The organism is Sphingomonas nostoxanthinifaciens (assembly GCF_019930585.1).
In the GTDB taxonomy this organism is placed as follows: Bacteria; Pseudomonadota; Alphaproteobacteria; order Sphingomonadales; family Sphingomonadaceae; genus Sphingomonas_I; species Sphingomonas_I nostoxanthinifaciens.
Genome location: NZ_CP082839.1, coordinates 967369 through 1022859, shown reverse-complemented (window position 1 = coordinate 1022859; position 55491 = coordinate 967369). Strand labels below are relative to the sequence as shown.

The 55491-nt window shown below is 66.6% G+C and carries 58 protein-coding genes, 1 tRNA gene and 1 pseudogene (2 of these 60 cut by a window edge); 40 read left to right on the top strand and 20 right to left on the bottom strand.

Annotation, left to right across the window (positions count from 1 at the left end; genetic code table 11):
* From K8P63_RS04660 to K8P63_RS04650, 3 genes are all read right to left on the bottom strand, one after another.
* Positions 1-2656, bottom strand: partial view of a TonB-dependent receptor gene (locus K8P63_RS04660; protein ID WP_223798691.1) — the 5' portion only. It extends 440 nt beyond the left edge of the window; 2656 of the gene's 3096 nt are visible here — the first part of the coding sequence; it begins with the start codon at positions 2654-2656; its stop codon lies off the left edge, out of view.
* A gap of 115 nt (positions 2657-2771) precedes the next feature.
* Complete coding sequence (locus tag K8P63_RS04655; protein ID WP_223798690.1) at positions 2772-3764, bottom strand: FecR family protein; 993 nt, start codon at positions 3762-3764, stop codon at positions 2772-2774.
* Positions 3765-3774: 10 nt separating this feature from the next.
* Positions 3775-4335: an RNA polymerase sigma factor gene (locus tag K8P63_RS04650; RefSeq protein ID WP_223799731.1), complete on the bottom strand. Its 561-nt coding sequence runs from the start codon at positions 4333-4335 to the stop codon at positions 3775-3777.
* Between the two features lie 100 nt (positions 4336-4435).
* Here K8P63_RS04650 and K8P63_RS04645 point away from each other — a divergent pair, with 100 nt between their 5' ends.
* From K8P63_RS04645 to K8P63_RS04630, 4 genes are all read left to right on the top strand, one after another.
* The gene (locus K8P63_RS04645; RefSeq protein ID WP_317629349.1) at positions 4436-4645 is read left to right on the top strand and encodes a helix-turn-helix domain-containing protein; all 210 of its coding nucleotides are present in this window, start codon (positions 4436-4438) and stop codon (positions 4643-4645) included.
* Positions 4646-4995: 350 nt separating this feature from the next.
* Positions 4996-5958, top strand: a complete 963-nt coding sequence (locus K8P63_RS04640) for an ArdC family protein (RefSeq protein ID WP_223798689.1) — start codon at positions 4996-4998, stop codon at positions 5956-5958.
* On the top strand, positions 5955-6344 hold the full coding sequence (locus K8P63_RS04635) for a DUF2958 domain-containing protein (protein ID WP_223798688.1): 390 nt from the start codon (positions 5955-5957) through the stop codon (positions 6342-6344). Before K8P63_RS04640 ends, K8P63_RS04635 begins: the two co-directional genes overlap by 4 nt.
* Before the next feature lie 263 nt (positions 6345-6607).
* A complete protein-coding gene (locus K8P63_RS04630; RefSeq protein WP_223798687.1) occupies positions 6608-6973 on the top strand; it encodes an NIPSNAP family protein in 366 nt (121 codons plus the stop codon).
* Between the two features lie 18 nt (positions 6974-6991).
* Here the strand turns inward: K8P63_RS04630 and K8P63_RS04625 are convergent, their stop codons facing one another.
* From K8P63_RS04625 to K8P63_RS04615, 3 genes and pseudogenes are all read right to left on the bottom strand, one after another.
* Positions 6992-7402, bottom strand: coding sequence for an NUDIX hydrolase (locus K8P63_RS04625; RefSeq protein ID WP_223798686.1), 411 nt, complete (start codon positions 7400-7402; stop codon positions 6992-6994).
* 3 nt (positions 7403-7405) lie between these two features.
* A pseudogene (locus K8P63_RS04620) lies at positions 7406-7618 on the bottom strand (YbaK/EbsC family protein); the annotation flags it as partial.
* Positions 7619-7620: 2 nt separating this feature from the next.
* Positions 7621-8387 (bottom strand): IS5 family transposase gene (locus K8P63_RS04615; protein WP_223796151.1). Its coding sequence is split into 2 segments (ribosomal slippage): positions 7621-8075 and positions 8075-8387, totalling 768 coding nucleotides; the frame shifts between segments, so codons are not numbered across the junction.
* 98 nt (positions 8388-8485) lie between these two features.
* On the opposite strand from K8P63_RS04615, the gene K8P63_RS04610 reads away from it, so the two are divergent.
* On the top strand, positions 8486-8713 hold the full coding sequence (locus tag K8P63_RS04610) for a hypothetical protein (protein ID WP_223796150.1): 228 nt from the start codon (positions 8486-8488) through the stop codon (positions 8711-8713).
* A 1-nt stretch (position 8714) separates the two neighbouring features.
* Here K8P63_RS04610 and K8P63_RS04605 read toward each other — a convergent pair whose 3' ends face one another.
* A complete protein-coding gene (locus K8P63_RS04605; protein WP_223798685.1) occupies positions 8715-9002 on the bottom strand; it encodes a YbaK/EbsC family protein in 288 nt (95 codons plus the stop codon).
* A 365-nt stretch (positions 9003-9367) separates the two neighbouring features.
* Here K8P63_RS04605 and K8P63_RS04600 point away from each other — a divergent pair, with 365 nt between their 5' ends.
* The 20 genes from K8P63_RS04600 to K8P63_RS04505 all read left to right on the top strand — a co-directional run bounded on the left by K8P63_RS04600 (position 9368) and on the right by K8P63_RS04505 (position 27181).
* Positions 9368-9667 (top strand): DUF736 domain-containing protein, encoded by a 300-nt coding sequence (locus K8P63_RS04600; RefSeq protein WP_223798684.1) that lies wholly within the window; start codon positions 9368-9370, stop codon positions 9665-9667.
* A gap of 153 nt (positions 9668-9820) precedes the next feature.
* Complete coding sequence (locus K8P63_RS04595; protein WP_223798683.1) at positions 9821-10051, top strand: helix-turn-helix domain-containing protein; 231 nt, start codon at positions 9821-9823, stop codon at positions 10049-10051.
* Positions 10052-10179: 128 nt separating this feature from the next.
* The gene (locus K8P63_RS04590; RefSeq protein WP_317629348.1) at positions 10180-10629 is read left to right on the top strand and encodes a S26 family signal peptidase; all 450 of its coding nucleotides are present in this window, start codon (positions 10180-10182) and stop codon (positions 10627-10629) included.
* Positions 10617-11186 (top strand): lytic transglycosylase domain-containing protein, encoded by a 570-nt coding sequence (locus K8P63_RS04585; RefSeq protein ID WP_223798681.1) that lies wholly within the window; start codon positions 10617-10619, stop codon positions 11184-11186. The genes K8P63_RS04590 and K8P63_RS04585 overlap by 13 nt, the downstream gene beginning before the upstream one ends.
* A 230-nt stretch (positions 11187-11416) precedes the next feature.
* A complete protein-coding gene (locus K8P63_RS04580; RefSeq protein ID WP_223798680.1) occupies positions 11417-11788 on the top strand; it encodes a hypothetical protein in 372 nt (123 codons plus the stop codon).
* Positions 11789-12046: 258 nt separating this feature from the next.
* The gene (gene rlxS / locus K8P63_RS04575) at positions 12047-14017 is read left to right on the top strand and encodes a relaxase/mobilization nuclease RlxS (RefSeq protein ID WP_223799729.1); all 1971 of its coding nucleotides are present in this window, start codon (positions 12047-12049) and stop codon (positions 14015-14017) included.
* 63 nt (positions 14018-14080) lie between these two features.
* A complete protein-coding gene (locus tag K8P63_RS04570; RefSeq protein ID WP_317629370.1) occupies positions 14081-15121 on the top strand; it encodes a cysteine desulfurase family protein in 1041 nt (346 codons plus the stop codon).
* 73 nt (positions 15122-15194) lie between these two features.
* On the top strand, positions 15195-17222 hold the full coding sequence (locus K8P63_RS04565) for a conjugal transfer protein TraG (RefSeq protein WP_223798679.1): 2028 nt from the start codon (positions 15195-15197) through the stop codon (positions 17220-17222).
* A 1-nt stretch (position 17223) separates the two neighbouring features.
* Positions 17224-17625: a CopG family transcriptional regulator gene (locus tag K8P63_RS04560; RefSeq protein WP_223798678.1), complete on the top strand. Its 402-nt coding sequence runs from the start codon at positions 17224-17226 to the stop codon at positions 17623-17625.
* The gene (gene trbB / locus K8P63_RS04555; protein WP_223798677.1) at positions 17622-18608 is read left to right on the top strand and encodes a P-type conjugative transfer ATPase TrbB; all 987 of its coding nucleotides are present in this window, start codon (positions 17622-17624) and stop codon (positions 18606-18608) included. Before K8P63_RS04560 ends, trbB begins: the two co-directional genes overlap by 4 nt.
* A 2-nt stretch (positions 18609-18610) precedes the next feature.
* The gene (locus K8P63_RS04550) at positions 18611-18946 is read left to right on the top strand and encodes a TrbC/VirB2 family protein (protein ID WP_398288428.1); all 336 of its coding nucleotides are present in this window, start codon (positions 18611-18613) and stop codon (positions 18944-18946) included.
* Positions 18943-19212, top strand: coding sequence for a VirB3 family type IV secretion system protein (locus tag K8P63_RS04545; RefSeq protein ID WP_223798676.1), 270 nt, complete (start codon positions 18943-18945; stop codon positions 19210-19212). The genes K8P63_RS04550 and K8P63_RS04545 overlap by 4 nt, the downstream gene beginning before the upstream one ends.
* On the top strand, positions 19206-21644 hold the full coding sequence (gene trbE / locus K8P63_RS04540) for a conjugal transfer protein TrbE (protein WP_223798675.1): 2439 nt from the start codon (positions 19206-19208) through the stop codon (positions 21642-21644). Before K8P63_RS04545 ends, trbE begins: the two co-directional genes overlap by 7 nt.
* 5 nt (positions 21645-21649) lie before the next feature.
* On the top strand, positions 21650-22396 hold the full coding sequence (gene trbJ, locus K8P63_RS04535) for a P-type conjugative transfer protein TrbJ (protein ID WP_223798674.1): 747 nt from the start codon (positions 21650-21652) through the stop codon (positions 22394-22396).
* A 115-nt stretch (positions 22397-22511) separates the two neighbouring features.
* Positions 22512-23813: a P-type conjugative transfer protein TrbL gene (gene trbL / locus K8P63_RS04530; protein WP_223798673.1), complete on the top strand. Its 1302-nt coding sequence runs from the start codon at positions 22512-22514 to the stop codon at positions 23811-23813.
* 1 nt (position 23814) lies between these two features.
* Complete coding sequence (gene trbF / locus K8P63_RS04525; protein ID WP_223798672.1) at positions 23815-24612, top strand: conjugal transfer protein TrbF; 798 nt, start codon at positions 23815-23817, stop codon at positions 24610-24612.
* A gap of 14 nt (positions 24613-24626) precedes the next feature.
* The gene (gene trbG / locus K8P63_RS04520; RefSeq protein ID WP_398288840.1) at positions 24627-25559 is read left to right on the top strand and encodes a P-type conjugative transfer protein TrbG; all 933 of its coding nucleotides are present in this window, start codon (positions 24627-24629) and stop codon (positions 25557-25559) included.
* On the top strand, positions 25556-26749 hold the full coding sequence (locus tag K8P63_RS04515) for a TrbI/VirB10 family protein (protein WP_223798671.1): 1194 nt from the start codon (positions 25556-25558) through the stop codon (positions 26747-26749). Before trbG ends, K8P63_RS04515 begins: the two co-directional genes overlap by 4 nt.
* Before the next feature lies 1 nt (position 26750).
* Complete coding sequence (locus K8P63_RS04510; protein ID WP_223798670.1) at positions 26751-26981, top strand: DUF2274 domain-containing protein; 231 nt, start codon at positions 26751-26753, stop codon at positions 26979-26981.
* Complete coding sequence (locus K8P63_RS04505; protein ID WP_223798669.1) at positions 26978-27181, top strand: helix-turn-helix domain-containing protein; 204 nt, start codon at positions 26978-26980, stop codon at positions 27179-27181. The genes K8P63_RS04510 and K8P63_RS04505 overlap by 4 nt, the downstream gene beginning before the upstream one ends.
* A 40-nt stretch (positions 27182-27221) precedes the next feature.
* Here the strand turns inward: K8P63_RS04505 and K8P63_RS04500 are convergent, their stop codons facing one another.
* Together K8P63_RS04500 and K8P63_RS04495 are read right to left on the bottom strand one after the other, a co-directional pair.
* Complete coding sequence (locus K8P63_RS04500; RefSeq protein WP_223798668.1) at positions 27222-28493, bottom strand: tyrosine-type recombinase/integrase; 1272 nt, start codon at positions 28491-28493, stop codon at positions 27222-27224.
* Positions 28494-28669: 176 nt separating this feature from the next.
* A tRNA-Leu gene (locus tag K8P63_RS04495) sits at positions 28670-28756 on the bottom strand.
* Between the two features lie 125 nt (positions 28757-28881).
* On the opposite strand from K8P63_RS04495, the gene K8P63_RS04490 reads away from it, so the two are divergent.
* The 4 genes from K8P63_RS04490 (at position 28882) to gltB (ending at position 36785) form a co-directional block, all read left to right on the top strand.
* Positions 28882-29814: a complex I NDUFA9 subunit family protein gene (locus K8P63_RS04490; protein ID WP_223798667.1), complete on the top strand. Its 933-nt coding sequence runs from the start codon at positions 28882-28884 to the stop codon at positions 29812-29814.
* 35 nt (positions 29815-29849) lie between these two features.
* Positions 29850-30656 carry an undecaprenyl-diphosphate phosphatase gene (locus K8P63_RS04485; protein WP_223798666.1) on the top strand — a complete coding sequence of 269 codons (807 nt, stop codon included), beginning with the start codon at positions 29850-29852 and terminating at the stop codon, positions 30654-30656.
* 163 nt (positions 30657-30819) lie between these two features.
* Positions 30820-32253 (top strand): NAD(P)-dependent oxidoreductase, encoded by a 1434-nt coding sequence (locus tag K8P63_RS04480; RefSeq protein WP_223799725.1) that lies wholly within the window; start codon positions 30820-30822, stop codon positions 32251-32253.
* Positions 32253-36785 (top strand): glutamate synthase large subunit, encoded by a 4533-nt coding sequence (gene gltB / locus K8P63_RS04475; RefSeq protein ID WP_223798665.1) that lies wholly within the window; start codon positions 32253-32255, stop codon positions 36783-36785. The genes K8P63_RS04480 and gltB overlap by 1 nt, the downstream gene beginning before the upstream one ends.
* A gap of 95 nt (positions 36786-36880) precedes the next feature.
* Here the strand turns inward: gltB and K8P63_RS04470 are convergent, their stop codons facing one another.
* Positions 36881-37426 carry a fasciclin domain-containing protein gene (locus K8P63_RS04470; protein WP_398288838.1) on the bottom strand — a complete coding sequence of 182 codons (546 nt, stop codon included), beginning with the start codon at positions 37424-37426 and terminating at the stop codon, positions 36881-36883.
* 131 nt (positions 37427-37557) lie between these two features.
* On the opposite strand from K8P63_RS04470, the gene K8P63_RS04465 reads away from it, so the two are divergent.
* From K8P63_RS04465 to clpS, 3 genes are all read left to right on the top strand, one after another.
* Positions 37558-38232, top strand: coding sequence for a glutathione S-transferase family protein (locus K8P63_RS04465; protein WP_223798664.1), 675 nt, complete (start codon positions 37558-37560; stop codon positions 38230-38232).
* An 86-nt stretch (positions 38233-38318) separates the two neighbouring features.
* Positions 38319-39056: a phasin family protein gene (locus K8P63_RS04460; RefSeq protein WP_223798663.1), complete on the top strand. Its 738-nt coding sequence runs from the start codon at positions 38319-38321 to the stop codon at positions 39054-39056.
* A 184-nt stretch (positions 39057-39240) separates the two neighbouring features.
* Complete coding sequence (gene clpS / locus K8P63_RS04455; RefSeq protein WP_223798662.1) at positions 39241-39567, top strand: ATP-dependent Clp protease adapter ClpS; 327 nt, start codon at positions 39241-39243, stop codon at positions 39565-39567.
* Between the two features lie 49 nt (positions 39568-39616).
* On the opposite strand, the gene K8P63_RS04450 is transcribed toward clpS, so the two are convergent.
* Positions 39617-40351 (bottom strand): Crp/Fnr family transcriptional regulator, encoded by a 735-nt coding sequence (locus K8P63_RS04450; RefSeq protein WP_223798661.1) that lies wholly within the window; start codon positions 40349-40351, stop codon positions 39617-39619.
* A gap of 139 nt (positions 40352-40490) precedes the next feature.
* On the opposite strand from K8P63_RS04450, the gene murA reads away from it, so the two are divergent.
* Entirely contained in the window at positions 40491-41777 is a 1287-nt protein-coding gene (gene murA / locus K8P63_RS04445; RefSeq protein ID WP_223798660.1) for a UDP-N-acetylglucosamine 1-carboxyvinyltransferase, read from the top strand.
* A gap of 14 nt (positions 41778-41791) precedes the next feature.
* Here murA and ypfJ read toward each other — a convergent pair whose 3' ends face one another.
* On the bottom strand, positions 41792-42688 hold the full coding sequence (gene ypfJ, locus K8P63_RS04440; protein ID WP_223798659.1) for a KPN_02809 family neutral zinc metallopeptidase: 897 nt from the start codon (positions 42686-42688) through the stop codon (positions 41792-41794).
* A 116-nt stretch (positions 42689-42804) separates the two neighbouring features.
* Between ypfJ and K8P63_RS04435 the strand changes: the two genes are divergently transcribed.
* Both K8P63_RS04435 and K8P63_RS04430 read left to right on the top strand, forming a co-directional pair.
* Positions 42805-43416 (top strand): methyltransferase family protein, encoded by a 612-nt coding sequence (locus K8P63_RS04435; RefSeq protein ID WP_223798658.1) that lies wholly within the window; start codon positions 42805-42807, stop codon positions 43414-43416.
* 46 nt (positions 43417-43462) lie between these two features.
* Entirely contained in the window at positions 43463-44110 is a 648-nt protein-coding gene (locus K8P63_RS04430) for a DUF4893 domain-containing protein (RefSeq protein WP_223798657.1), read from the top strand.
* Here the strand turns inward: K8P63_RS04430 and K8P63_RS04425 are convergent.
* A complete protein-coding gene (locus K8P63_RS04425) occupies positions 44062-44451 on the bottom strand; it encodes a response regulator (protein ID WP_223798656.1) in 390 nt (129 codons plus the stop codon). The two genes, K8P63_RS04430 and K8P63_RS04425, sit on opposite strands and share 49 nt — an antisense overlap.
* A gap of 95 nt (positions 44452-44546) precedes the next feature.
* A complete protein-coding gene (locus K8P63_RS04420) occupies positions 44547-45647 on the bottom strand; it encodes a mannose-1-phosphate guanylyltransferase/mannose-6-phosphate isomerase (protein WP_223798655.1) in 1101 nt (366 codons plus the stop codon).
* Between the two features lie 210 nt (positions 45648-45857).
* Here K8P63_RS04420 and K8P63_RS04415 point away from each other — a divergent pair, with 210 nt between their 5' ends.
* Positions 45858-46403: a PEPxxWA-CTERM sorting domain-containing protein gene (locus tag K8P63_RS04415; RefSeq protein WP_223798654.1), complete on the top strand. Its 546-nt coding sequence runs from the start codon at positions 45858-45860 to the stop codon at positions 46401-46403.
* A gap of 43 nt (positions 46404-46446) precedes the next feature.
* Here K8P63_RS04415 and K8P63_RS04410 read toward each other — a convergent pair whose 3' ends face one another.
* The 5 genes from K8P63_RS04410 to K8P63_RS04390 form a co-directional block, all read right to left on the bottom strand.
* Positions 46447-46929, bottom strand: a complete 483-nt coding sequence (locus K8P63_RS04410; RefSeq protein WP_223798653.1) for a retropepsin-like aspartic protease family protein — start codon at positions 46927-46929, stop codon at positions 46447-46449.
* Positions 46930-46988: 59 nt separating this feature from the next.
* Entirely contained in the window at positions 46989-47876 is an 888-nt protein-coding gene (locus K8P63_RS04405) for a hypothetical protein (protein WP_223798652.1), read from the bottom strand.
* Between the two features lie 76 nt (positions 47877-47952).
* Positions 47953-48444 (bottom strand): peptide-methionine (R)-S-oxide reductase MsrB, encoded by a 492-nt coding sequence (gene msrB / locus K8P63_RS04400; RefSeq protein WP_223798651.1) that lies wholly within the window; start codon positions 48442-48444, stop codon positions 47953-47955.
* Between the two features lie 47 nt (positions 48445-48491).
* Positions 48492-49619 carry an ABC transporter permease gene (locus K8P63_RS04395; protein WP_223798650.1) on the bottom strand — a complete coding sequence of 376 codons (1128 nt, stop codon included), beginning with the start codon at positions 49617-49619 and terminating at the stop codon, positions 48492-48494.
* Complete coding sequence (locus K8P63_RS04390) at positions 49616-50530, bottom strand: ABC transporter ATP-binding protein (protein ID WP_223798649.1); 915 nt, start codon at positions 50528-50530, stop codon at positions 49616-49618. Before K8P63_RS04390 ends, K8P63_RS04395 begins: the two co-directional genes overlap by 4 nt.
* Positions 50531-50572: 42 nt before the next feature.
* On the opposite strand from K8P63_RS04390, the gene queG reads away from it, so the two are divergent.
* The 4 genes from queG (at position 50573) to K8P63_RS04370 (ending at position 55305) form a co-directional block, all read left to right on the top strand.
* A complete protein-coding gene (queG, locus tag K8P63_RS04385) occupies positions 50573-51727 on the top strand; it encodes a tRNA epoxyqueuosine(34) reductase QueG (protein WP_223798648.1) in 1155 nt (384 codons plus the stop codon).
* The gene (locus tag K8P63_RS04380; protein ID WP_223798647.1) at positions 51724-52650 is read left to right on the top strand and encodes an ABC transporter ATP-binding protein; all 927 of its coding nucleotides are present in this window, start codon (positions 51724-51726) and stop codon (positions 52648-52650) included. The genes queG and K8P63_RS04380 overlap by 4 nt, the downstream gene beginning before the upstream one ends.
* A gap of 140 nt (positions 52651-52790) precedes the next feature.
* Positions 52791-54398, top strand: a complete 1608-nt coding sequence (nadB, locus tag K8P63_RS04375; protein ID WP_223798646.1) for an L-aspartate oxidase — start codon at positions 52791-52793, stop codon at positions 54396-54398.
* A 172-nt stretch (positions 54399-54570) separates the two neighbouring features.
* The gene (locus tag K8P63_RS04370; RefSeq protein ID WP_223798645.1) at positions 54571-55305 is read left to right on the top strand and encodes a PEPxxWA-CTERM sorting domain-containing protein; all 735 of its coding nucleotides are present in this window, start codon (positions 54571-54573) and stop codon (positions 55303-55305) included.
* On the opposite strand, the gene K8P63_RS04365 is transcribed toward K8P63_RS04370, so the two are convergent.
* A protein-coding gene (locus K8P63_RS04365; RefSeq protein ID WP_223798644.1) for a class I SAM-dependent methyltransferase crosses the window boundary here: on the bottom strand, positions 55292-55491 show its 3' portion. Its footprint extends 598 nt past the window's final position; 200 of the gene's 798 nt are visible here — the last part of the coding sequence; its start codon lies beyond the right edge, outside the window — the gene reads right to left on this strand; it ends in the stop codon at positions 55292-55294. The two genes, K8P63_RS04370 and K8P63_RS04365, sit on opposite strands and share 14 nt — an antisense overlap.

The following is a 55491-nucleotide window of genomic DNA, read 5'->3' as shown; positions in this document are numbered from 1 at the left end:
CATAATGCGCACTGAGATCGAGCCCACTGACATCGAGCCGACCGGTATTGATATAACGCGTGTCGATGATCGCACCGATGCTCGTCGCCGGGATGCCGCTTGCGCCCGAGAATGCCGGGCTCGCGTAAAGCGCGTTGATCCGCGCGAGATCGGCTGGATCGCTGATCGGCATGACTCGCTCGACAAATGGCGCCAGCGTCGGGTCGACCAGCGCATTGCTGAAGTTCGCCTGGGCCGGGGTTCCGATCTGGTTGCGAAACACGGTCCGGAACCATGTCATGCTGAGCCGCAGGCGCGGCATCGCCACCGGTACGAGGTCGAACCCCGCCGTCCAGCTCCGCGCCTTCTCGGGACGCAGGCCTGGATTGCCGCCGGATAGCTGGATGACCGGCAGCGTCACGCCGTCCGGCCGCTGCAGGGTCGTCACCGAAACATGCTGGGCATCGCCCAGCTCGCGCAGATTGGGCGCGCGAAACGAGGTTCCATAGCTCGTCCGCACGGTCAGGCTGCGGATCGGGACCCAGGACAGGCCGAACTTCGGATTGGCAGTGGTGCCGAACGAGGCATAATGCTCGACCCGGCCGGCCAGCGACAGGTCGAGCTGCGCGACGCCGGGGCGCGCGTTGTTGGTCCCGACGACCGGCACGCGCACTTCGGCGAACCCCGCCTCGATCGTGCGGCTGCCATCGACCGCGAACAGCGACTGTGGCGCGGTCGAGACCAGGCCGACGCCGCTGGTCTTGAAGGTCTCGCGCCGCACGTCCACGCCGGCCGCAAGCTTGACCGGGCCGCCCGGCAGCATCAGCAGCGTGCCATCGCCATCCGCATGGCCGGTCAGGACCCGGCTGCGTGATGCGGTCTCCTGGAAGCCGTCGCCGATGAAGCTCAGGATCGCCGCCGAATTCGACGCGCCCGTCCCATAGGGATTGAAATAGCCGTCGACCGTCGTGTTGAACGCCGTCGCCGGATTGTCCGGCGTCGACCCAACGGCTTCTGCCAGCGCGGCGGAATTGATTTCATGATCGGTCCGATTGCCTTCGCGTTCTTGCGCGAACGCGATCGAACCGCGGACCTTCCAGCCATGGCCGAGATCCGCGTCGAGGCCGGCCGACGTTGCCAGGGCCTCCGCGAACCCGCGCGTCTGGATCGGCCCGAGCTCAGGCTCGAACCCATAGGCGATCAGCTGCGACGTCGCGCCGTTGGGCGACACGAAGAACGGGTTGCTTCGGCCGACCTGGACGATCGACGCCGAGCCCGGCTCGTTCGCCGCAAAGGTGCGATGGGCATAGAGCATGTCGGCGCTGAGCTGGACCGCGCTGCCGAGATCCTGGTCGAGCGATGCATAAGCGCTGTGCCGCACCTGCCGAGGGATCAGGTCCGACCCTTCGCGCCTGTTCTCGAGATTGCTCGCCCCGGCGATGAAGCTCGACGGCGTGAGGCCCGTTCCATCCTGGCCCCTCGGGATCGCATAGGCGGCGCCGAAGATCCCGGTCCTGGGATCGATGCCGAGGATATTGCCCGGGAGACTGAAGATGAAGCGATGATCGGTGCCGCCCAATGGCCGGAGGTCCGCCGATGCCGCGAAATCGCGGTCGGCGCTCGCGAGGCGGCCCGCGCGATCATATTCGTACGAAAGCACGATGCCGCCGGTCGACCAGTGCTTGCCCACCGTCTGGTCGAGCTGCAGGTCATGCTTCGAACCTTGGGTGACCGTCCCGATCCGCGCGCGCGTCTCCGCCCCGTCGAAGTCGCGCTTGAGGATGATGTTCACGACCCCGCCGACCGCATCCGAGCCGTAGATCGCCGATGCGCCATCCATCAGCACCTCGACATGGTCGACCGCGCCCGTCGGGATGCTGGAGACGTCGGCGAACGAGCCCTGCGAGCCCGAGCCGCCGAGCCGCTTGCCGTTCACCAGCACGAGCGTCGCGCTTGCGCCGAGACCGCGCAGGTTGACGCCGGTCGCGAGGCCGCCGTTGGTGCCGGTCGTGTCCGCGAACGAAAGCGCGCTCTGCTCGGTCGCGACCCCGCCGAAGTTGCCGGGCAGCGCCTGCAACGCCTGCGCAACCGTCGCATAGCCGTTTCGCGTCAGGTCGTCGCGGCTGATCGTCGTCACTGGCGGCGTCCCCGGCTGGCGCCCCCGAATGTGCGATCCGGTCACGACCACGTCGGGTCCGGTATCCGGCGCCGCGCTGCCCGCCCCGACGCTCAGCTGGGTGCCCATCATGCCGACCTGTTCCGCGCGCGCCGTCGGCGCCGCAGCATCATTCGCCTTGGCGGGAGACGCGGTGGTCGCTGCCTGCATCAGCGTCGAAGCCTTCGGTGCCCCCTGCAGCACGAACATGTTGGCACCGACCGGACGGGCGGTGAGGCCACTCCCCTCCAGCAAGCGTGCAAGCGCGTCGGCCGGCGTGAAGTCGCCCACCAGCCGGGGCGCCGTGCGACCGGCGACAAGCGCGCTCGAATAAAGCAACTGCGTGCCTGCCGCCGCGGCATAGGCCACCAGCGCTCGCTGCAACGGGCCGCCCTCGATGTGGAACCTCTGGAGATGGTCGGCCGCCGAAGCGGGGCTGGCAAGCATCCCGGACATGGTGGTGAATAGGAGCGCCTGGCCCCAGCCAAATGCGATGTTCGACCCCGTCCGACCGATACCCATTCCCGTCCCCTTGCCCGATGCGCGATCCCCTCGCGCCGCTCGGAACTGCCGCCAGACAGCTCCTGGGAAGTGGGACGCGCCAGCAATGGCGAAGCCCTAAGTAGGTCGTGACAATTTAATCGATCGTTGCCTGTTTGCTCGAAACCAGATGGGTGATCCCATCCTTGTCGCGGTGCGCGGCGAGCGGCAGCAGCGCCACGGCCGCCGCGACGAAGCTGGGCACGTCGCCCGCCTCGAACGATCCGCTGATGCGCCGGTCCGCATACTGCTTGGCTTCGAGGATCACCGGTCTGGCGGCATAGCGATTGGCCTCGGCAATCGCCTCGCCGAGCGTAATGCCATCGAGCACCATCCGCCCGCTGCGCCATGCCGTCGCGGTCGCCGGATCGACCTTGCGCACGTGCGGCGCCTGGCCCGCCCGGACGATCAGCTGCTGGCCCGACGCCAAAGCCGTGCTCCGCGCATCCGGCGGCGTGACGGCGACACGCCCTTCGACCAGCGTGACGTCGACCCCATCCTCGCGCCGACGCACCGCGAACTGGGTTCCGGTCGCGACGACATCGGTCCCGTCCGCCTCGACCATGAACGGTCGCCTTCCATTGTGTGCCACCGTGAAATAGGCTTGTCCGCGCCGCAGTTCGATATGGCGTGTGCTTCGATCATACCGCACCTCCAACTGGGTGTCCGTATCGAGCATCACCTTCGACCCATCTGCGAGGGCGACCGCACTCTGCTCGCCGATCCGTGTCTCGTACTCGACACCATGCGGATGCCAGTTCATGTAGACGAGGCCGGAACCCAGCAGCGCTGTCGCTCCCAGCATAGCCGGGATCATGCGTCCCATTGCGGGGGCCAGGCTCAGTCGTTGCCGTCCGCCTCTCTTGTATGCCGCATCGGCGAGCGCCTGCAGAGCGGGATCGGCAGCGAGCCGATCGGTTGCGTCCCAGGCCGCGCTCGCCTCGTCATAGGCCGCACGGCATCGCTCGTCGCGCCGCCAGGCATAGAATTGCTCGAGCGTCTCGCGCGACACCGGCAGCGCGTTGAGCCGCGCGACCCATTGCGCCGCCTCGGCGCAAACATCCTCTTTCTGCCCCCCGCCTTCGTCCATGAACGGCTGCCTAGTCCCGTAGCCTGCTCACACAATATTCGAGCGCCTTGCCGATCCGCCACTCGACCGTCTTGACCGAGATGCCGAGATGGTCGGCGATGTCGCGGTTGGTCATATGCCGGAATCGGCTCAATGCGAAGACGTCGCGGTAGAGTTCGGGCATGTCGAGGATGATTTGTCGCAGCAGGAACGACGCTTCCTGCTCGGACATGTCCGTGACCTGCCGATCGCGAACGGAGGCGAGTTGCACGACGTTGCGGTGCTGCGTGCGGACCGCCTCACGTCTTTTGCTGTCTCGGAAGAGGTTGAGCGCGATCCGGGACAGCAAGGCGCGTGGATGCGAGATTGGTTCGGCGGTGCACGCCAGGCGCAGATAGGTCTCCTGCACGAGATCGTCGGCCTCCGTCGGCTGCACGCGAAGCCGGCGTGTCAGGAGACCACGCAGCCATTGGACGTGATCTTGAAAGACCTGTTCAGGCGAGATTGTGACCGGAGTTTTTCTCACGTTTTTTTCTGCTGTTATCTTACTAGCGTCAGGCAAACCGACCTCCGGCACGACAACGGGCAACATCTTCAACCCATTCTAATGGTATCAGTCCTATACCAGATCGGAGACGAATAGGAACTATCGTTCCTGGTACGATCATTCCGATTGCTGCGAACTCGGCAGCATGGACCTCAAGGACGTAATGGCGGTAAACCTACGTAGAGAGCGGCATCGACAGAAACTGACGCAAGAGGAACTGGCTCATCGTTCCGGAGTAAGTTCGCGCTACATAGGTTCGATCGAGCGCGCCGATGTCTCAGCCAGTGTATCGGTGCTGGGACGTATCGCTGAAGCGCTTAAAATCCATCCATCCGATCTCATTACCGCAAGCTAGGGCGCCTCGCGCTGGCGCGCGACCGCGCTCTACTTCGCCCGGCGCTTGATCGCCGGTCTCCGCCGAGCCCCTACGGGTCTCGGCCATTCGGTCACGATCGCTGCCGTGTCTGCGGGCGCCGCGCCCTGCAAGGCGGCGTTGCTTGTGCCTCTCCCGATACGGCGGGAGTGGGCGGCGCTCCCGTCTAGGCCCGGCGCGGCCGACCCCAACCCCTGTCGGGGTGCTCCACTCCGTTTCGCCCTGCGGTGGCGTCGCCCGCTCGGGGCGGGCCTCTTGGTCGCGTCTCGCCGCCCACCCCCGCCTTCGCGGGGAGGCTTTGTGCCTTTTGGGGGTGGCGTAGGAGACAAACCATGCCGAGCCAATCGAGCCGTCGCGCACGTCGAAAGGGTGCCGAAGGAGCGGGTGAAAGTCGTGCCAATCTCTATGATGACGTGACCCAGCGGATCCTTGGCGAGCTCGACGCCGGACGCCTGCCGTGGGTCCAGCCGTGGGGCGGGGCGTCGTCCAGCGGCGGGATCGGGCCGGGCTTGCCGCGCAACGCGCTGACCGCCCGGCCTTATTCGGGCATCAACATCCTGATCCTGTGGGGCGCCGTCATCGAGCATGGCTTCCCCTCGCAATCGTGGCTGACCTTCCGGCAGGCGCAGGAAGCCGGCGGACGCGTTCGCAAGGGCGAGCGTGGCGTCACCGTCGTCTACGCCGACCGCTTCACCCCCGAGGCCGAGAGGGAACGCGCCCAGCGCGATGGCGACGATGCCCGCGCCGTGCCCTTCCTCCAGCGGTTCACCGTCTTCAATGTGGCCCAATGCGAGGGGCTTCGGTCCGGCCTCGCCACCGATCCCGCCCCACTCCCCGAGCGCGAGATCGTGCCCGTCGCCGAGGAGGTGATCGCGGCATCGGGCGTCGATTTCCACATCGGCGGCGACCGCGCTTTCTATGTGCCCGCGCTCGATTTCGTACAGGTGCCGCCACAGCCCGCCTTCTTCGAGCCGGTCAATTACTACCGGACCTGCCTCCACGAGCTAACCCATGCGACCGGCCATGCCAAGCGGCTTGGGCGCGACCTGACCAACGCTTTTGGCAGCAAGGGCTATGCCCGCGAGGAACTGGTCGCCGAAATGGGATCGGCCTTCCTCTGCGCCGCGCTCGGCATAGTGCCGACCGTCCGCCACGCCGACTATATCGGCTCATGGCTGGAGGTGCTGCGCGAGGACAATCGCGCGATCTTCCGCGCCGCGAGTGCCGCCACCAAGGCCGCCGACTGGCTTCTTGCCCGCCACCGCGAGGCGATCGAGGGGAGGATCGCGGCATGATCCTCTTGCCCATCGAACTCCGCGCGGCGCTCCGTTCGAACGATGCCGACCGCCGCGTCAGCGACATCAAAGGCGAGCGTTTCGACCCGCCGCCTGTCGTGAAATTCTTCAATCCGCTGGGAGCGGCCACATGGCTTGCGACCGAACTGGACGAGGATGGCGACACCTTGTTCGGCCTTACCGACCTTAGTTTTGGCTGCCCCGAGCTCGGATCATTCAGCCTGTCCGAACTGCGGTCGATCCGCCTGCCCTATGGCCTCTGGATCGAACGCGACGAAGCCTTCGCCACACCGTTCCAGCTGTCCCGCTGGACAGATACCGTGCGCCAGGCCGGCTCGATCATATGGGCGGAAACGCTGCTGCGCCGCGCCGCCCGACTAAGCTAGGACGCCGGACTTTCGCCATCCGGGTGGGGGGGGCGGATGACGTTACGCGGTATGGCACATCGCCACACCGAAAGGCGAGCGCTCCTCATGCTGAACGGGCCAAACGAGGTGCCCCAACGCGGGCGGAAGCAATCCCGCCCGCCATTCAGGGCCTAAAATTCGGCCGCGCGCCCTCGCCCTCACGGGCTCGGGCGCGTGGCTTTGCGTTGGATTGCCGATCGCGGCTATCGTCTGGACGAGCATCTTCAGGGGGAGCGAAATCGATGCAATCCGAGGCGATCGTCTGTGAGGTCCGGTATCGCCTGGACCCCGACAAGCTCGCCGAGTTCGATGACTATGGCCACGCTTGGGTTCGCCTGATCGAGCGATATGGCGGCACCCATTACGGCTTCTTCCTGCCCCGCGCCGCGCCCAGCGACACGACGATCAGCTTTCCCCGGAGAGGCCAGCAGGGAGAAACGGACGTTGCCGTCGCCCTGTATGGTTTTCCGGACGATGCGGCCTATCGCCGCTATCGGACCGAATTGCCGCTCGATCCAGAGGCTAAGATCGTCATCGAACGCTTCGCCGAGCCACCCTTCAAAAGCTACGAGCGCGTCTTCCTGCAACCGCTGTCGGGGCAGTTGTGAAGTCCGCGCGAGGCGCGGTCACAGCTGCTTTGACAACGGCAGGACGACATCGCGGGTGAGCGGGGCGAGCGGCAATGCGGCGGCCTCGGCCCCGCTGACCCAGATCGCTTCCTCGATCTCGGCCAGCGTCCGGGCGGCATGCTCGGCACGAACATGAAAGAGCTCTGCCTCGACGATCGTGTCCGGTTCATTGGCCGCCGATGCCGAGAAACGTCCGAGGTAGCGGGCATCTTCGTCCGATCTTTCGAACCCGATCTCCTCGGCCAGCTCACGGCGGAGCGCCGACAAGGCGCTCTCGCCCGGCTCGATCTTGCCACCCGCCTGCATGAACCATCGCGTGCCCGCCTTCCTCACGAGAAGCAGTCGGCCGGCGTCATCGTCGATCAAGGCGGCCGCGATCCGGATCGTTCGGGAGGGTATGCTCGCCATCGCTCAATCGATCTTGGGCTCTGGGAGCCGACAGATATCGACCCATTGGCCATCGACAACATCGGCCAGTCGATCGGGCGACACGGCCACCGAAGAGTTGAGTGAGCCGGCCGCCGGATAGACGATATCGAAAGCCTTGAGGCTCTCGTCACAGAAGATCGGCAACGTCGTCGCCAGCCCGAACGGGCAGACCCCACCGACCGGATGGCCGGTGACTTCTAGGCCGTAGACTCATAAGCGCGTAGCCACAGTCGCATTGAAGCGAGCTGAACCATAGCGAGGAAGTTTGCGGCGAGCTTGTCGTAACGAGTGGCGATGCGCCGGAAGTGCTTCAGTTTGCTGAAGAAGCGCTCGACCAGATTGCGCTCGCGATAGAGCTGCTTGCTGAAGCATGGTTTCCATTTGCGATTGGATTTGGCCGGGATGTTGGGCACTGCGCCTTGGGCCTCGATAAGGCCGCGGATGCCATCGGCATCATAAGCTTTGTCCGCGAGTACGATGGTTCGCGGACCGAGACGGTCGAGCAGGTGATACGCGGCGGGGCTGTCATGCGCCTGCCCGGCGGTCAGGCCGAGCCGGATTGGGAGCCCTTGCGCGTCGACGACTGCGTGGATTTTGGTCGTGAGGCCGCCCCGTGAGCGACCGAGACAATGATCTGGATCCCCCTTTTTGCCGTCGCGGCCTGCTGGTGGGCGCGAACGGAGGTGCTGTCGATCATCTGGATGTTGCCGTCATGTGCGGCGGTGATGGCGTCCATCATTCGATCCCACACGCCCGCCTTCCGCCATCGCACGAAGCGGTTGTAGCAAGTCGTGCGAGGGCCGTAGCGCTCGGGCAGGTCACGCCACGGCGCACCGGATCGCAGCACCCAGAAGATGCCATTTAGCACGCGCCGGTCATCTACGCGCGGCACGCCTCGCGGTTTGTTGGGCAGCAGCGGCTCGATCACTCGCCACTCGAAGTCTGTCAGATCATATCGGCTCATGCCGAAGCTGAATCACAATCTGGCTCGGCGTGAAAGCGGGTCGGCGGCTCCGCCGGCACTAGCTTTTTCCGGTGTAGCTCATGAGGTAAGATCTGCGGATGGACACCCGATCGCGCACGCTGCCTGCTCATATCAGCGACAAAGTTCGTGAAATGCCAGAGACCTCTTATGGCAGCACCCGCGTGATCGTGACGCTCGATGACGGCAGTCGCGTCCGTGATGTCCATGTCGCTTGGGCAACGGAAGTGGTCAGGGTCGGCCAGCAGGATGATATTACGTTTGATGCCTCACGGGTCGTAAACATCGAACTTCAAAGCCCCGCGTAGATCACCCTTTTATGGGTTCACGACCTAGTGTTTCGGCCGGATCGAGCATCCGTGGCCGTCCCCCGAACGCAGCCTTGGTCTTCTGATTATCGAGGCGCGTATCGCCGCGCGTCACCAGCAGGACGACCTGTTCGTTGACCCGAAGTGCGAGTGACTTGGCAATCTGGCCTGGCTCGACACCCAGCGCGATCGCGGCCTCCGCCACCGTCGCTCTCCTCTGTTCGACGACGATGATCGGAAGATCGGGCGCGCGTGTGGCAAGGTCGGCGCGGACCGATTCATGGCTCATCGGGACTTTCGATAGCTCAGCAACTTGCAATGCCCAATCCGTGGATCGCTACGACCATGTTCCGATTGTCGGTTAGCCCCCGATAGCATTCATGACCGCCCGGTTGGCCTCTCTTCATGGCAGGTCTGGCGCTGTCCGGTCTTGACCGCGCAACGGCGTCGCCAACTTTCTTCCCCGCCCTGTCGGGCTCCTCGCGAAACAAGAAAGCCGGCTTTGGCCGTCCTTCGCTTGACGCTCCGGCCTACGCCCACCCCATCGCTTCGCGATGGGGACCCCGAGCAGGTGCGCGTCGCCCGTCCATCGCCTGATCGACTGCCATCGAGGCCGCATGGGGCGGCATCGAGACAAGCATCAGGAGACTTACCATGGCACAAATCGGCAGCTTCACCCGCGGCGACGGCGGCATCTACACCGGCGAAATCCGCACGCTGACCCTTCGGGTCAAGGCCATGATCCGGCCCGTTGACCGCGAGAATGACAAGGCCCCCGATCACCGCGTCAGCGCCGGTGGCGTGGAATTCGGCGCGGCCTGGACCAAGGCGGCGCGCGAAACCGGCGCCGAATATCTCAGCCTCAAGCTCGACGATCCGTCGTTCCCGGCCCCGATCTACGCGACGCTGAGCCAAGGTGACGACGGCGAGCACAAGCTCATCTGGTCGCGCTGAGCCTCGGACCCCGCGCCTTCGAGCGCGGGGTCTTCTCTTTCCTGTGTCGAAATCGGACTTGCCGTTTTCGACACTGATCAGGCGGTGCCCGAGAGGTCAGGTCCGGTGTCCCGATCGCACGACTGCGATTTCTAGACTGAGGACACCGTCTCGATGGACAGCGATGACGATATCGCGCGCGCCAACCGCGCAAAACGCGGCTCGCCCTTTCTCAATACCGACCAGGCGGCCGCCTATCTCAAGATGTCGAGCCGGCTGCTGAAACGCCTACGCCGCGATGGCAAAGGACCAATATTTCGGCGCCACAGCCGCTTCGTCCAATATCATATCGATGATCTGGAAGCCTGGTCGAGCCAGCACGCCACGCGGGAGTTGAGCCGGTGAGCCGGCCTTCTTCCCGCGCCGGCGACGCGCCACTCCTGGCCTGGGGCGATGCGCTTCGTGCGCGCAAGCGGCGGCGCATTCGAGTCGCCCGTAGGTTGACTTTTGGTGCGGTCGGCACCGCGATCGTGATGGCCACGGCAGCCTTTCCGCCCGCGCCCCGGCTCGTCTGGAACGCGAGCGCCAGTGCGCCGATCGGCCTGTACGCCGTCGATCCCGGCGCTCGCTTCCGGCCGGGCGACATGGTGATCGCCTGGACGCCGGCACCGTTTCGCGCCTTGGCTGCCGATCGCCGCTACATCCCCTCCAATGTTCCTCTAGTAAAGCGGGTCGCGGCCGGACCGGGCGACGAAATCTGCGCGCTCGGGACACAAGTCTTCGTCAACGGGCGACCAAGCGCCCACCGTCGCAGCGTCGATGATCATGGGCGATCGATGCCGCTCTGGTCCGGGTGCCAGCGGTTGCGCGACGGCCAGTCCCTCCTGCTGAACGACCATCCAGGGTCATTCGACGGGCGCTATTTCGGACCGACGAACGATGCCGACGTGATCGGCAAGGCGCGGCGGCTATGGCGCTGGTAAGGGTCTTGTGTGTCGCGGCCTTGGCTGTCGCGAGGCCCGCCCATGCCGAAGCGGTCGCAGATTGGCGGCGCACCATCGACGAGGCTTCGTCGCGTTTCGGCATCCCGACGAGCTGGATCGAGCGCGTCATGCAGGCCGAAAGTCGCGCTCGGACGACCGTGATGGGCAAGCCGATCCGCAGCCGCGCAGGTGCAATGGGCCTCATGCAACTCATGCCGGCGACGTGGAGTCAGATGCGCCAGACACTCGGCCTCGGCGCCAATCCCGACAATCCTCGCGACAATATCCTGGCGGGCACCTTCTATCTGCGGTGGCTTTACCAGCGCTTCGGCTACCCGGGCCTGTTCGCGGCCTACAACGCCGGCCCGACCCGCTATGCCGATTATCTCGCCAGCGGTCGGGCATTGCCGAGCGAGACGACAGCCTATCTGGCGAAGGTTGGTGAGCCGCCACAGGCAGTGCCAGATCGACCGGCGGAGACGCTCTTTGCGATCCGGCGGGACGCGAACGGGGCATCGGAGAAATCGCCGTCTCCGATCTTCGTGGTGCAGAAATGAGGGCGATCGGGGCCGATGTTGCGGCACACGAGAGGGCGGGGGCTCGTCTCGATAGACCTAGGATGACGGCTGGCGGACCGCCTATCAAGGCCCGCGGGTGCCCCCCAATTTGCTGCGCAAATCGGTTCCCCCCACGTCCGCTTTGCGGCGCTCCGCTATGCTCCGCGGCCCTGACAGCCGCTCCGCCATCCGTCCCTCGGACGCCGTTCTCGATGGTGAGGACGAACAGTTTGGAGGTCATCATGAGCATGATGGAGAGCATCGGAACGGCGTCGGATCGCGTGATGGCGACCTTGATGGCGGGACTGGAACTCGAGTTCGGACACGGTGCCGGGGAAGCATTGGCGCATCGTTTCCTGGACGCGGAAGAGACCGAATTCCTCTGGGATGCGCGAGCTCAGGAGCGCTGGATCGGCGCATACGAGAGCATCGATAACGAGGATCTGGAGCTCGATCGCATCGCGATCTGCGGTCGGCTGGATGGTCGCTGGTTCACAGGCGTGCTGCTCGTGGATGGCGACGGGATCGCTCATGGGACGCTCGGAAAGCGCTTCTGTCGCAGCCGAAAGGCGGCGCGCGAAGCGATGCTCGATGCGCACTGATCGACTGGCATTTAGCAGGGAGAGGCGTCGTCAGGCTGGCGGCGTCTCTCCCCGTTTTTTGAGCCGGGATGAGGCAGAGGAAGGGAGGAAGGGAAAACAAGATAAAGGCAGTGTCTCGCGACCCTGCTCAAGTAATTGTCTGCACATCGTTTTTTCACGAGACATGCGTCTCGTGGAGAGAGACAGCTTCCGCGGATTCGGCGAATTTCTGCCGTTTTCCTGTCGGTCTCCGTCTCGCTCGACGCGGTTCGCGGCTCAATGAGCGACGACGAGGAATTCACGCCCAGGCTTGGCAAGGGCGCCTCGGCCAAGTCCGGCAAGAAGGCCATCCGCTACGGTGGTCGCATCGTCGCGGCGGCCCGGCTGGCCGGCCGCAAGACGGGCATCGTAAATCGCCGCTTCGACGGCAGCCGGATCGGGCGCGGCGCCAGCATTGGGCGGCTGCTTTCCAGCCGCGACCGGCTCGCCGGTTTTCGGGCCCGGCGCGCCATCGTCAAGACAAGGCTGGTCAGGCTCGGCGCGAAAGGGCTTCCCGGTGCCCGCGCGCATCTGCGCTATATCCAGCGAGACGGCGTGACGCGCGAAGGCGCCCCGGGCGAACTCTACGGTCGCGATGTCGACCAAGCCGACGGCAAGGCCTTCGTTGAGCGCTGCGACGGCGACCGGCACCAGTTCCGCTTCATCGTCTCGGCCGAGGATGGGGCCGAATATCCTGACCTCAGACCCTATGTCCGACGGCTGATGATCCAGGCCGAACATGACCTCGGCACGAAGCTCGACTGGGTGGCGGTCGACCATTTCAACACCGACCAGCCCCACACCCACATCATGCTGCGAGGTGTCGACGATCGCGGCGAAAATCTGATCATCGCCCGCGAGTATATCGCTCACGGGTTTCGCGAGCGTGCCGCCGAGCTTGCCACCCTCGACCTCGGGCCGCGCACCGACCGGGAGATCGAGGACCGGCTTCGTCACGATGTCCAGCAGGGGCGCCTCACCACGATCGACCGTCTTCTGCTCCGTCGCATGGACGACGAGCGGACGGTGACCGCGGCGAGCAATGACCAATTCCAGCAGTCGATCACGGCAGGCCGGTTGCGCAAGCTCGGCGCGATGGGGCTAGCGGAGGATCTTGGGCACGGGCGGTGGCGTCTCAATGACGACATCGAAGACACGCTTCGCCGGATGGGCGAGCGCGGGGACATCATCAGGACGATGCAGCGCGAATTGACCGCGCGGAACCTAGATCGCGCGGGCGCCGACCAGCGCATCCATGATCGGCTCGATCAGCCGATCGTCGGACGCGTCATCCATCGCGGCTTCTCGGACGAGCATTGCGACCGCCACTATCTGATCGTCGACGGCGTCGACGGACGTGTCCACTATCTGGATGTTGGGCGCGGCGATCGGGTCGAGGCCACGCCTGAGGGATCGATCGTTCGGGCCGCCCCCCGGAACGCCGGCGTTCGCGACGTCGACCGGACGGTGGTCGAGATCGCCGCCGCCAATGGCGGCCGCTATTCCGTGGACGGGCACCTCCGCCATGATGCCAGCGCGACGCAGGGCTTCGCAGAGACCCATGTCCGACGCCTGGAGGCGATGCGGCGCGCGGGTGTCGGCATCGAACGCGACGCGGACGGCACCTGGCCGATCGCATCGGATCATCTCGACCGGGCTGCCGCCTATGAAGCGCGAAATGTTCGCGATCGACCCGTCGAGATCGACACCCTTTCATCGGTGCCGCTCGCCCGGCTGGAAACGGCCGAAGCCGCAACATGGCTCGACCGCGAGATCGGTGCTGCGGCACCGTTGCCGATGCGCGATGCTGGTTTCGGAAGCGAGGCGCGGTCGGCGCTCGAGGCGCGCCGGCAGTGGCTGGTGGAGCAGCAACTCGCCGATGTCGATGGGGGAACGGTTCGCCTTCGCGCCAACGCGCTCTTGCTCCTTCAGCGCCGGGAATTGATCGGTGCGGGCGAGCAGCTTGCCGAGGAGCTGGGCAAGCCGTTCGTCGAGGCCTGGACGGGCAGCGTCGTCGAGGGCCGACTCGCCCGACGCGTCGATCTGGCGGGCGGCCGGTTCGCTCTTGTCGAACAGTCGCGGGAATTTACCCTCGTGCCGTGGCGGCCGGTGCTTGAGCGACAGTTCGGCAACCGGGTCAGCGGACTCATGGGGCAAGACGGCGTAAACTGGCGGTTTGGGCGTGCTCGCTCTGGACCAACGATCTCATAATGTCGCTTGGTCGATAGGCCATGATCTAAAAAGCGTACTGTCAGTGGCTATCGCCGCGGATACATAAATCTGAATGCCGGTTCTCCCCCTGTTGCGGGTGAGCGAGCTGCGGAAGCCATTGCGGGAGCCCGCCTAAGCGTCGCAAATCTAATCAACGCGGCGCCCTCCGAGATCATCTTCACCTCCGAAGCGACTGAAGCCAACAATTTGGCACTGTTCGGCGTCGCCGGCAGCGCTATTCAAAGCCGTCGGCGCATCGTCGTGTCGGCCATCGAGCATAAAGCAGTATTGGAGCCGGCCGAGCAGCTAACGGCCAGTGGCTTTGAACTTTCGATCGCCCCCGTCGACGCCCACGGCAGGCTCGATCTCAACAGCTTTGCTGGCCTGATGGGCGACGACGTCCTCCTAACATCGATCATGGCGGCGAATAATGAAACGGGCGTCCTGCAACCGATCGCCGAAGCTGCGGCGATCGCGCATCGTCATGGGGCGCTCGTTCACTGCGACGGTGCGCAGGCGGTGGGCAAAATTCCTATCGACGTCCTCGCCCTCGATGTCGATTTCCTGAGCATCTCGGCGCACAAACTTTATGGGCCCGTCGGGACTGGCGCGCTCTATGCGGCAGCTGGAACGCCACCGCTGACGCCGCAGGTTTTCGGCGGCGGACAACAAAATGGACGGCGCCCTGGGACCGAAGCCGCGCCTCTTCTGGCGGGCTTTGGTGCGGCGGCGCGCGAGGCCATAGCGCATCTTGCAGCAGCAGAAACGACGGGCGACCGGGCAACCCTGCTGCTAAAGGAGTTGGTTTCCCGGCAGGTCAGGATGACGCGCATCACGGGATCGCATCCGGTCGTGCCAGGCAGCGTAGCCATCCAGTTACACGGCGTGAACGCGGATTCCCTTTGTCTGTCGGTCGGAAAGCAACTGTGCATCTCCACCGGCTCCGCTTGCAACAGTGGCCAACTTAGAAGCTCACATGTCCTTGAATCTATGTCATTCTCTGAGGAGAATGCCGCCGAGGTGATCCGTATTTTGTGTCCGCACACGACCCGCGGGGCCCTGACGTCCTTCAAACGGCAGCCAACAGCACCAGAGAAGCTCTGACGGCAGAGAACCATATCGCGGAACCTAATGGCCAAGCCCGCGCAGTCTGATTCGCGCGTGGGCGGAGGCTCGCATGTCCCCTACAAAGCTCCTGATCGGCCAGATCATCGTCGTGTTCGCGATCGTCATCGCGGGCCTGTGGCTGGCGACCGAATGGGCTGCCTGGAAGCTCGCCTGGCAGCCGGAGCTTGGCCTGCCCTGGTTCCGTCTGGCCGGCTGGCCGGTGTACCGCCCCTGGTCACTCTTCCTGTGGTGGTTCCACTTCGACGCGTATGCCCCGGCCTTGTTTGCCCGGGCCGGGACGATCGCCGCGGCCGGCGGGATTGCCGGGTGTGCCGCCGCCGTCACGGGTTCGCTGTGGCGGGCACGCCAGCGCCGTCTCGTCACGACCTACGGATCGGCAAGATGGGCATCCGCGAAGGAGCTCGGCGCTGCCGGCCTTCTCGGCGATTCCGGTGTCTTCCTGGGTCGCGTCGGCACGCGCTACCTTCGTCACGACGGCCCCGAGCACGTCATGGCCTTCGCGCCGACCCGCTCGGGCAAGGGTGTAGGTCTCGTCGTGCCGACCCTGCTCGGATGGACAGGCTCGGCCGTCATCCACGACATCAAGGGCGAGAACTGGCAGCTGACCGCTGGCTGGCGCGCCCGGTTCTCGCACGCTCTCCTGTTCAACCCGACGGACGCGCGCTCTGCCCGGTACAATCCGCTGCTCGAGGTGCGGCGCGGCGACGACGAAGTCCGCGACGTCCAGAACATCGCCGACATCCTGGTCGATCCCGAAGGCGCGCTCGATCGCCGCAACCACTGGGAAAAGACCAGCCATTCGCTGCTGGTCGGCGCGATCCTGCACATCCTCTACGCCGAGCGCGAGAAGACGCTCGCCCGGGTCGCCACCTTCCTCTCCGATCCGCAGCGGCCGTTCGTCGCGACGCTTCGTGCGATGATGACGACCAATCATCTCGGCACGGCCGAAGTGCCGGTCGTCCACCCCGTGGTCGCCTCGGCGGCCCGGGAACTGCTCAACAAAAGCGAGAACGAGCGTTCCGGCGTCCTCTCCACGGCGATGTCGTTCCTGGGTCTCTATCGCGATCCCACGGTTGCGGCGGTCACCGCCGCATCGGACTGGCGTATCGCGGACCTCGTCGAGGGAAGTCATCCGGCGTCGCTCTACCTGGTCGTTCCGCCTTCCGACATCAGCCGGACAAAGCCGCTCATCAGGCTCGTTCTCAATCAGATCGGGCGGCGACTCACCGAACGCCTCCACGCCGAAGGTACTTCCGGACGTCATCGCCTGCTGATGATGCTCGACGAGTTTCCCGCGCTCGGCCGCCTCGACTTCTTCGAGACAAGTCTCGCCTTCCTGGCCGGCTATGGAGTGCGCGCCTTCCTGATCGCGCAGAGCCTCAACCAGATCGAGAAGGCCTATGGCGAGCACAACGCCATCCTCGACAACTGCCACGTCCGGGTTGCCTTCGCGACCAATGACGAGCGAACCGCCAAGCGCATTTCGGACGCGCTGGGTACCGCGACCGAGCAGCGCGCGATGCGCAACTATGCCGGGCATCGGCTCGCACCCTGGCTGGCGCACGTCATGGTCAGCCGGCAAGAAACCGCACGCGCCCTTCTGACTCCGGGCGAGGTGATGCAGTTGCCGCCGACCGACGAGCTCGTTCTCGTCGCCGGGCATTCGCCAGTGCGGGCGTCGAAGCTTCGCTACTACGACGACGGCAATTTCGCGGCGCGGATCCTGCCGGCGCCGGGTCTGGTCGACGCCGGATATCCGGATCTACCGCACGCGAGATCGGACGACTGGCAAGGTCATATCCGCGGCGTCGATACGCGGCTGGTCGATCCGGATGGCGAAGCCGGCGAAGAGACCACCGGCGGCCTCGAACAGGTCCGTCATCCCGCACACGAGATCGTGCCGGCAACGCCGGTCGACCTCGCCCCGGCCGATGTTCTTGGCCTCGGCGAAGACGATGGCGATGCCGCCGGCGACAAGCGGACGATGGATCAGGCGCGGGCCTTGGCCACCTCGCGTGCGGTCTATGCGATCGATTGCTCGTCGGCGCGTCCCGACGACCTGCAGCTGGATTTCTGAGATGGTCGAGAAAATTCGCCACCAGCTGTTCCTGCCCAGGGTGCTCAGCGATCGGCTGGAGGCACTCGCCGCCAAGCCCGGCGCATCCAAGTCCGCCATTCTCGTCGATGCGGTCACCGCGTGGCTCGATCGCCGCGGCACGTCCGAGCTCGACGATCGCTTCGGCATCCGCCTCGATCGCATGTCGACCGCGCTGTCACGGATCGAGCGCGACGGCCATGTCACGCTCGAAACGCTGGCGCTGTTCATCCGCTTCGAGCTGTCGATCCAGGCGCCGCTCGCGGAGAATGACCAGGCAGGTCGCGCAATTGCGCGCGATCGTTTCGAAGCCTTCGTCATGCAGGTCGGCCGGGCGGTCGCCGCCGGCAAGCGCACTCTCGGCACGACGGAGCAGGATCGATGAGCGCTTCGCCCACCAGCGATCGGCGGCGCGCGATGCTGCGAACAGCGATGGGACCGAACATCGCCTTCGTCCTGGCCGATCCGCAGGTGGTCGAGGTGATGGTCAATCCGGACGGTGTGCTTCGCATCGACCGTCTCGGCGAGGGACGTATCGATACGGGCGTCCGCATCGATCCCGAGCAGGTCGAACGCATCATCCGCCTCGTCGCGTCGCACGCACGAACCGAAATCCACGCCGACAGGCCGATCATCTCGGCGGAACTGCCCCCGCACGCGGAGGGCCGCGCCGGCGAACGGTTCGAGGGTGTGCTGCCGCCGGTCTCGCTCGGCCCCTGCTTTTCGATCCGCAAGCCCGCCGAGCGTCTTCACACCCTAGACGACTACATCGCCGACGGCCTGATGTCGGCGCCCGCGGCGGATTCTCTGCGGAAGGCGGTCACCCAGCGTTCGAACATCCTGATCGCCGGCGGGACCAGCTCGGGGAAGACCACGCTCGCCAATGCGCTGCTCGCCGAGATGGCGTGGCTCGATGCTCGCGTCATCCTGATCGAGGATACGCGCGAACTGCAGTGTCCGCTGCCCGACACGGTTGCACTGCGCACGCGGCCGGGCGTCACGACGATGACCGACCTGGTCCGGTCGACGATGCGACTGCGTCCCGACCGGATCATCGTCGGCGAGGTGCGAGGCCCCGAGGCGCTCGACATGCTCAAGGCCTGGAACACGGGCCATCCCGGCGGGATCGCGACGGTCCACGCCAACAGCGCGATCGCCGCGCTCTATCGCGTCGAGCAGCTGGTGCAGGAGGCGGTCGTCACCGTGCCCCGCCAGCTGATCGCCGAGGCCATCGACATCATAGTCTTCATCGCCGGCCGGGGCTCGCAGCGCCGGATCGCCAGCATCGCGCGCGTCGTGGGCTTCGACCCGGACACCGGCGCCTACGCGCTCACCGAACTTCTCGCCTCCCACCCCCAAGGAGAATGACCATGAAGACCCTTATGCTTCCAGATCGCCCCACCACCTTCGTTGCCGGGGCCGTTCTCGGCTTCGGCATCATCTTCGCCAGCAATGCCTACGCGGCCGGCACCGGCATGCCGTGGGAGCAACCGCTCCAGCAGGTGCTGGATTCCGTGCAGGGGCCGGTCGCCAAGATCATGGCAGTGGCGGTGATCGTACTCACCGGCCTGACGCTGGCCTTCGGCGAAACGGCGGGCGGTTTCCGCCGCCTGATCCAGATCGTCTTCGGTCTGTCGATCGCGTTCGCCGCGTCGAGCTTCTTCCTCAGCTTCTTCAGCTTCGGCGGCGGGGCGCTGATCGCGTGAGCAACAACGCTCATATCGAGGGCTTCGAGGTTCCCATTCATGGGAGCCTCGGGGCGCCGATCCTGCTCGGCGGGGCGCCGCGCGGGCTGGCGATCCTCAACGGAACGCTGGCCGCCGCGATCGGGCTCGGCCTCCAGCAGTGGATCGCGGGCATCATCATTTGGGCCATCGGGCACAGCGTCGCCGTCTTCGCGACCAAGCGCGATCCCTCGTTCGCGCCGGTGCTGGTCCGACACATTCGACAGAAGGGCTATCTCGCATGCTGAGTCTGGCCGAATACCGGCATTCCGCCGACCGCCTTGCCGACCATCTGCCGTGGGCCGCGCTGGTCGCGGAGGGCATCGTTCTCAACAAGGACGGCAGCTTCCAGCGGACGCTGGCGTTCCGCGGCCCCGATCTCGAATCCGCCACCGAGGCCGAGCTCGTCTCGGCGTCTGCGCGCGCCAACAACGTGCTCAAGCGGTTCGGCACCGGCTGGGCGCTCTTCTTCGAGGCCGAGCGGCGGGAGGCGCTTCACTATCCCGACAGCGAATTCCCCGATGCCGCCTCCTGGCTGGTCGATCAGGAGCGACGCGCGCGCTTCATCGAAGCCGGCGCCCATTATGAGAGTCGTTATCGCCTCACTCTGACCTGGCTGCCTGCGCCCGACGGTGCGGATGCCGCAGGGCGATCGCTTGTCGATCGGCCGGAGGCGACAGAGGGGCGCGACTGGCGCGGGGCGCTGGCCACCTTCGTCGCGGAGACCGACCGCGCGCTCGATCTGTTCGCCGCCTTCATGCCCGAGGTGCGCGCGCTGACGTCCGTCGAGACGCTCACCTATCTCCACGACTGCGTGTCGACGCGGCACCATCCGATCGTCGTTCCCGCGACGCCCATGTATCTCGATGGCCTGCTCGCGGACACGCCTCTTGTCGGCGGCCTCGAACCGATGCTCGGCGAGCGCCGTCTCCGATCGTTGACCATCACCGGCTTTCCGAACGTCAGCCGCCCCGGCATTCTCGACGCGCTCAACGAAGCGGACTTCCCCTACCGCTGGGTCACCCGCTTCATCGCGCTCGACAAGACCGACGCCACCAAGGTGCTGACCAGGGTCCGCCGTCAGTGGTTCAACAAGCGCAAGTCGATCACCGCGCTGCTCCGCGAGGTGATGTACAACCAGCCGACGCAGCTCCTCGACGGCGACGCCGACAATAAGGTCGTCGATGCCGACCTCGCGCTGCAGGCGCTCGGCGGCGACCATGTCGCCTTCGGCTATGTGACCACCACGATCACTGTATCGGACGCCGATCGCGCGCGGGTCGAGGAGAAGATCCGGCAGGTCGAGCGGATCACCGGCGGTCTTGGCTTCACGACGATCCGCGAGGGCGTGAACGCCGTCGAGGCCTGGTTCTCCTCGCTCCCCGGCCACGCCTACGCCAACGTCCGGCAGCCGATCGTCCACACGCTGAACCTTGCGCACCTGATGCCGCTGTCGTCGGTCTGGGCCGGTCCGGCGCGGAACGCGCATCTCGACGGGCCGCCGCTGTTCGTGGCGCAGACGTCGGGCTCGACGCCCTTTCGCTTGTCTACCCACGTCGGCGACGTCGGACACATGATGGCGGTGGGGCCGACGGGCGCGGGCAAATCGGTGCTGCTGGCACTGATCGCGCTCCAGTTCCGACGTTATGCCCGTGCGCAGATATACATTTTCGACAAGGGCTATTCGGCGCGCGCCGCCGTGCTGGCCATGGGCGGCGCGCATCATGCGCTCGGCGTCGGGTCCGATGCCGGCGACGTGCTCGCGTTCCAACCGCTGCAGCGGATCGACGAGCCCGCCGAGCGAGCGTGGGCGGCCGAATGGATCGCGGCTCTGCTCGACGCCGAGAGAGTCGTCGTCACCCCTGAGGTGAAGGATGCCGTCTGGTCAGCTATCGGCAGCCTCGCGTCGGCCCCGCCGCAGGAGCGGACGATGACCGGGCTGGCGCTCTTGCTGCAGTCGAACGCGCTGAGAGTCGCGCTCCAACCCTATACGCTCGACGGTCCACACGGTCGGCTGCTCGACGCGGCAGAAAGCGAACTCCGGTTCGCCGATATCCAATGCTTCGAGACCGAGGCGCTGCTCGGCCAAGCCAGCGTCGTCGCCCCAGTCCTGACCTATCTCTTCCACCGGCTGGAGGAGCGGTTCGACGGTCGGCCGACCCTGCTCATCCTCGACGAGGCTTGGATCTTCCTCGACCATCCGCTGTTCGCAGCGCGCATCCGCGAATGGCTGAAGACGCTCCGCAAGAAGAATGTCGCGGTGCTGTTCGCGACCCAGAGTCTCGCCGACATCGCCGGCAGCAGCATCGCGCCCGCAATCATCGAAAGCTGTCCGCAGCGTATCCTGCTTCCCAACGATCGCGCGATCGAGCCGCAGGGGCGGGCCGCCTACGAGCGCTTCGGCCTCAACGACCGGCAGATCGAGCTGATCAGCCGAGCGACGCCTAAGCGCCACTATTACCTGCAATCCGCGCGCGGAAACCGCCTTTTCGAGCTGGGCTTGGGCCCAATCGCGCTTGCCCTGTGCGGTGCCTCCGATCCTGCCAGCCAGAAGCAGATCGATGCCATCCTCGCCGAGCATGGCGCTGGCGATTTCGCCGCGCGCTTCCTGGGTGGGGCCGATCTCGGCTGGGCCGCCGACCTGCTTGCCAGCTTCCCGTCTCCCACCCCCCAGGAGTAATTGTCATGCGTACCCCAATCCGCAGATACATCGTCGCGTCCGTCGCCGGCCTCGCCATCGCCGGTGCGTCTATCGTCAGCCTTTCGATGTCCGGTACGCCGGCACAAGCACAGCTCACGGTCTTCGATCCCGCGAATTACAGCCAGAGCGTGCTGACGGCGGCGCATACGCTCCAGCAGATCAACAACCAGATCACCATGCTGCAGAACCAGGCGCAGAGCCTGATCAACCAGGCGAAGAATCTGAGCGTCGTCAGCTTCCCCGAGCTCACGATGCTCCAGCAGGACATCCAGAAGATCGACCAGCTGATGGGGCAGGCGTCGAACATCCAGTTCCACGTCACCCTGCTCAATCAGCAGTATCAGGCGCTCTACCCGACGAGCTTCAATTCCGCGCTGACCAACAACCAGCACGTCGCCGACGCCCGTACCCGGCTGGCGACGTCGATGTCCGCCTATCAGCAGACGATGACCGTCCAGAGCCAAGTGGTCGAGAACATCGCGGCAGACGAAGCGACGCTCAACAGCCTCGTGTCCCGCAGCCAGGGATCGCAGGGCGCTCTGCAGGTCCAGCAGACCACCAATCAGCTGCTCGCGCTCGTCGCGAAGCAGCAATTCCAGATCCAGCACATGATGGCCGCGCAAAGTCGCGCCGATGCGCTGGCCGGCGCGACCCGGACGCAGGCGCAGTCCGACGCGCACGACGCCGCCGCCAAGTTCCTCGGTTCCGGCACGGCCTACACCCCCCAGTAGGTTCACGCCGGATCAGGCGGCGGCGGTCTCGCCTCCCGTCGCCGTCCGCCGCGGGGCGCGTCGCAGCTCCCCCAGACGCGCTCCGCGGCACCCTTCATTTTCGGAAGCCCGACGCATGAACGACCTCAATGTCATCGACCAGTTCATGGCCGCCTTCATCCGCTACATCGACAGCGGGTTCGGGCTGCTCGGCGGCGACGTCAGCTTCCTCAGCCGAACGCTGATCGCGCTCGATATCACGCTAGCCGGGCTGTTCTGGGCGATGGGCGGCGAGGACAATGTCCTCGGCCGGCTGATCCGCAAGATCCTCTACATCGGCGCGTTCGCCTACATGTTGAACAGCTTCTCGACGCTGTCGGACATCATCTACCGATCCTTTGCGCAGGCCGGCATCACGGCCGGCGGCGGCACGATCTCGACCGACGATCTGCTCCGGCCCGGCAAGCTTGCCGGCATCGGCTTCTCCGCCGCCTGGCCGCTGCTTCAGCAAGCCGAGCAGATGATGGGTTTCACGACCTTCTTCGACAATGTCGTGACGATCCTGGTGCTGCTGTTCGCCTGGGCGATCGTCATCATCGCCTTCTTCATCCTCGCCGTGCAGATGTTCGTCAGCATCCTCGAGTTCAAGCTGACGAGCCTCGCCGGCTTCATCCTCGTACCCTTTGCCCTTTGGGGACGGACAAGTTTCTTGGCCGAGCGAGTCCTCGGCAACGTCGTCTCTTCGGGCATCAAGGTGATGGTGCTCGCTGTCATCGTCGGCATCGGCTCCAACTACTTCACCCAGTTCACGACCGCGTTGCAGGGCCACGAGCCCGACGTGGGACAGGCGATGAGCCTCGTCCTCGCCAGTCTCGCGCTGTTCGGCCTCGGCATCTTCGGTCCGGGCATCGCCTCCGGTCTCGTTGCGGGCGCTCCGCAGCTCGGCGCAGGTGCGGCCTTCGGCACAGTCCTCGGAGCGGGCGGCATCGCCTATCTCGGTGGCGCGGGGGCGATGGCGGCGGCTCGCGGCATCGCGGCCGGCGGGCTCGGTGCGATCCGTGCCGGTGCGACGATGGGGTCGGCGGCATCGACCGCCTATGGGCTCGGCCAGGAGGCCAGCGGCTCGGCGACCGTCGGTGCCGGCATGGGCGGTATGGCCCGCGCGGCTGCGGGCGCTGCCCGATCGCGCATGTCCTCAGCGATCGGCTTCGGCGAGGCCGTCGAGTCCGGCCGCCAGGCGGCGTGGGCCGCGATGAACCCCAAGGCAGATTCGGGTCCGGCATCGTCCGGCACGGACACGTCCGTCCCCGGCTGGGCGCGCGCGATGGAGTCGCAGGCAGCCACACGTCATCACGGCCAGACCGCCATGCACACCGTCCAGCAGGGCGATCGGGGGGGCCACGGCGCCACCCCCGACATCAAGGAAAAGGAGGACTGACATGCGCTTCAAGCGAGCGGTGCAACGCTATGGGCGAACGCCCGAACCCGAGACACCCTTCCATCGGGCCGGCCAGCTCTGGGACGAACGGATAGGCTCGGCCCGCGTACAGGCGCGCAACTGGCGACTGATGGCCTTTGCCTGCCTAGGCCTCACCAGCGCATTGTCCGGCGGTCTGCTCTGGCAATCGCTGCAGAGCCGCGTGGTGCCCTATGTTGTCGAGGTTGATCGTCTCGGCGAGCCGAGGGCGGTCAGCGCGGCGGAGGCAGGCTTCCGCCCGACCGATCCGCAGATCGCGTGGTTCCTCGGCCGCTTCGTCACCGATATCCGTTCGGTCTCGCTCGACCCGGTGCTGATGCGGCAATCGTGGCTCTCAGCCTACGACTTCACCACCAAGCGTGGAGCGATCTTCCTCGGCGACTATGCGCGTGCCGCCGATCCATTTGGCCATGCCGGCGAGAAGACGGTGTCGGTTCAAGTGACCAGCATCGTGCGAGCTTCCGACCGATCTTTCCAAGTGAAATGGATCGAGACGACGTTCGACCGCGGCGCACAGACCGGCGTCGCACATTGGACGGCGATCGTCACCGTCGTGCTCAAGGGGCCGGTAACGGCCGACACGCTGCGGAAGAATCCGCTCGGTCTCTATGTCGATGGGATCGACTGGATGCGCGAGCTCGAACCCGCCGCGACTGCCTCGGCATCTCAGCAGGCGCCAGCGAAGCCCGTCGCAGCACCGGCCGCCGATATCCCGCTTGGATCGCCGCTCGATCCCGGCCTCGCTCAACCCCGCATGTGACTCTGGAGGCTTCCATGAAATCGATTCTGCTTGCGACAACGATCATCGCTGCCGCCCCCGCGCTCGCTGACACTCCGGCCGCTACGCCACCGGCATCGCCCCAGGCACCGGCTGTCAGCGCACCGCCGGCAATGGCCACACCATCGGCCCCGCCAATCACACATCGTGATCGGCCGCCGTCGGCCGCGGAGCTTCGAGTGCGAGCCGCCAACCACTCGGCGACGTTGGAGCCGGCCGTGAGCGGCTACCTCAATGCGACGCAAGTCTATCCCTATGCAGAGGGTGCGCTCTTCCACGTCTTCACGGCACCAGGCCAAGTGACCGACATCGCCCTTCAGTCCGGCGAAACGCTGGGCGCAGTCGCGGCCGGCGATACGGTCCGCTGGGTCATTGGTGACACCAGCAGCGGCAGCGGCGAAACCAAGCGGACGCATGTCCTCGTCAAGCCGTTCTCGGCGGGGCTCGCGACCAATGTCGTCATTACCACCGACCGCCGGACCTATCACCTGTCGCTGACCAGCACGGAGCGGACGGCGATGGCGGCGCTGTCGTGGACTTATCCGCAGGATGCCCTGATTGCTTACAAGGCGGCGGTCGAGCAGGCACGCGCGGCGCTGCCGGTGGCTTCCGGCCTGTCGATCGACCAGCTTCATTTCGATTATGCGATCACCGGCGACCAGCCGGCGTGGCGTCCGCTGCGCGCATTTGACGATGGGCGGCAGACCTTTATCGAGTTCCCAGCGAGCCTTGCTGTCGGGGAAGCGCCACCGCTCTTCCTCGTCGATGCAAAGGGCACCGCAAGCCTCGTCAACTATCGCGTGCAGAGCCGCTTCTACGTCGTCGACCGGCTGTTCGACGCCGCCGAATTGCGTCTGGGCCTCAAGCATCAGGACATCGTCCGCATCAGCCGGACGACCGAGGCCTATAGCCGTCGGAGGGCATCGTGACCGAGGCGGCACTTCCTCCGGCCGCCAGGGTCGATCCCGAGACGCTGGCCATTCGCAGCCGGCCACCTCGCGCGATCCGCTTCAAGCGCGGCTTGATCATCGCGATCGCGGCGCTGGGATCGGTAAGTCTCACCGCCGTCACCTTCATGGCGCTCAAGCCTCACATCCTGCACCACGTCGAAGCGCAGGATGATCTGGCAGATCCGGTCAAGGCGCCGAGCGACACGCTGAGCGGCGCGCCCGCGACCTATGGCGATGTCCCGAAGCTCGGACCGCCGCTGCCAGGCGATCTCGGCAAGCCGATCCTGGAACACCAGCGCGCCGAGATGATGGCGGTAAGTCCGGCCGATCAGCAGCTTCAACAGGCGCAAGCCGCGGAACGGGAGCGTCAGCTTGCCGAGTTGAAGGCGGCACGCGAGTCCGGTGTTCTCGTGCAGGGGCGGCAGATCACGACGGCGAGTGCCGCGCCTGCCACGCCCACAGCGGTGGCGGCAGATCCGACATCTGCGAAGCTGGCGCTCGATCCGGGCAACGATCCGAACGCGCAGGGACGCAAGGCCGATTTCGTCGCCACGCTCGATCCGAGAGGCGACGTCAATCCGCACACCCTCACGCCGCTGGCATCGCCCTACACGCTGTCGGCCGGCAGTGTGATCTCGGCGAGCCTGATCACCGGACTGCGCTCGGATCTGCCCGGTCTCGTGACGGCCCAGGTCATTGAGAACATCTACGACTGCGCGACGGGCCAGATCCTGCTCATCCCGCAAGGGGCGCGGCTGGTCGGCAGTTACGACAGCGTCGTGGCGTTCGGTCAGAAGCGAGCGTTGATAGTCTGGCAGCGGATCATCATGCCGGATGGCAGCTCGCAGCGGATCGACAATGTGCCGGCAACCGATCCATCCGGATATGCCGGCCTTCAGGACAAAGTCGACATGCACACCTGGCAGCTCCTGAAGGGCGTTGCTCTATCAACGCTGCTCGGGGTCAGCTCTCAGCTGGCGCTCTCCGGACAGAGTGACCTGGTTCAGGCGCTCCGGATGTCGACGCAGGACAGCGTATCTCGGGCCGGCGATCAGATCACCCAACGCAATCTCGGCATCCAGCCGACGATCACGATCCGTCCTGGCGCGCCGGTTCGTCTGGTCGTCCACAAGGATCTCGTGCTCGCCCCTGTTCGAGGGGAGCGCTGACATGGCCGATCTCAAGCTACCGCAGCTCCCGGACCGAACGCCCATCAAGCTCGGCATCACCGTCATGCCGGATCTCCATCAGGCTTTGACCGACTATGCCGCGCTCTACGCCCAGACCTATGGCCGGGAGGAACCGGTCGTCGAACTCATCCCGGCGATGCTCACCGCTTTTCTGGAAAGCGATCGCAGCTTTGCACGAGACCGCGATGCGCGGCAGCGGGGGCAGAAATGATCGAGCGTGGCTGGGAGAAGAAGATCGAGCCGCTCACGGTTCGGATATCGACCGCCGTGCGGATCACCGGCCTCAGCCGTTCCCGGATCTACGAGCTCATTCAGTCCGGAGACCTCGATACGGTGAAGGTCGGCCGTGCGACCCTGATTCAGTTTCAGAGCCTCAAGGCCCTGACGGCTTCGGAGGCAACACCAAACTGATCGCGCCAGAGCGGCGGAGCCCGCTCTGGCGCTCCCGATCCTACTTTCGCGGTCGCCCGCGCGGGCGGCCCGCGTTCGACTTGCGCTTCGCCGTCTTTACGACGGGCCTCGGCTTTTTCGTTTCCGTCGCAGCAGCGCGCAACTGATCGAGATAGTCCGACCAATGCTGCATCATGGTCACGCGCTCGTCCCAATACTCACCGCGTGCATAGGCCCGTCGCACCGACGACGCTTCCTGGTGAGCCAGTTGCCGCTCGATCGCATCGGGGTTCCAGCGGCCCGTCTCGTTGAGCAGCGTTGCCGCCATCGCGCGGAAGCCATGCGCCGTCATCTCCTCGGCTTGGTATCCCAGCCGCCGCAGCGCCTGGTTCACGCCATTCTCGGACATCGGCCGCTTCGGGTTTCCAAGGCAAGGGAACAGGTATCGGCGATGCCCGCTTATCTCGCGCAGTTCCTCGATCATCTCCAGCACCTGTACCGATAGCGGCACCCGGTGCGGCCGGCGCATCTTCATCCGCTCAGCAGGAACCGACCAGATCGCCTTGACGACGTCGATCTCAGACCATTCTGCCTGCCGAAGCTCGCCCGGTCTTGCGAACAAGTGGGGAGACAGGCGCATCGCCATTCGCGTGACTGCCTGACCGGTATAGCCGTCCATCGTCTTGAGCAGGATGCCAACCTCTTCCGGGTCGACGATCGCGGCATGGTGCGTGGTTCTTGGAGTCGTCAGCGCGCCGCGAAGGTCCGCCGCGACATCACGATCGCACCGCGCAGTGGCGATCCCATAGCGAAACACCCGGCTGAGGACGCTGCGCATCCGTCGGGCGCTCTCGTAATTCCCCTTCGCCTCGATCTTTCGCAGAACGGAGAGGGCTTCGATCGGGGTGATGCCATTGATCGGGTGTGACCCGATCATCGGGTAGGCCATCCCGAGAAGCCACCGGATCTTTCCGAGCGTGATCTCGGCGAGGCCTTCACGCTCGCATTTGGCGACCCATTCGATCGCGACTTCCTTGAAGCTCGTCGCCACGGCGAACTGCGATTCGATCTTCGTCCGCTTCTTCTCGAGGACGGGGTCGATACCGGAAGCGATTGCTTTTCGAGCGTCTCGGCATTTCTCGCGAGCGTCAGCGAGGGAGAGAGCCGGCCATTGGCCGATGTGCAGTGTCCTGGCCTGACCGCCATATCGGTAGCGAAAGCGCCAGATCTTGGCGCCCGAGGGCTGAACGAACAGAGCGAGCCCTTGCCCGTCGGAGAGCGTGTATGGCTTCGGTTGGGGTTTGGCAGAGGTGATTTGGAGTTGAGTCAGCATCGTCGTGATCCCGGTTTTCCGGGGTCACCCAGCAGACACACCAGGATACACATTTTGTGTATCTTTTGCTGGAATCCACTGGATCAACCCGGACGGTTGCCAGCGATCGTCGATGAAATTATGCTTTGAAAACAGTCTGTTGCTGGACGCCTCTGGACGAATCCAGAGGCAGCAACTGGTGCCCAGAAGAGGACTCGAACCTCCACGACCTTGCGATCGCCAGCACCTGAAGCTGGTGCGTCTACCAATTCCGCCATCTGGGCACGGGGTAGGCGGCGGCCTTTAGGGGGGTGGATCGGGGCTTGTCAACCGGCGCAGGGGCATTGCATCGCGCCGCGGACGCGGGCATTGCCTCGTGACGCGTGGCGACAGCGGGAATGACGGACGGATGGACGAACTGGTCACCTTGATCGGCGGCGGCGGCTTTCTGGGCCGCTATGTCGCGCAGGAATTGCTGGCGGCAGGCGCGCGCGTGCGCATCGCCGAGCGCTATCCCGCCGACGCCTGGTATCTGAAGCCGCTCGGCCCGCTCGGCCAGGTGCAGTTCGTCCCGGCCAGCCTCACCAAGCCCGACAGCATCGCGCGCGCCGTTTCCGGCGCGACGGCGGTCGTCAATCTGGTGGGCGTGCTGAAGGGGCCGTTCCAGGCGCTCCATGTCGACGGCGCGCGCACCGCCGCCGCCGCCGCGCGCGCCGCCGGCGTCCGCGCCTTCGTCCAGATCTCCGCGATCGGCGCCGATCCGGCCGCCGACAGCGCTTATGCCCGCACCAAGGGCGAAGGCGAGCGCGCGGTGCGCGACGCCTTCCCCGACGCCACGATCGTCCGCCCGTCGATCCTGTTCGGGCCGGAGGATCAGTTCGTCAATCGCTTCGCCCAGATGATCTCGTTGGCGCCGGTGGTGCCGGTGGTGCGCGCGGGCGCGAAGTTCCAGCCGGCATGGGTGAGCGACGTCGCCCGCGCCATCGCCCAGGCGGCGCTCGATCCGCAGGCCCACGCCGGCAAGACCTACGAGCTCGGCGGCCCGCAGATCCTGTCGATGGGCGAGCTCAATGCATGGATCGCGCAGGCGATCGGCCGCAAGCTCTCGCTGCCGGCGGTGCCCGATGCGCTCGCCGGGCTCGCGGCGCGCATGGGCGGTTGGCTGCCCGGCGCGCCGATGACGTGGGATCAGTGGCTGATGCTGCAGCGGGACAATGTCGTCACGACCGGCGCGCCCGGCTTCGCCGACTTCGGGATCGCGCCGGCGCCGCTCGCCGCGGTGGCGCCGCGCTGGCTGGTCCGCTTTCGTCGCCACGGCCGGTTCAGCCTCGGCGCCGCCTGATCATTCTACCCCCCACCTAGCCGTAAGGGTCCCGCATGAGCATTCTCCAGCCGGTCCTGCTCGGGATCGTCGAAGGTCTGACCGAATATCTGCCCGTCTCGTCGACCGGGCATCTGATCCTCGCCACCAAGTTGCTCGGCTATGATGCCGCGCAGTGGGAGGTGTTCAACATCGTCATCCAGCTCGGTGCGATCCTGGCGGTGGTCGTGCTGTACTGGCGCACCTTCTGGACGGTGATCATGGGGCTGACGCGCGGCGACGCGACCTCGATCCGCTTCACCCGCAACGTGCTGGTGGCCTTCGTCCCGGCGGTGGTGATCGGACTGGCGCTGCACAAGAAGATCGAGGCGCTGCTCGGCAATGCCACGGTGGTGGCGGTGGCGCTGATCGTCGGCGGCGTTGCGATCCTGGTCGTCGAGCGGCTGGCGAAGGAGCGGACCATCCGCGGCGTCGCCGACATCCCGCTGGGCAAAACGCTCGGCATCGGCTTCATCCAGTGCCTGGCGATGATCCCCGGCGTCAGCCGCTCGGGCGCGACCATCATGGGTGCGCTGTCGCTAGGCGTGGAGCGGCGGACGGCGGCCGAATTCAGCTTCTTCCTCGCCATTCCCACGATGCTCGGCGCGACGACGCTCGAACTGTTCAAACATCGCCACGATCTGATGGCACCGGGCGCAGTCGGGCTGGGCACGATCGCGATCGGTTTCGTCGTCGCCTTCTTCGTCGCCCTGGTGGTGGTGAAGGCATTCGTCGGCATCGTCACCAAGCACGGCTTCGGGCCGTTCGCATGGTATCGCATCGTCGCCGGCACGCTGGCGCTGGTGTGGCTCTCGCGGATGTAGTTCCCGATCGGACCTAAATCGGCCCAGATCGATGCCAAATGGCGATATTCAGGCTCGATCGTTGGTTTTTGGGTCAGCTGTGCTGACCTATCTCCGGATTTGGCCGTGACTCAGGCCGCCGGATGAGTCATGTGCGCCTCAAGCGGAGGCGCACATGGTCGGCATGCTTCAATTCACGACGGTCGGGCAGGATTATCCCGAGAAACGCGCATCCGGCGAACGCGCGAGCGATTTCGGCGAGATTGCGCGCAGCTTCGCCGTGGCGAAGGCGGAGGAGCAATCGTCGCGCTGCTCGCAATGCGGCGTGCCCTATTGCTCGACGCACTGCCCGCTGCACAACCATATCCCCGATTGGCTGCGACTGACCGCCGAGGGGCGGCTGCGCGAGGCCTATGAGCTGTCCAACGCGACTTCGACCATGCCCGAAATCTGCGGCCGCATCTGCCCGCAGGATCGGCTGTGCGAGGGCAATTGCGTCATCGAATTTTCGGGCCATGGCGCGGTCACGATCGGATCGGTCGAGAAGTTCATCACCGATACGGCGTGGGAAGAAGGCTGGGTCGAACCGCTGACGCCGGGGCCGGCGCGCGGCCAGTCGATCGGCGTGATCGGGGCCGGCCCGGCCGGGCTGACCGTGGCGGATCTGATGCGCAGCCACGGCTACGACGTCCACGTCTATGATCGCCACGATCGCATGGGCGGCCTGCTGGTCTACGGCATCCCCGGTTTCAAGCTGGAGAAGCATGTCGTCCAGCGCCGCGTCGATCGGCTCGCGGCGGGCGGCGTGGTATTCCATCACGGCTTCGAGGTCGGCCGCGACGCCACGCTGGCGGAATTGCGGACGCGCCACGACGCGGTCGTGATCTGCACCGGCGTCTACAAGCCGCGCGCGATCAAGGCGCCGGGCGTCGGCGCCGCCGGCGTGGTCGAGGCGCTCGACTATCTCACCGCTTCCAATCGCAAGGGCTTCGGCGATGCGGTGCCGGCCTATGACGACGGCACGTTGAACGCGACCGGCAAGCATGTCGTGGTCGTCGGCGGCGGCGACACCGCGATGGATTGCGTGCGCACCGCCGTGCGGCAAGGCGCCGCCTCGGTACGCTGCCTCTACCGGCGCGACCGGGCCAACATGCCGGGCTCGCAGCGCGAGGTGAAGAATGCCGAGGAGGAAGGCGTCGAGTTCGTCTGGCTCGCCGCCCCCGAGGCGTTTCACGACAGCGCCGGCGCGGTCGCGGGCGTGCAGGTGACGAAGATGCGGCTGGGCGAGGCCGACGCCTCGGGCCGGCGCGCGCCCGAGGTCGATCCCGCCGGCGGCTACCGGCTCGACGCCGATCTGGTGGTCAAGGCGCTCGGCTTCGATCCCGAGGAATTGCCGCGGCTGTTCGGCGCCCCCGCACTCACCGTCACCCGCTGGGGCACGGTGCGCATCGACCACAAGTCGATGATGACGAGCATGGACGGCGTCTTCGCCGCCGGCGACATCGTGCGCGGGGCGAGCCTGGTGGTGTGGGCGGTCCGCGACGGCCGCGACGTCAGCGAGCGGATCCACGGCTGGCTGAAGGCGAAGGCGAAGACCGCACAGAGGGAGGCGGCGTGATGTCGACAGAGTTCCTGGCGAGCGAGGCCGAGCGCGAGCGCATCGCCCGCGAGGGCATGTACCGGCCCGAATTCGAGGGCGACGCCTGCGGCGTCGGCCTCGTCGCCGCGACCGACGGCAAGCCGTCGCGTCGCGTCGTCAGCGCGGCGATCGAGGCGCTGAAGGCGGTATGGCACCGCGGCGCGGTCGATGCCGACGGCAAGACCGGCGACGGCGCGGGCATCCATGTCGACCTGCCCGCCCGCTTCTTCGACGATTGCATCGAGGCCGCCGGCCATACGCCGCGCGCCAACCGCCTCGCGGTCGGCATGATCTTCCTGCCGCGTACCGATCTCGGTGCACAGGAGACGTGTCGAACGATCGTCGAGAGCGAGATCATCGATTTCGGCTACACCATCTACGGCTGGCGCCAGGTGCCGGTCGACGTGTCGGTGATCGGCGACAAGGCGATGCTGACCCGGCCCGAGATCGAGCAGATCATGATCGCCGGCCCGCTGCCGGACGAGGAGACCGCCGACGAGTTCGAGAAGAAGCTCTATCTCGTCCGCCGCCGCATCGAGAAGAAGCTGATCGAGGCGCAGATCCAGGGTTGCTACCTGTGTTCGCTGTCGTGCCGCTCGATCATCTACAAGGGGCTGTTCCTCGCCGCCGAGCTGTCGGTCTTCTTTCCCGACCTGCGCGACGAGCGCTTCATCAGCCGCGTCGCGATCTTCCACCAGCGTTATTCGACCAACACCTTCCCGCAATGGTGGCTGGCGCAGCCGTTCCGCTGCCTCGCGCATAATGGCGAGATCAACACGATCCGCGGCAACAAGAACTGGATGAAGAGCCACGAGATCAAGATGGCCAGCCTCGCGTTCGGCCAGCATTCGGAGGACATCAAGCCGGTCATCCCGGCCGGCGCGTCGGACACCGCCGCGCTGGATGCCGCGTTCGAGACGATCTGCCGCTCGGGCCGCGATGCGCCGACCGCGAAGCTGATGCTGGTGCCGGAGGCGGTGATCGGCAGCGACCATCCGCAGCCGGTGCTCGACATGTACAACTATTTTGCGAGCGTGATGGAGCCGTGGGACGGCCCGGCGGCGCTGGCGATGACCGACGGCCGCTGGGTCGTGGCGGGTGTCGACCGCAACGCGCTCCGCCCGTTGCGCACGTTGCGCACCGCCGACAATCTGCTGATCGTCGGCTCCGAGGCCGGCATGGTCGTCGTGCCCGAAAGCTCCGCAGTGGCGAAGGGTCGCATGGGCCCCGGCCAGATGATCGCGATCGATCTGGAGGAAGGCCGCTTCTACGACGATGCCGAGATCAAGGCGCGCATCGCCGGCGAGGCACCCTATGGCGAGTGGGTCCAGGGCTTCCGCGCGATGGCCGACCTCACCGCACCCGAGGGGCATTGTCGGCCCGAATGGCCGCGCGCCGAGCTGATCCGCCGCCAGATCGCCGCCGGCCAGTCGATGGAGGACATGGAGCTGATCCTCGCGCCGCAGGTCGAGACCGCCAAGGAAGCGATCGGCTCGATGGGCGACGACACGCCACTTGCGGTCATCTCGGACAAGCCGCGGCTCATCAGCCACTTCTTCCGCCAGAATTTCAGCCAGGTCACCAACCCGCCGATCGACTCGCTGCGCGAGACGCGCGTGATGAGCCTGAAGACGCGGTTCGGAAACCTCGCCAACATCCTCGACACCGAGGCGCAGCAATCCGGCGTGCTGGTGCTCGACAGTCCTGTGCTCACCAGCCGCGACTGGACCGCGCTGCGCAGCTATTTCGGCTCGGCGCATGCGGTGATCGACTGCACCTACCCGGCCGACGACGCCCCCGACACGCTGCGCCAGGCGATCGCGCGCGTGCGGCGCGAGGCCGAGCAGGCGGTGCGCGAGGGCAAGAGCGAGCTGTTCCTGACCGACGAGCATGCCGGCGAGGACCGCATCTCGATCGCGATGGTGCTGGCGGCGGCGGCGGTGCACACCCACCTCGTCCGCAAGGGGCTGCGCTCCTACGCCTCGGTCAACGTGCGCTCGGCCGAATGCCTCGACACGCATTATTATGCGGTGCTGATCGGCGTCGGCGCGACCACCGTAAACGCCTATCTGGCCGAGGCGGCGATCGCCGATCGCCATGCGCGCGGCCTGTTCGGCGATGTCGGCCTCGACGAATGCTTCAAGCGCTGGCGCAAGGCGATCGACGACGGCCTGCTCAAGATCATGAGCAAGATGGGCATCGCCGTCATCTCATCCTATCGCGGCGGCTATAATTTCGAGGCGGTCGGCCTCAGCCGCGCGCTGGTGAACGACTTCTTCCCCGGCATGCCGGCGAAGATTTCGGGCGAAGGTTACGCCTCGCTCCAGCTTTCGGCGAAGCTGCGGCAGGACAAGGCCTATGGCGGCGGCGCGGCGGTGCTGCCGATCGGCGGATTCTACCGCCAGCGCGCGGGCGGCGAGAGCCATGCTTATTCGGCGCAGCTGATGCATCTGCTGCAGACCGCGGTGTCGACCGACAGCTACTCGCAATATCTCCAATTCTCGCGCGGTGTGCGCGAGCTGCCGCCCATCTATCTGCGCGATCTGATGGAGTTCAACTGGGCGAAGGACGCCGTGCCGATCGACACGGTCGAGGCGATCACCGAGATTCGCAAGCGCTTCGTCACCCCCGGCATGAGCCTCGGCGCGCTCTCGCCCGAAGCGCACGAGACGCTGGCGATCGCAATGAACCGCATCGGCGCCAAGGCGGTATCGGGCGAGGGCGGCGAGGATTCGCGCCGCTTCACGCCCTACGAGAATGGCGACAACGCCAATTCGGTCATCAAGCAGATCGCGTCGGGCCGCTTCGGCGTCACCGCCGAATATCTGGGCTCGGCCGAGGAATTGGAGATCAAGGTGGCGCAGGGCGCCAAGCCCGGCGAGGGCGGCCAGCTGCCCGGCTTCAAGGTGACCGAGATGATCGCGCGCCTGCGCCACTCGACGCCGGGCGTGACGTTGATCTCTCCCCCGCCCCACCATGACATCTATTCGATCGAGGATCTGGCGCAGCTCATCTACGATCTGAAGCAGATCAATCCGCGCGCGCGGGTGTGCGTGAAGCTCGTCTCGTCGGCCGGCATCGGCACGGTCGCGGCGGGCGTCGCCAAGGCGCATGCCGACGCGATCCTCGTCGCCGGCCATGTCGGCGGCACCGGCGCATCGCCGCAGACCAGCATCAAATATGCCGGCACGCCGTGGGAGATGGGCCTGTCCGAGGTCAATCAGGTGCTAACGCTCAACGGCCTGCGCCATCGCGTCAAGCTGCGCACCGACGGCGGCCTCAAAACCGGGCGCGACATCGTCATCGCCGCGATCCTCGGCGCCGAGGAATATGGCATCGGCACGCTCAGCCTCGTCGCGATGGGCTGCATCATGGTACGCCAGTGCCATTCCAACACCTGCCCGGTCGGCGTCTGCACGCAGGACGACGCGCTGCGCGCCAAGTTCGTCGGCACGCCCGAGAAGGTCATCAACCTGATGACCTTCATCGCCGAGGAGGTGCGCGAGATATTGGCGCGCCTCGGCGTGCGCAGCCTCGACGAGGTGATCGGTCGGACCGAACTGCTCCGCCAGGTCAGCCGCGGCGCCGAGCATCTCGACGATCTCGATCTCAACCCGATCCTCGCCAAGGTCGATGCGCCGGATCATCATCGCCGCTTCCAGCTCAACACCTTCCGCAACGAGGTGCCCGACAGCCTCGACGCGCAGATGATCAAGGATGCGGCGCCGGTGTTCGCGCGGCGCGAGAAGATGCAGCTCACCTATACGGTGCGGAACACGCATCGCGCGGTCGGCACGCGCCTCTCGGCCGAGATCACCGCCAAATATGGCATGAACACGCTCGCCGACGGACACGTCCATGTCCGCCTGCGCGGCTCGGCCGGCCAGTCGCTCGGCGCGTTCGCGGTGAAGGGCGTGACGCTGGAGGTGTTCGGCGAGGCCAATGATTATGTCGGCAAGGGCCTGTCGGGCGGCACGATCGTGGTCCGCCCGATGGTGTCGAGCCCGCTCGAAAGCCGCGCCAACACGATCATCGGCAATACCGTCCTCTACGGCGCGACCTCGGGCACGCTGCTGGCCGCGGGCCAGGCGGGCGAGCGCTTCGCCGTGCGTAATTCGGGCGCGACGGTGGTGGTCGAAGGCTGCGGCGCCAATGGCTGCGAATATATGACCGGCGGCATCGCCGTGATCCTCGGCAAGGTCGGCGACAATTTCGGCGCGGGGATGACCGGCGGCATGGCGTTCGTGCTCGACGAGGACGAGAGCTTCGCCAGCCACGCCAATCCGGAGAGCATCCTGTGGCGCCGGCTCGGCTCGGCGTGGTGGGAAGCGCGGCTGAAGACGCTGATCGCCGCGCATGCGGTGAAAACCGACAGCCGCTGGTCGCACAATATCCTCGACGATTGGGATCGCTGGCGCGGGCAATTCTGGCAGGTGGTGCCGAAGGAGATGCTGGGGCGGCTGTCGCAGCCGCTGGACGATGCGGAACCCGAGGCGGTCGCCGCCGAATGATCCTGCGGTCGGCCGGCATCGTCTGACAACCGAACGGCAAACGGGCCGGAGGATCGCTCCCCCGGCCCGCCCATCGTGCGATACCGTTGGGGGGGTTACGGCATCAGCACGGTGTCGACGACGTGGATCACGCCGTTCGACTGCATCACGTCCTTGATCGTGACCGTCGACATGCCGCCCTTTGCGTCGGTGAGCATCAGCTTGCCGCCCATCATGCTGGCGGTGAGCGGCTCACCCTCGACCGTGGTGAGGGTCGCCTTGCCACTACCCGCCTTGATCGCCGCGGCGATGTCCTTGCCCGTCATCCGGCCCGAAACCACGTGATAGGTCAGGATCTTGGTGAGCATGTCCTTGTTCTCGGGCTTCACCAGCGTGTCGACCGTACCCGCCGGCAGCTTGGCGAACGCCTCGTTGGTCGGCGCGAAGACGGTGAACGGGCCCGGCCCCGACAAGGTGTCCACCAGCCCCGCCGCCTTGACCGCCGCCACGAGCGTGGTGTGATCCTTCGAATTGACCGCATTGTCGACGATCGTCTTGGTCGGATACATCGCCGCGCCGCCGACCATGGGGTTGGCGACCGCGACGGGGGCGAGCGTGGCGCAGGCGATCGCGAGCATCGTCGCGCGAAGCGGGCTTTTCATCATCATGGTCTCTCCTGTCGTCCCGGACGGACGACCCAGGTACGACGCCGCATGGGCTGCGGATGCCGCCGCGCGAAATTTTGGTGACGCGCCGACTGACATGACGCGCCGCGCGCGATAAGCATCCGTCAATGTCCTGGCAGCTCTATCAATTCCCGCTCTGTCCTTATTCCCGCAAGGTCCGCCTGCTGATGGGCGAGAAAGGCGAAGGCGCCGAGCTGGTGCGCGAATCGCCGTGGGAACAGCGCGACGAGTTTGTCGACATGAATCCGACCGGCCAGACGCCGGTGCTGGTCGATCGCGCGCAGAATCTGGTGCTGATCGATTCCACCGCGATCTGCGATTATCTGGAAGAGACGGTCGATCGGGCGATCATGCTGCCGGGCACCGCCGCCAACCGTGCCGAGGTGCGCCGGCTGGTGGCGTGGTTCGATCTGAAGTTTCACGACGAGGTCGGCCGGCCATTGATGTACGAGCGGATGGAGAAGCGCCTCGTCCATCGCATCTCGCCCGATGCCAAGATGCTGCGCGAGGCGATGCGGCTCGCCAACAGCCATCTCGATTATGTCGACTGGCTGCTCGATCATCGCCGCTGGATCGGCGGCCCGTTGTTCAGTCTCGCCGATCTTGCGGCGGCCGCCCACATTTCGGTCGCCGATTATCTGGGCGGCATCGACTGGCGCGGGCACGAGCGCACGCGCCACTGGTATGCGGGAATGAAAAGCCGGCCGAGCTTCCGCCCGCTTCTGTCGGAGCGGATGGAGGTGATCGCCCCGCCCGATCATTACGACAAGGTCGATTTCTGACTTTTGTTGCACTGCACAAAAAGTGTTGCGCCGACTCGGCGGATGCGTTATTGTGCGCCGCAACAAAGTAGGAGCGGATAAGGACGATGACCGACATCGGCGAACTTCCGAAGCGCCGTCCTGGCCGCCCCCGCAAAAATCCCGAATCCGTTCAGTCGCCGGTTGACGGAGCCATTGACGTTCCCGCCGCCGCGCCGATCGTCAAGGCGAAGCCGGTGCGCAAGGCAGCGGCCGATCCGGCGCCCGCAGTTCCAGTTCCCCCCGCGTATGTTCCCCACCAGGTTGAGGCCGTGACGTCGCCGGCCATCGAAGACGATAGCAATCCAGGCCCGGCGGCGACGACCGTGCCCATCAAGGAAAGTGAGCCCATGGCTACGATCGCTCCCCCCTCGTCTCCCGCCGCCGCCGCCGAAAAGGCGCAGGCAATGTTCGGCGATGCCTCGGCACGCATGAAGACCGCGTTCGAGAAGTCGACGAAGATCAGCGAAGAGATGGTCGAATTCACCCGCGGCAACGTCGAGGCGCTGATGACCTCGGCGCGCGTCGCCGCCAAGGCAGGCGAGTCGCTCGGCCAGGAAGCCGCCGAATATGGCAAGAAGAGCTTCGAGACCGCGAGCGCCGCGTTCAAGAGCTTCGCCAGCGTCAAGTCGCCGACTGAGCTGTTCCAGCTGCAGAGCGAGTACGCCAAGGCGTCATTCGACAGCGCGGTTGCCGAAGCCTCGAAGCTGAGCGAATCGCTGCTCAAGGTGATGAGCGACATCGCCCAGCCGATCTCGACCCGCTATGCGGTGGCCGCCGAGAAGATCAAGTCGACCACGCTCTGATCGCCCTTCTGGCGCTCTGACCGGACCGTCGACGGCCGCTCCCTTCGGGGGGCGGCCGTTTGCGTTTGTGCCCCCGTCTTGCACCAGCTTGGCGCTTAACCTCGATAGCCCCTTGCCGCAGCGCCGGGCGATGCCATATCGTTCACATCCAGCCATGACAGACCTGAACGTAAATCGCCCGATGATGGCCGTCCGCAAGGATACGGGCGACGAGGGCACCGGCGTGGGCGTCGCCACCCGCACGCGCACCCGCACCAAGCAGCCATCGCTCTACAAGGTGCTGATGCTGAACGACGATTATACTCCGATGGAGTTTGTCGTCCTTTGCCTGCAGCGTTTTTTCCGGATGGGGATCGAGGATGCGACGCGCGTCATGCTCCACGTCCACCAGAAGGGCGTCGGCGTGTGCGGCATCTTCACCTACGAGGTCGCCGAGACCAAGGTGTCGCAGGTGACCGACTTCGCCCGCGAAAATCAGCATCCGCTCCAGTGCACGATGGAAAAGGCCTGAGCGCAGGCCTGGCCTGATGGGTCCGCCAGCCGCCGCACTCTGCCGCACTCTATTGCGCGGCCGGCAGCCAGCTGAGATCGAGCTTCTCCACGCGCGCCATGTGATTGGCGACGCGGGCGAGCTTTTCCGGTTCTAGAATGCGCATCGTGCCGGCCCCCCGCTGGATCAGCCCCTGCTCGACCAGCACGCGCATCGTGCGATTGACGTGGACCGCCGTAAGGCCGGTCGTGTCGCCAATCTCCTCCTGCGTCATCGGCAGCGCGAAGCCGTCGGCGATATCCTCACCGGCTGCGCCGAGACGCTCCGCGATCCACAGCAGCAACGCCGCCACCCGCCCGCGCGCCGAACTGCGCCCGAGCGAGATCAGCCGATCGGTGAGCGCGACGCGATCGATCTGCTGCGTGGCGAACAAGACGGCAGCCAGTCGGGCGTGGCGTGCGAACAGCGCACCCAGCGCATATCGGTCGATCACCAGGACATGCGCATCGGTCAGCGCCGTGGTCGCGTCCGACGCCTCGGTGAAGGCAAGCCCGTCGAGACCCAGCAGATCGCCCTTGAACAGCAGACGAATGATCTGTCGCCGGCCATCCTCGAGCAGTGCCGAGCTGAACAGCCAGCCGCTCCGCACGAGCAATATGTCTCCCGGCGCACCATGTTCGGCGCGCAGCACGGATCCCCGGCGACAATGACGCTCGCTCGTCACCACCTGGGCAATGGCTTCACGCTCCGCCTCCGTCAGCGCGACGTGGCGATTAAAATGTTCAATCAGAATAGTTTCGCCCATGAAACAGGCCGTCCCCCCTGGCCCGCTTACTAGACGGGCCATCGGCATGGCCGCTTTAACATCGGTCAACTCCGCACCGAGCCGATGGCGAAACAGGGAGCCGGCTTGCATGCGTGTGCGCAGTCGATAAAGCCGGCTGATGGACAGGATCATCATTCGTGGCGGTCGCCGCCTGGAGGGCCGTGTGCCCATTTCGGGCGCCAAGAATGCCGCCCTCACCTTGCTTCCGTGTGCGTTGCTGACCGACGAACCGCTGACGCTGACGAACCTGCCGCGCCTCGCCGATGTCGATGGTTTCGGCCACCTGATGAACGAGCTTGGCGTGGCGACGACGATCGCCGGCGCGCGCAACGGCACCGATTTCGGCCGCCGCATGACGCTGACCGCCGAGCGCATCGCCTCGACCACCGCACCCTATGACATCGTCCGCCGCATGCGCGCCTCGATCCTGGTGCTGGGGCCGCTGCTGGCGCGTGAAGGCGAGGCGACGGTGTCGCTGCCGGGCGGCTGCGCGATCGGCAACCGCCCGATCGACCTGCACCTGCGCGCGATGGAAGCGCTGGGCGCGGAGATCGAGCTGACCGCCGGCTATGTCCGCGCGCACGCGCCGGCCGGCGGCCTGCGCGGCGGCCGGGTGACCTTTCCGATCGTCTCGGTCGGCGCGACCGAGAATGTGCTGATGGCGGCCGCGCTCGCGCGCGGCGAAACGGTGATCGAGAATGCCGCGCGGGAGCCCGAAATCACCGATCTGTGCCACTGCCTGATCGCGATGGGCGCCGAGATCGATGGCGTCGGCGGCGACCGGCTGGTGATTCAGGGCCGCGACCGGCTGCACGCTGCCGAGCATCGGATCATGCCCGACCGGATCGAGGCCGGCAGCTATGCCTGCGCGGCCGCGATCACCGGCGGCGACCTGCTGCTGGAGGGCGCGGATGCCGGTGCGATGACGGCGATCCTCGACGGCCTCACCGAAGCCGGCCTGACCGTCACGGTTGAAGCCGACGGCATTCGGGTCCGCGCCGACGGCCCGCTCCGGCCGCTGACGCTGTCGACCGCCCCCTTCCCCGCTTTCCCCACCGACATGCAGGCGCAGTTCATGGCGATGCTGGCGCTGGCGGAGGGCACGAGCGTGCTGACCGAGACGATCTTCGAGAATCGCTATATGCACGTCCCCGAACTCGCGCGGATGGGCGCCGACATTCAGGTGCACGGGCGCACCGCGACCGTGACGGGCGTGGCGCGGCTGACCGGCGCGCCGGTGATGGCGACCGACCTGCGCGCCTCGATGAGCCTCGTCCTGGCCGGGCTCGCGGCCGAGGGCGAGACGCAGGTGCTGCGCATCTACCATCTCGACCGCGGCTATGAGCGGCTGGAAGACAAACTCTCGGCAGTCGGCGCCGATATTGAGCGCACCGGCGGCGACTGACGTCGCGACCGCGTCTAGCGGTCGATCGATCCGCTGAACGTGTCACACTGAGCGACGTCGCCGCTGTCGATCCCGCGCCGCAGCCACGCGACGCGTTCGGCCGAGGTGCCGTGGGTGAAGCTGTCGGGCACCGGCACGCGCCCGGCCGACTTCTGCAGCGTGTCGTCGCCGATCGCGTTGGCGGCGCGCAGCCCTTCTTCGACGTCGCCGGGATCGAGCCGATCGCGATTATGCTGGGCCCAGACGCCGGCATAGCAATCCGCCTGCAGTTCCATCCGCACCTGCAGCGCATTGGCGTGCGCCTCGTCGCCGCTCTGCTGGCCCTGCCGCACCTTGTCGGCGATGCCGGTCAGATCCTGCACGTGGTGGCCCACCTCGTGCGCGATCACATAGGCCTGCGCGAAATCGCCGCCGGCGTGGAAGCGGTTGGTCAGCTCGTGGAAGAAGCTGGTGTCGAGATAAACCTTCTTGTCGGTCGGGCAGTAGAACGGCCCCATCGCTGACTGCGCCGCGCCGCAGCCCGACACGCCGTTCTGCGAATAGAAACTGAGCGTGGTCGGCGTGTAACGCTGGCCGCTCGCCTGGAAGATCGCACCCCACGTATCCTCGGTGCTGGCGAGCACGCGGCAGGAGAAACGGTGCGCGGGATCGGCCGCGCAGACCTGCGCCGGCGTCTGGCCGGTCGTGCGCACCTGCTGCTGCGCCGGCTGACCACCGCCGAGCAGCGACAGCGGGTTCATGCCGAACAGCATCATGCCGATGACGAGGACGACGATCCCGCCCAGCCCGAAGCGGCTGCCTACCAGCCCGAACAGCAATCCCAGCCCGCCGCCGCCGAAGCCGCCGCCCGAGCCGCCGCCGGCCTGCTGCTGCTCGACATTCTCGCTTTCCCGATAATCGTCGAGGCGCATGGCCGATCCTCTCCCGCAACCGCGACCTGAATGCATGCCGCGCCCAAAGCGTTGCATTGCGCCCCGGCGGCCGCAAGTGTATTATCCCAGTAATTCACCAGAGCACGGGGTTGCCCATGTCCGCGTCTGCCCCGAATGCCATTCTCGCCTTGACCGCCATCTGGCTCGCCTGGGCCGTGAGCTGGCTCGCTGCGTGGCGCTGGACCGCGGGGACCGAGCGGGCTGCGGGCGGACGGCCGCAATCCGCCTATCGCATCGTCAATCTGATCGGCTGGCTGCTGCTGTTCGGCGACGGCGTCTTCAGGACGAGCCCGCGCGGGCCGACGTGGCAACCCTTCCTGCCGCCGCTATGGCACCTTTCCGCCACGGCCGGGTGGGTGATGGTGGCGGTCGCGCTGGGCGGGATGGCGTTTGCGTGGAGCGCGCGCGTGGCGCTGGGACGGCTGTGGTCGGTCGACGTCACCCGCAAGACGGGGCACCGCATCGTCGATGGCGGCCCCTACGCCATCGTGCGCCATCCGATCTACACCGGCATCCTGCTCGGCGCGATCGCGCTCATGCTGGCCAAGGGAACGCCGATCGCGCTGGCGGGCTGCGTGCTGATGATCGTCGGCTATCACCTCAAGGCGCGCGTGGAGGAACGTTTCCTCGCCGACGAGCTGGGGCGCCGCGCCTATGCCGACTACGCCCGGCGCGTGCCGATGCTGTTGCCGTTCGGTCCGCACTGAGGCTGTGCCATTGCGGCCGGTCCGGCCTCCGCGCTAAGGCGCGGCGGTGTTCAGATCGCGCGCCATCCTGCTGATCCCGTTCGCAATCGCGCTGGCGCAGCCGGCGGCGGCAAAGCCGCCCCTGAAATGGGGGGCGGTCATCACCGACCGCGATCGGACGCGGCTGCGCGACTGGCGGGTGACGTGGATTTCCGCGGTCAACAAGGCGCGCGCGGCGGGCGAAGGTGTGCGGATCGACGGCGAGGGCCCGCTGTTGCAGCCCGACGCCGCGCAGGAGGGATCACCCCCGCCGGCCGGCGCCTATCGCTGCCGCCTCGTCAAGGTCGGCGCACAGGCGCGCGCAATCCCCAATTTCATCGTTCAGGACGGACTGCACTGCCGGATCGCCGGCGACATGCTGACCGTCACCGGCGGCCCACAGCGGCCGAACGGCCGCCTCTATCGGCTCGACACGGCGCGCCAGCTGTTCCTGGGCGCGATGACGGTGGGCGACGAGGAAAACATCATGCCCTATCGGCGCGATCCGGACCGCAACATCCTGGGCCTGCTGGACCGGATCGGGCCGCAACGCTGGCGGCTCGCAATGCCCCAGCCGCGCTGGCAGTCGATGCTGGAAGTCCTCGATCTGGTGCCCGAGGCGCCGGATCAGTCGGCGAGTGCGGTCAAGGCGCGGCGCAGATCACCCAACGCATAGGGCTTGGTCAGCACCGCGGCCTCCCCCAGCCCGTCGGGCACCTGCATGGCGCCGGTGGTGACGATGAAGGGTATGCCGGCCACAACCAGCGCCCGCGCCACCGGCCCGCTATGATGCCCACCCAGATCGAGATCGAGCAGCGCGATCGTGATGCCGCCGACGGCGCAGGCGGCAAGCGCCTCCTCGACGGTCACGGCAACCGCCGCGATCGTGCCGCCGAGATCCTCGATCATGTCCGCCGCCACCGTCGCCAGCAACGCGTGATCTTCGACGATCAACACGCGCGTCGCTAACGACAGGGCCGTGCGTGCCGGCCTGTCGATCCGTGCCTGTATGCCCATCTGATGCTCCCTCCCCCACTTTAAGGGGGAGGAAACTCAAGAGAAGGCGCAACTAGGTCCGTTTTGGGCCACCCAAGCGGGCCGCCGGCACGCGTTCAGCCGCCGATCGGCGCGGTGGCGCTCTCCATCGCACGGTGAAGCGTGACGTGCCCGTCCTTCTCCAGCGCCTGGATCGCGCGCTTGACATCCTGGCTCGATCCGCGCGGCAGGATCAGCACCGCATCCGGCGTCGCGATCACGATCAGATCCTTGACGCCGACCGCCGCGACCAGCGGCCCCTCGCTGCGGATCAGGCAGCCCTTGGTGTCGATCGCGACCACCTCGCCGTGATGGGCATTGTCGCCCTCGTCGCGGACCGAGATGGCATGGAGCGCATCCCAGCTGCCGACGTCGGACCAGCCCATCTCCACCGGCACGACCGCGGCCTTGTCGGTCTTCTCCATCACCGCATAATCGACCGCCTGCGATGGCGAGGCGGCAAAGGCGTGCGGATCCGGGAAGATGCGCGACCCTTCGTGCCGGGCATTTTCCATGGACGTGCGGACCGCACTCAGGATCTCCGGCGCATAACGCTCCAGCGCGTCGAGATAGGCGCCCGCGCCGAACAGGAAGATCCCGCCGTTCCAGCTATAGCCGCCCTCGGCCAGATAGGCGCTGGCGGTGTCGCGATCGGGCTTCTCGACGAACCGATCGATCCGCGCCACGCCCGGCGCCAGTTCGGCGCCGCGCTTGATATAGCCATAACCCGTCTCGGGCTGGTCGGGGGTAATGCCCAAAGTGGCGAGCCAGCCGTCGGCGACCAGCGGCACCGCGATCGCGACCGCCTGGCGGAACGCCTCGACGTCGTCGATCACATGATCGCTCGGCATCACCAGCATCAGCGCATCGCGGTCCAGCGCGAGCGCGGCGGCGGCGATGGCCGGGGCGGTGTTGCGACCGACCGGCTCCAGGATCAGCCGCATGTCGGAAATGCCGGCCTGCTGCAGCTGGCGTTCGATCATGTCGGCATGGGCGGCGTTCGCCACCACCAGCGGTTGGGCGAAGCCGGCACCGCCGGTACGCTTGGCGGTCAATTGCAGCATGGTATCGGCCGACGTCAGGCTCAACAATTGTTTCGGACGGCCGGTGCGCGACAGCGGCCAAAGCCGCGTGCCCGATCCGCCGGAGAGGATCACGGGCGTGACGATGGGGCTCATTCCTGGTCCTCGAACGGGATCGCCCATCCGCAGAACGCGGCGGCGTATCGCTCAAACGGCGTGATGCCGAGTTCGTTGCAGCAGCGCAAGAATGGAGCCCCCGAGGCAGCGTTAACGATCTATCATCCTTCCTGCTGTTAGAGAGGTGTGATAATCGCTGCCTCGAGGCCGGAACCGATCGGCTTCGTGTATGCGTATAGGGGTTTATCGATGGTATCTCCGCTGCTTGCCGAGCGGCGCCGCCACTGGCGCACCAGCTTCGGCCTGACCGTTGCCGCGCTTGCCGCAGGCGTGGCCGTTTCGAACGAGCGCGGGGTGTTCATGCCGATCTGGGGCGTGGACGACGCCATTGCCGCAACCGCGCGCGCCTTCGCCGCGGTCGCCGCGCCCGAGCCGATGCAGGTCGATTCGCTCTACACGCCGCCGACCACTCTGCACCGCATCACCACCGCGCCCAGCTATCGTCGCATCGTCGACGTGCCGGGCTTCACACCGCCGGTGATGCCGAGCTTCGAGCCCGCGAGCGGATTCGAGCCGGCCTCGATCGGCGCGGTCGCGGTCAGCGCCCCCGATCTCTCGTCCCCTGTCAGCTTCGCCGCGCTCAATACGCCGACGCCGGTCGTTCCGGCGGGTGTCACGCAGGTGCAGGGCGTGCCCGAGCCGGCCAGCTGGACGCTGATGATCGGCGGCTTCGGCCTGGTGGGTGCGCTTCAGCGCGTGCTGGGGCGCGCGCGCCGCGGGCGTCAATTCGCCTGATCGACAATCCGGCTGCCGCCACAACGGCAGCCGGTTCGCCTGCTCAATCCATCCGCAGCGTGTCGCCCTCGATCGTCACCGATCCGAGCTTCGACAGCATGTTCTGACCGAGCAGCGACACTTCCAGCCCATGCGCCACCACGCCGGCGCGCACGTCGGACATCGTCCGCCCTGCCAGCTCGACCCGTTCGACGCGCGTCCACGCCATCGCCGCGCGGCCGGAGGCGGTGGCGACGTGGCCGCCATAGCGCACGTCGCGCAGGGCGATGCCCACGCGCTTGGCGTCGGCCTCGGTCAGCATCATGACGTTGGCGCCGGTATCGATCAGGAAGTGGATCTTGCGGCCGTTAACGGGGACGTCTGCGTAGAACAGCCCATCCGATGCCCGCGCCACCTCGACGGTGGCGTGGTGCGGCGCATCCGCCGCCAGCGACGCTATGGGCACCATGTTGGCGCCCCAGGCGAAGGTCAACGGCGCTACCAGCAGGGTAGCAGCGAGCGGGAGGTAGCGGGCGAGACTGGGCATGGCCCTATAGAGACCATGCCTGTCCAACATTAAGTTGTTCGTTACGGATAAGCGCGAATTTACCGCTTATTCACGCGCGCCGGCCGGATGAAGTCCTCGACGATGCGGTCGAGCCGGCGGATGTGGCGCTTCTGGAGCAAAGCGACCAGCAGGAAACCCAGCGTGCCGAGACCGAACTGGATGGCCGCGAGATAATAAGGCCAGCGCAGCGTGAAGGCCGATGCGTAGAGCACCTCGTAATGCGGCGCCACGCGATAGCCGAGATAGGCGTAAAGGCGGATCAGCGCGCCCGGCAGATCGCGACGGACGAGGATGCCGGTGCGGTTGGCGAGCGTACCGCCGCTCTGGATATCGGCGCGTTCGGCGCGGGTGAATTCGATGAACACGCGCACCAGCCCCTCGCGACCCTCGGGCGGCGAGACGGGCGCATAGAGCTCGCTGCGGCGCAGGAACAGCAGGCCACGGCTGTACGACGCGATACGGCCATAGCCGATCGTGCCGGCCAGCCGCGCCGGGCCATCGGCGGGAAGGGCGCGACCGGCGACGATGTCGCGCACCGGCCCCTCGCGTGTCGGCAGCGTCAGCGTCCACAACAGGGTCGCGAGCGTCGCGATGCCGAGCGCGGTGGTGATGCCGTACAGGAAGTGCTTATAGTCGCGCGAGGCGGCGGTGGCGCGCTGGGCATCGTACAGTTCGAGCACCGCTTCGCCGCCGGCCTGGACGGTCAGTTGGTCCTCGGCACGATAATGGCGACGACGCGTCCGCTGGCGGAACAGATAGAGCGCGGGCGCGGAAAAGATCGTCGCCAGCACGCCAAAGGTGAAGGTGGGCAGATCCTGCCCGAGATGGTGGAACTGCCATTCGGCGGCCAGCGCGAACAGGCCGCGATAGGCCACCATCTCCCACGAAAAATACAGGACGACCAGGCAGGCCCAGCCCCACAGCATCATCCGTCGGCGCGCAGTGCGTTTTGCCGACGTCTCGTCGACGCCCCTCAGGTGGTCGTCGACGCCATAACGAAGCTCAGCCGCTGGCTCGAATGAAGTGTAATGCTGTACCATTCATGCAATACCGCAGACCCGTAGGCTTCGGACCATCGTCAAAGACGTGGCCCAAATGTCCCCCGCAACGCCTACAGCGTACCTCCGTCCTGTTCATGCCTAAGCTATTATCATCGGAAGTACTTACCGCCCCGTTAAGCGCGGCCCAGAAACTCGGCCAACCCGTGCCGCTGTCGAATTTGGTGGTGGAGGAAAAGTTCGGGAGATCGCAGCCGGCACAGGTGAAGGTGCCTTTGTTGTGTTCGTTGAGCAGCGGGCTGGAGAAGGGCCGCTCGGTCGCCGCCTGACGCAGCACGGCATAGGCCTCGGGCGTCAGTTTCTTGCGCCACTGCGCATCGGTCAGCATCAGCGGATAGCGGATCGGCGCACTGCTGCCGCCGCCGCTCCACAGCATCGCCCCGCCCACGGCCGCCACACCCGCCGCGCCGATCAGATCCCGTCTCGAAAAGCTCATGTCACGCATCCTCCGTCGATAGCGAAAGTGGGAGCCGGCGATCGGGCTTACAACCGGACTTTCGGCCCCGATCGCAATACGTTGCGACGAAACAGCCGTGCACCGACGCGCACGATCAGCGCGAGGCAGACGAGCTGCCACGCCAGCGCCAACGCATGCGGCCACAAAGCCGGCTGTACCACCGCGCGCGCCAGCATTGCGAAGGGCGAGCTCCACGGCACGATCGCGGCGACGATCGCGAGTATGCCTTCGGGCTTCGCCGGCGTGGTCGAGGCCAGCCCGAAGAACAGGAGCTGCAGCATCGTCAGCGGCAGCGAGATCGTCTGCACCTCGCGCACGCTGCCCGCCTGCGCGCCGATGCCGAGATAGAGCGCGCCGATCAGCAGATAGACCGTCGAGAAATAGACGATGGCGAGCAGGACAAACGCCGCCCACCCCACCGCCGGGGCGGGCAGGCCGGCATGCGGCACGAATGCCAGCGCCGCGACCGCCATCGTCCCCCACGCGGCGATGCCGGTCAGCGATACCGCCAGCATGCCGACCAGCTTGCCCGCGAAGATCGCGTCGATCGGCACGGCGGCGGCCAGAACCTCGATCACCTTGCTCGATTTTTCCTCGACCATGTTCGAGATCAGCATGCCGGCGAGGATCATCGTCAGCAGGAACAGCCCGGCCTGCGCGCCGCGGGCGAATTCGCGCCCGCCATCGTCGCTCGCCTTGGCCGGCGGCGCGATCGCGCGGAAAGCGAGGTGCGGCGACGAGCGCGTCGGCCCACGCGCCTCCTCCAGCAGCAACGTCACGGGCCCGCGCAGCCGCGCGACATCGTCGGCGGTGCCGGTCAGCACCGGGTGGTCGAGGCCGCCGAGCAGCATCGTCGCCGCCGGATCGGCCGCGCCCGTATCGACGCGCAACGGCGGCATCCAGTCCGCGCCGAGCCGCGTCGCCAGCCGCCCGCGCGCATCGATGATGGCGTGGACCGCCGCCGGCGGCCCCGCCACCAGGATCGGCGATGAGGCCGGCGTATCGTCGCCACTGGTGACGATCGCGCCGAACAGCCCGCCGATCAGCAATGGCAGCAGCGGACCGAGCAGGAAGAACAGGAAGGTGCGCGACAGCACGGTCGCGGTGTAATCGCGCCGCGCGATCACCCAAGCCGATCGCAACAGCCGGGTCATGCCGCCTCCGCCGCGGGCTCGGAGGGTGCGCCGACGATCGCAACGAAGGCGTCGTGCAGCCCCGGCCGCTCGATTGACAGAGCCTCGATCCCCGCATCGCCGTCGATCAGCGCCGACAGCAACGGCTCGATCCCCGCGGGCGGCAGCGCGAATGTCCACGTGCCGTCCTCGCGACGGGCGTCTGCAGGGAGCGCCGCGCGCCACGGCCCGTCCGCCGCGCGGGTTGCCAGCCGCACGCTCGGGCGCAGCCGGCCGCGCGCCTCGGCGACCGTGCCCTCGAAGCGGACGCGGCCGCCGGCGATGATCGCGATCCGCTCGCACAGCCGCTCGGCATGGGCGATCACGTGGGTCGAGAACAACACGGTTGCACCGCTCTCCGCCTGCTCGCGGATCAGCGCCTCCAGCCGCGCCTGGTTGATCGCGTCGAGCCCGGAGAACGGCTCGTCGAGCACGATCAGCTTCGGCTTGTGGACGATCGTGCCGAGCAGTTGCACCGTCTGCGCCATGCCCTTGGACAGCGCGCGGATCGGCCGGTCGGGCGGCAGATCCTGCGCCTCCAGCATCGCGCGCGCGCGCCGCCGCCCCTCGCCCAACGGCAGGCCGCGCAGCGCGCCCATGAAGGCGATCGCCTCCTGCGCGGTCATGCCCGGATAGAGGCCGCGCTCCTCGGGCAGATAGCCGACGCGGTCGGCAACGCGCAGCGGATCGCGCGCGCCGAGCAGGGTGCGGGTGCCGGCATCGGGATCGATGATGCCGAGCAGCATGCGCAGGGTCGTGCTCTTGCCCGCGCCGTTCGGCCCCAGCACGCCATAGATGCTGCCCGCCGGCACCGCGAGGTCGACCCCGTCGACCGCGCGCGCCCCGCCGAAGCCCTTCACCAGCCCCCTCGCCTCGACCGCCAGCGCGTCCATCTCGTCTCCTCTTGGCGGCACAACCGGCGTAAGGGCGGTTTCGTGCCATCGTTCGAGCAAAGGCTGAAGGAGGAAGCGCGCGCGCTCGGTTTCGCCGCGTGCGGCATCGCGCGCGCCGACGCCGCCCCGAAGACAGCCGAACGATTGCGCGCGTGGCTGGCGGCAGGCGCGCATGGCGACATGCTGTGGATGGAGGAGCGCGCGCACCAGCGCGAGAGCCCGCAGAGCCTGTGGCCCGAAGTGCGCTCGGTGGTGATGCTCGGCATGAGCTATGCGCCCGCCGCCGATCCGCTCGCGCTGGAGGCCGCGCCGCAGATCGGCCGTATCTCCACCTACGCGCAGGGCCAGGATTATCACGATATCGTCAAGAAGGCGCTGAAGGCGCTCGCCCGCTGGATGGTTGCGGAGGCGCCGGGCGCCGATCTCAAGGTGTTCGTCGATACCGCGCCGGTGATGGAGAAGCCACTAGCCGAGGCTGCCGGGATCGGCTGGCAGGGCAAGCACAGCAATCTCGTCAGCCGCGACGAGGGCAGCTGGCTTTTGCTCGGCGCGGTGATGACGACGCTCGATCTCGCGCCCGATGCGCCCGGCGCGATGCGCTGCGGCTCGTGCAGCGCCTGCCTCGCCGCCTGCCCGACCGACGCGTTCGTGGCGCCCTATCGGCTCGATGCGCGCAAGTGCATCTCCTACCTGACGATCGAACTGAAGGGCCCGATCCCGCGCGAATTTCGGCAGGCGATCGGCAACCGCGTCTATGGCTGCGACGATTGCCTCGCAGTCTGCCCGTGGAACAAGTTCGCCGACACCGCCGCAGCACACCGCGCCTTCGCCGCGCGCGCCGAGCTCGCCGCGCCCGAGCTGGCCGACCTGCTCGCGCTCGACGATGCCAGCTTTCGCCAGATCTTCGCCGGCTCGCCGATCAAGCGCATCGGCCGCGACCGGATGGTGCGCAACGCGCTGATCTGCGCGGGCAACAGCGCGCTGCCCGCGCTCGTCGGACGCGTCGCCGTTTTGCTCGACGATCCCGCCCCGGTGGTGCGCGGCGCAGCGGTATGGGCGCTCGCCCGGCTCGACCCGGCGCGCTTCGTCGCCGAGCGCGCAACGCATCTCGACCGCGAAAGCGACGACGACGTGCGCGAAGAGTGGCAGGATGGCTTGGCTTTGCCCGCCGCCGGGGTCTATGCGCCCGCTTCATGAGCGACGCGGCGATCAGCATCCGGGGCCTGTCAAAAACCTATGCCGGCGGCAAGCAGGCGCTGACCGACGTCAGCCTCGACGTGCCACGCGGGCAGATATTGGGGCTGCTCGGCCCCAATGGCGCGGGCAAGTCGACCACGATCAACATCCTCGCCGGGCTGGTCAACAAGAGCGCCGGTCAGGTTTCGATCTGGGGCTTCGACATTGACGAGCATCCGCGCAACGCCAAGCGCGCGATCGGCATCGTCCCGCAGGAGATCGTGTTCGATCCCTTCTTCACGCCGTTCGAGATGCTGGAAATCTATGCCGGCCTCTACGGCGTGCCGAAGAAGCAGCGCCGCTCGATGGAGCTGCTGCGCGCGGTGCACCTCGAGGACAAGGCGAATGCGTGGGCGCGCTCGCTCTCGGGCGGCATGAAAAGGCGCCTGCTCGTCGCCAAGGCTTTGGTCCACAACCCGCCGGTGCTGGTGCTCGACGAGCCCACTGCCGGCGTCGACGTCGAGCTGCGCCAGCAGCTATGGGCCTATGTGCGCGAACTGAACGCCGCCGGCACCACCGTCGTCCTCACCACCCATTATCTGGAGGAGGCCGAGGAATTGTGCGACCGGATCGCCATCATCAACCATGGCCGCGTCGTCACCAACCAGCCGACCTGCGAGCTGCTCGCGATGGCGCAGGAGAAGGCCGTGTCGGTCACGGTCGACCGCGACCTGACCGCCCCGCCGGCCGCCCCCTGCTTCGAGAAGATCGAGCTGAAGGGCGAACGCACGCTCGTCATCACTTATTCCAAGACCAAGGTGAATGCGGGCGAGGTGCTGGCGGCGCTGCAATCGGCCGGGCTCGGCATCGTCGACGTCTCCACCCACGATCCCGATCTGGAGGACGTGTTCCTCAACCTGACGCGCACGCCGGCGGCGGCGTGACCCGTTCCTCCAACCCCCGTTCGTGGTGAGCAGAGGCTGAGCGTAGCCGAAGCCTCGTCTCGAACCACATCCCCTTCGAGACGCCGCTTCGACTTCGCTCAGCGGCTCCTCAGGGCGAACGGGACGCTAGAAAAGATACCATGGCAGACCACCGCTACGACGTCATCATCATCGGCTCTGGCGCGGCCGGGCTCACCGCCGCGCTCAACCTCGCCGATACCAAGCGGGTGGTGGTGCTCGCCAAGGGCGGGCTCGCCGAAGGATCGACCGCGTGGGCGCAGGGCGGCATCGCCGCGGTGCTGGAGCCGGGCGACACGTTCGAGAGCCATATCGAGGATACGATGGTCGCGGGCGCCGGCCTCAACGACCGTCGCACCGTCGAATTGGTGGTCGAGCATGCCCCCGCCGCGATCGAGCGGCTGGCGTCGCTCGGCGTGCCGTTCAACCCGACCGAGGGGGAAGGCCACGACCGCTGGCACCTGACGCGCGAGGGCGGGCACAGCCACCGCCGCATCGTCCATGTCGACGACGCGACCGGCTGGGCGGTGCAGCAGGCCTTGCTCGCCGCGGCCGAGGCGCATCCGAACATCAATCTCGTCGCCGACATGGCGGCGATCGATCTCGTCACCGGCCGCCACTGCGACCATTATTCGGGCGATGGGCGCGTGCGCGGCGTATATGCGCTGCACCGCCCGTCGGGGAAGGTGGCGTTGTTCACCGCGCGCGCGACGATCCTCGCGACCGGCGGCGCGGGCCGCGTCTACCAATTCTCGACCGCGCCGCGCGGCGCATCGGGCGACGGCATCGCGATGGCATGGCGCGCGGGCGCGCGCGTGTCGAACATGGAATTCAACCAGTTCCACCCGACCTGCCTCTACAATCTGGAGGTCAAGAACTTCCTCATCACCGAGGCGATGCGCGGCGAGGGCGGCATCCTCAAGCTGCCGCCCGAGGCGCCCAATGGCGGCCACCGCTTCATGCCCGATTTCGATCCGCGCGCCGAACTCGCCCCGCGCGACGTCGTGGCGCGCGCGATCGATCATGAGATCAAGCGGCTCGGCCTCGACTACGTTCATCTCGACATCAGCCATCGCGAGCCGGCCTTCATCGAGCATCATTTCCCGACGATCCTCGCCAAGCTGCTGACGCTCGGCATCGACATCCGCAAGGAGCCGATCCCGGTGGTGCCGGCGATGCATTATACGTGCGGCGGCGTGGTGATCGATCTCGACGGCCGCACCGATCTGCCTGGCCTCTACGCCGCCGGCGAGGTGACCCAGTCGGGCCTGCACGGCGCCAACCGCCTCGCCTCGAACAGCCTGCTCGAATGCTTCGTGTTCGGCGAGGCGGCGGCCAAGCACATCCTGCGCAGCTGGGACGACCTGCCCGATCCGGGCGTGGTGCGCGAATGGGACGAGAGCCGCGTCACCGATTCGGACGAGGACATCGTCGTCCAGCACAATTGGCGCGAGATCCGCCGCTTCATGTGGGATTATGTCGGCATCGTCCGCACCACCAAGCGGCTGGAACGCGCACTCCACCGCGTCACCCTGCTCCAGCGCGAGGTGGAGGATTATTACGGCAATTACCGCATCACCGCCGACCTGATCGAGCTGCGCAACCTGATCGTGACGGCCGGGCTGATCGTGCGCTCGGCGCTCTCGCGGCACGAAAGCCGCGGCCTGCATTACACGCTCGATTATCCCGAGATGCTGGCACAGGCGAAGGATACGATCCTGGTGCCCTGACGGGCCGGGCGCATTAAAAAATTTACCATGACGGGAATAACGGCGCGCCTGCCCCGGTCTATCCTCCAAAGCATGCGCAAGGGGGCTCGTGGTGGATCAGGGTGGAACCCGTCGGAACCGTCATCGTCGGTTGAAACTCGCCTGGACGGTCCTACCGCTGCTGGGTTTCTGCGTGGAGCTCTCGCCTGCCACAGCGACCGTCACCTTCATCAAGGCCGGAGCCTATTCGACCTCGGGCGCCGGTGCCGGCGAACCCTATCTGATCTCGAACGGACCCAACGTCGTGTCCACCGTCATCGGCGACGGCGGGTACAACTCGAAATCCGGTTCCTACGACGAGCATGGTCTGGCGCAGGCGAGCGCTTACTCGCTCGGTGCGATCCAGTTGGACAGCGTCAGCAAGGCCAGCTTCTTCGTCAGCAGCACCGCGAAGGTGCAGGCCCCCGCCCATGAATTCTATCTCAACGCCGAGACGAACGCGGCGGCTTATTATGATTTCTCGCTGGATACCGCATCGACACTGTCGTTCACCGGTTTCGCCACGCCAGCGAGCCCCGATTTCACGAACAACATCTCCGTCAGCCTGGTCAAATACACCGCGCTCGGGGCCTATGACACGATCTATCGGTCGGGTTATCTGGGCGCCAGCGAAACCGGATCCTACGCGCTGGGACCGGGCATCTACGCCTTCGAAGTGGATACGTTTTCGGCGGCCAGCGCGACGGCCAACAATTCGATCTTCAGCAGCGCGACCATCGGCGCGGTCGGCAACGTCTCGCTCTCGATCACCTCGCCGCCGCCGCCAAGCCCGGCGCCCGAGCCCGCCACCTGGGCGATGATGGTCTTCGGCTTCGGCGCGACCGGTGCGGCGATCCGGTCGCGCCGTAAGGCGCTCAGCGCGGCTTGACGAACTTCAGCGTCATGCGGTCGCTTTCGCCGATCGCCTGATATTTGGCGCGGTCGGTGTCGCTCAGCGTATAGGTCGGCGGCAACGTCCACACGCCCTTGGGCCAGTCGGCGCTGTCCTTGGGGTTGGCGTTGATCTCGCTCTGGCCGGCCAGCTTGAAGCCGGCGGCGCTTGCCAGCCGGATCA

Bases quoted from the DNA above. Each gene is read 5' to 3' on its own strand.
- msrB (WP_223798651.1), bottom strand. From the start codon at position 48,444: ATGAGCTTTTCGAGACGGGATCTGATCGGCGCGGCGGGTGTGGCGGCC.
- K8P63_RS04390 (WP_223798649.1), bottom strand. From the start codon at position 50,530: ATGGACGCGCTGGCGGTCGAGGCGAGGGGGCTGGTGAAGGGCTTCGGC.
- K8P63_RS04595 (WP_223798683.1), top strand. From the start codon at position 9,821: ATGGACAGCGATGACGATATCGCGCGCGCCAACCGCGCAAAACGCGGC.
- K8P63_RS04590 (WP_317629348.1), top strand. From the start codon at position 10,180: ATGGCCACGGCAGCCTTTCCGCCCGCGCCCCGGCTCGTCTGGAACGCG.
- K8P63_RS04645 (WP_317629349.1), top strand. From the start codon at position 4,436: ATGGACCTCAAGGACGTAATGGCGGTAAACCTACGTAGAGAGCGGCAT.
- K8P63_RS04650 (WP_223799731.1), bottom strand. From the start codon at position 4,335: ATGTTGCCCGTTGTCGTGCCGGAGGTCGGTTTGCCTGACGCTAGTAAG.
- ypfJ (WP_223798659.1), bottom strand. From the start codon at position 42,688: ATGCGCCTCGACGATTATCGGGAAAGCGAGAATGTCGAGCAGCAGCAG.
- K8P63_RS04380 (WP_223798647.1), top strand. From the start codon at position 51,724: ATGAGCGACGCGGCGATCAGCATCCGGGGCCTGTCAAAAACCTATGCC.
- K8P63_RS04585 (WP_223798681.1), top strand. From the start codon at position 10,617: ATGGCGCTGGTAAGGGTCTTGTGTGTCGCGGCCTTGGCTGTCGCGAGG.
- trbJ (WP_223798674.1), top strand. From the start codon at position 21,650: ATGCGTACCCCAATCCGCAGATACATCGTCGCGTCCGTCGCCGGCCTC.
- trbL (WP_223798673.1), top strand. From the start codon at position 22,512: ATGAACGACCTCAATGTCATCGACCAGTTCATGGCCGCCTTCATCCGC.
- K8P63_RS04425 (WP_223798656.1), bottom strand. From the start codon at position 44,451: ATGGGCATACAGGCACGGATCGACAGGCCGGCACGCACGGCCCTGTCG.
- K8P63_RS04630 (WP_223798687.1), top strand. From the start codon at position 6,608: ATGCAATCCGAGGCGATCGTCTGTGAGGTCCGGTATCGCCTGGACCCC.
- K8P63_RS04450 (WP_223798661.1), bottom strand. From the start codon at position 40,351: ATGGGCGAAACTATTCTGATTGAACATTTTAATCGCCACGTCGCGCTG.
- K8P63_RS04610 (WP_223796150.1), top strand. From the start codon at position 8,486: ATGGACACCCGATCGCGCACGCTGCCTGCTCATATCAGCGACAAAGTT.
- K8P63_RS04500 (WP_223798668.1), bottom strand. From the start codon at position 28,493: ATGCTGACTCAACTCCAAATCACCTCTGCCAAACCCCAACCGAAGCCA.
- K8P63_RS04395 (WP_223798650.1), bottom strand. From the start codon at position 49,619: ATGACCCGGCTGTTGCGATCGGCTTGGGTGATCGCGCGGCGCGATTAC.
- K8P63_RS04460 (WP_223798663.1), top strand. From the start codon at position 38,319: ATGACCGACATCGGCGAACTTCCGAAGCGCCGTCCTGGCCGCCCCCGC.
- K8P63_RS04470 (WP_398288838.1), bottom strand. From the start codon at position 37,426: ATGAAAAGCCCGCTTCGCGCGACGATGCTCGCGATCGCCTGCGCCACG.
- K8P63_RS04485 (WP_223798666.1), top strand. From the start codon at position 29,850: ATGAGCATTCTCCAGCCGGTCCTGCTCGGGATCGTCGAAGGTCTGACC.
- murA (WP_223798660.1), top strand. From the start codon at position 40,491: ATGGACAGGATCATCATTCGTGGCGGTCGCCGCCTGGAGGGCCGTGTG.
- trbE (WP_223798675.1), top strand. From the start codon at position 19,206: ATGCTGAGTCTGGCCGAATACCGGCATTCCGCCGACCGCCTTGCCGAC.
- K8P63_RS04550 (WP_398288428.1), top strand. From the start codon at position 18,611: ATGAAGACCCTTATGCTTCCAGATCGCCCCACCACCTTCGTTGCCGGG.
- K8P63_RS04510 (WP_223798670.1), top strand. From the start codon at position 26,751: ATGGCCGATCTCAAGCTACCGCAGCTCCCGGACCGAACGCCCATCAAG.
- K8P63_RS04435 (WP_223798658.1), top strand. From the start codon at position 42,805: ATGTCCGCGTCTGCCCCGAATGCCATTCTCGCCTTGACCGCCATCTGG.
- K8P63_RS04505 (WP_223798669.1), top strand. From the start codon at position 26,978: ATGATCGAGCGTGGCTGGGAGAAGAAGATCGAGCCGCTCACGGTTCGG.
- K8P63_RS04480 (WP_223799725.1), top strand. From the start codon at position 30,820: ATGCTTCAATTCACGACGGTCGGGCAGGATTATCCCGAGAAACGCGCA.
- gltB (WP_223798665.1), top strand. From the start codon at position 32,253: ATGTCGACAGAGTTCCTGGCGAGCGAGGCCGAGCGCGAGCGCATCGCC.
- trbF (WP_223798672.1), top strand. From the start codon at position 23,815: ATGCGCTTCAAGCGAGCGGTGCAACGCTATGGGCGAACGCCCGAACCC.
- K8P63_RS04635 (WP_223798688.1), top strand. From the start codon at position 5,955: ATGATCCTCTTGCCCATCGAACTCCGCGCGGCGCTCCGTTCGAACGAT.
- clpS (WP_223798662.1), top strand. From the start codon at position 39,241: ATGGCCGTCCGCAAGGATACGGGCGACGAGGGCACCGGCGTGGGCGTC.
- K8P63_RS04560 (WP_223798678.1), top strand. From the start codon at position 17,224: ATGGTCGAGAAAATTCGCCACCAGCTGTTCCTGCCCAGGGTGCTCAGC.
- K8P63_RS04490 (WP_223798667.1), top strand. From the start codon at position 28,882: ATGGACGAACTGGTCACCTTGATCGGCGGCGGCGGCTTTCTGGGCCGC.
- K8P63_RS04565 (WP_223798679.1), top strand. From the start codon at position 15,195: ATGTCCCCTACAAAGCTCCTGATCGGCCAGATCATCGTCGTGTTCGCG.
- rlxS (WP_223799729.1), top strand. From the start codon at position 12,047: ATGAGCGACGACGAGGAATTCACGCCCAGGCTTGGCAAGGGCGCCTCG.
- K8P63_RS04465 (WP_223798664.1), top strand. From the start codon at position 37,558: ATGTCCTGGCAGCTCTATCAATTCCCGCTCTGTCCTTATTCCCGCAAG.
- K8P63_RS04405 (WP_223798652.1), bottom strand. From the start codon at position 47,876: ATGCTGTGGGGCTGGGCCTGCCTGGTCGTCCTGTATTTTTCGTGGGAG.
- nadB (WP_223798646.1), top strand. From the start codon at position 52,791: ATGGCAGACCACCGCTACGACGTCATCATCATCGGCTCTGGCGCGGCC.
- trbG (WP_398288840.1), top strand. From the start codon at position 24,627: ATGAAATCGATTCTGCTTGCGACAACGATCATCGCTGCCGCCCCCGCG.
- K8P63_RS04655 (WP_223798690.1), bottom strand. From the start codon at position 3,764: ATGGACGAAGGCGGGGGGCAGAAAGAGGATGTTTGCGCCGAGGCGGCG.
- K8P63_RS04420 (WP_223798655.1), bottom strand. From the start codon at position 45,647: ATGAGCCCCATCGTCACGCCCGTGATCCTCTCCGGCGGATCGGGCACG.
- K8P63_RS04625 (WP_223798686.1), bottom strand. From the start codon at position 7,402: ATGGCGAGCATACCCTCCCGAACGATCCGGATCGCGGCCGCCTTGATC.
- K8P63_RS04600 (WP_223798684.1), top strand. From the start codon at position 9,368: ATGGCACAAATCGGCAGCTTCACCCGCGGCGACGGCGGCATCTACACC.
- trbB (WP_223798677.1), top strand. From the start codon at position 17,622: ATGAGCGCTTCGCCCACCAGCGATCGGCGGCGCGCGATGCTGCGAACA.
- K8P63_RS04605 (WP_223798685.1), bottom strand. From the start codon at position 9,002: ATGAGCCATGAATCGGTCCGCGCCGACCTTGCCACACGCGCGCCCGAT.
- K8P63_RS04415 (WP_223798654.1), top strand. From the start codon at position 45,858: ATGGTATCTCCGCTGCTTGCCGAGCGGCGCCGCCACTGGCGCACCAGC.
- K8P63_RS04410 (WP_223798653.1), bottom strand. From the start codon at position 46,929: ATGCCCAGTCTCGCCCGCTACCTCCCGCTCGCTGCTACCCTGCTGGTA.
- K8P63_RS04640 (WP_223798689.1), top strand. From the start codon at position 4,996: ATGCCGAGCCAATCGAGCCGTCGCGCACGTCGAAAGGGTGCCGAAGGA.